Annotated in this window: 64 protein-coding genes and 1 other annotated feature (2 of these 65 only partly in view); of the genes, 2 read left to right on the top strand and 62 right to left on the bottom strand. The window is 52.9% G+C overall.

The window, feature by feature from the left end; genetic code table 11:
* The 22 genes from secY to rpsJ form a co-directional block, all read right to left on the bottom strand.
* Positions 1-356, bottom strand: partial view of a preprotein translocase subunit SecY gene (gene secY / locus JD108_RS01465; protein ID WP_198828270.1) — the beginning only. 940 nt of this gene lie to the left of the window's left edge; the window shows 356 of its 1,296 coding nt (coding positions 1-356); the start codon lies at positions 354-356; its stop codon lies beyond the left edge, outside the window.
* Positions 357-797, bottom strand: a complete 441-nt coding sequence (rplO, locus tag JD108_RS01460; protein ID WP_198828269.1) for a 50S ribosomal protein L15 — start codon at positions 795-797, stop codon at positions 357-359.
* Positions 798-830: 33 nt separating this feature from the next.
* Entirely contained in the window at positions 831-1,016 is a 186-nt protein-coding gene (rpmD, locus tag JD108_RS01455; protein ID WP_198828268.1) for a 50S ribosomal protein L30, read from the bottom strand.
* Between the two features lie 16 nt (positions 1,017-1,032).
* Positions 1,033-1,530, bottom strand: a complete 498-nt coding sequence (rpsE, locus tag JD108_RS01450) for a 30S ribosomal protein S5 (protein ID WP_198828267.1) — start codon at positions 1,528-1,530, stop codon at positions 1,033-1,035.
* 18 nt (positions 1,531-1,548) lie between these two features.
* Positions 1,549-1,911, bottom strand: a complete 363-nt coding sequence (rplR, locus tag JD108_RS01445; protein WP_198828266.1) for a 50S ribosomal protein L18 — start codon at positions 1,909-1,911, stop codon at positions 1,549-1,551.
* Between the two features lie 33 nt (positions 1,912-1,944).
* On the bottom strand, positions 1,945-2,481 hold the full coding sequence (rplF, locus tag JD108_RS01440) for a 50S ribosomal protein L6 (protein WP_198828265.1): 537 nt from the start codon (positions 2,479-2,481) through the stop codon (positions 1,945-1,947).
* Between the two features lie 33 nt (positions 2,482-2,514).
* Positions 2,515-2,913, bottom strand: coding sequence for a 30S ribosomal protein S8 (gene rpsH, locus JD108_RS01435; protein ID WP_198828264.1), 399 nt, complete (start codon positions 2,911-2,913; stop codon positions 2,515-2,517).
* A 27-nt stretch (positions 2,914-2,940) separates the two neighbouring features.
* On the bottom strand, positions 2,941-3,126 hold the full coding sequence (locus JD108_RS01430) for a type Z 30S ribosomal protein S14 (protein ID WP_122906764.1): 186 nt from the start codon (positions 3,124-3,126) through the stop codon (positions 2,941-2,943).
* Between the two features lie 25 nt (positions 3,127-3,151).
* Complete coding sequence (gene rplE / locus JD108_RS01425; RefSeq protein WP_198828263.1) at positions 3,152-3,694, bottom strand: 50S ribosomal protein L5; 543 nt, start codon at positions 3,692-3,694, stop codon at positions 3,152-3,154.
* Positions 3,695-3,720: 26 nt separating this feature from the next.
* Positions 3,721-4,035, bottom strand: a complete 315-nt coding sequence (gene rplX, locus JD108_RS01420) for a 50S ribosomal protein L24 (protein ID WP_198828262.1) — start codon at positions 4,033-4,035, stop codon at positions 3,721-3,723.
* A 49-nt stretch (positions 4,036-4,084) separates the two neighbouring features.
* A complete protein-coding gene (rplN, locus tag JD108_RS01415) occupies positions 4,085-4,453 on the bottom strand; it encodes a 50S ribosomal protein L14 (protein ID WP_198828261.1) in 369 nt (122 codons plus the stop codon).
* 42 nt (positions 4,454-4,495) lie between these two features.
* On the bottom strand, positions 4,496-4,762 hold the full coding sequence (gene rpsQ / locus JD108_RS01410) for a 30S ribosomal protein S17 (protein WP_198828260.1): 267 nt from the start codon (positions 4,760-4,762) through the stop codon (positions 4,496-4,498).
* Between the two features lie 21 nt (positions 4,763-4,783).
* Entirely contained in the window at positions 4,784-4,981 is a 198-nt protein-coding gene (gene rpmC / locus JD108_RS01405) for a 50S ribosomal protein L29 (protein WP_198828259.1), read from the bottom strand.
* Positions 4,971-5,405 (bottom strand): 50S ribosomal protein L16, encoded by a 435-nt coding sequence (rplP, locus tag JD108_RS01400; protein ID WP_198828258.1) that lies wholly within the window; start codon positions 5,403-5,405, stop codon positions 4,971-4,973. The genes rpmC and rplP overlap by 11 nt, the downstream gene beginning before the upstream one ends.
* A gap of 2 nt (positions 5,406-5,407) precedes the next feature.
* Positions 5,408-6,070, bottom strand: coding sequence for a 30S ribosomal protein S3 (gene rpsC, locus JD108_RS01395; RefSeq protein WP_198828257.1), 663 nt, complete (start codon positions 6,068-6,070; stop codon positions 5,408-5,410).
* A gap of 13 nt (positions 6,071-6,083) precedes the next feature.
* Entirely contained in the window at positions 6,084-6,416 is a 333-nt protein-coding gene (gene rplV / locus JD108_RS01390; protein ID WP_003391974.1) for a 50S ribosomal protein L22, read from the bottom strand.
* A gap of 29 nt (positions 6,417-6,445) precedes the next feature.
* Positions 6,446-6,727 (bottom strand): 30S ribosomal protein S19, encoded by a 282-nt coding sequence (rpsS, locus tag JD108_RS01385; protein WP_198828256.1) that lies wholly within the window; start codon positions 6,725-6,727, stop codon positions 6,446-6,448.
* 49 nt (positions 6,728-6,776) lie between these two features.
* On the bottom strand, positions 6,777-7,607 hold the full coding sequence (gene rplB, locus JD108_RS01380; protein WP_198828255.1) for a 50S ribosomal protein L2: 831 nt from the start codon (positions 7,605-7,607) through the stop codon (positions 6,777-6,779).
* A 33-nt stretch (positions 7,608-7,640) separates the two neighbouring features.
* Complete coding sequence (gene rplW, locus JD108_RS01375; RefSeq protein WP_198828254.1) at positions 7,641-7,931, bottom strand: 50S ribosomal protein L23; 291 nt, start codon at positions 7,929-7,931, stop codon at positions 7,641-7,643.
* Positions 7,931-8,554: a 50S ribosomal protein L4 gene (gene rplD / locus JD108_RS01370; protein ID WP_198828253.1), complete on the bottom strand. Its 624-nt coding sequence runs from the start codon at positions 8,552-8,554 to the stop codon at positions 7,931-7,933. The genes rplW and rplD overlap by 1 nt, the downstream gene beginning before the upstream one ends.
* Positions 8,555-8,574: 20 nt before the next feature.
* Positions 8,575-9,204, bottom strand: coding sequence for a 50S ribosomal protein L3 (gene rplC / locus JD108_RS01365; protein ID WP_198828252.1), 630 nt, complete (start codon positions 9,202-9,204; stop codon positions 8,575-8,577).
* Positions 9,205-9,350: 146 nt separating this feature from the next.
* Positions 9,351-9,659 carry a 30S ribosomal protein S10 gene (rpsJ, locus tag JD108_RS01360; RefSeq protein WP_003333796.1) on the bottom strand — a complete coding sequence of 103 codons (309 nt, stop codon included), beginning with the start codon at positions 9,657-9,659 and terminating at the stop codon, positions 9,351-9,353.
* Positions 9,660-10,008: 349 nt separating this feature from the next.
* Between rpsJ and JD108_RS01355 the strand changes: the two genes are divergently transcribed.
* Positions 10,009-10,410: a globin domain-containing protein gene (locus tag JD108_RS01355; protein ID WP_198828251.1), complete on the top strand. Its 402-nt coding sequence runs from the start codon at positions 10,009-10,011 to the stop codon at positions 10,408-10,410.
* Positions 10,411-10,420: 10 nt separating this feature from the next.
* Here the strand turns inward: JD108_RS01355 and JD108_RS01350 are convergent, their stop codons facing one another.
* The 31 genes from JD108_RS01350 to JD108_RS01200 all read right to left on the bottom strand — a co-directional run bounded on the left by JD108_RS01350 (position 10,421) and on the right by JD108_RS01200 (position 46,573).
* Positions 10,421-11,347 (bottom strand): DMT family transporter, encoded by a 927-nt coding sequence (locus JD108_RS01350; RefSeq protein ID WP_198828250.1) that lies wholly within the window; start codon positions 11,345-11,347, stop codon positions 10,421-10,423.
* Between the two features lie 99 nt (positions 11,348-11,446).
* Positions 11,447-12,310: an RNA polymerase sigma-70 factor gene (locus tag JD108_RS01345; RefSeq protein WP_198828249.1), complete on the bottom strand. Its 864-nt coding sequence runs from the start codon at positions 12,308-12,310 to the stop codon at positions 11,447-11,449.
* Positions 12,311-12,495: 185 nt separating this feature from the next.
* Complete coding sequence (gene tuf / locus JD108_RS01340) at positions 12,496-13,686, bottom strand: elongation factor Tu (protein ID WP_198828248.1); 1,191 nt, start codon at positions 13,684-13,686, stop codon at positions 12,496-12,498.
* A 124-nt stretch (positions 13,687-13,810) separates the two neighbouring features.
* On the bottom strand, positions 13,811-15,889 hold the full coding sequence (gene fusA / locus JD108_RS01335; protein ID WP_198828247.1) for an elongation factor G: 2,079 nt from the start codon (positions 15,887-15,889) through the stop codon (positions 13,811-13,813).
* Positions 15,890-15,958: 69 nt separating this feature from the next.
* Positions 15,959-16,429, bottom strand: coding sequence for a 30S ribosomal protein S7 (rpsG, locus tag JD108_RS01330; protein ID WP_198828246.1), 471 nt, complete (start codon positions 16,427-16,429; stop codon positions 15,959-15,961).
* A gap of 53 nt (positions 16,430-16,482) precedes the next feature.
* On the bottom strand, positions 16,483-16,914 hold the full coding sequence (rpsL, locus tag JD108_RS01325; RefSeq protein ID WP_198828245.1) for a 30S ribosomal protein S12: 432 nt from the start codon (positions 16,912-16,914) through the stop codon (positions 16,483-16,485).
* 123 nt (positions 16,915-17,037) lie between these two features.
* Positions 17,038-17,292: a 50S ribosomal protein L7ae-like protein gene (locus JD108_RS01320; RefSeq protein WP_198828244.1), complete on the bottom strand. Its 255-nt coding sequence runs from the start codon at positions 17,290-17,292 to the stop codon at positions 17,038-17,040.
* 143 nt (positions 17,293-17,435) lie between these two features.
* A complete protein-coding gene (locus tag JD108_RS01315) occupies positions 17,436-19,025 on the bottom strand; it encodes an Hsp70 family protein (protein WP_198828243.1) in 1,590 nt (529 codons plus the stop codon).
* A 26-nt stretch (positions 19,026-19,051) separates the two neighbouring features.
* A complete protein-coding gene (locus JD108_RS01310) occupies positions 19,052-21,049 on the bottom strand; it encodes a hypothetical protein (protein WP_198828242.1) in 1,998 nt (665 codons plus the stop codon).
* A 6-nt stretch (positions 21,050-21,055) separates the two neighbouring features.
* Entirely contained in the window at positions 21,056-22,471 is a 1,416-nt protein-coding gene (locus JD108_RS01305) for a phospholipase D-like domain-containing protein (protein ID WP_198828241.1), read from the bottom strand.
* Positions 22,462-25,524 carry an AAA domain-containing protein gene (locus JD108_RS01300; protein ID WP_198828240.1) on the bottom strand — a complete coding sequence of 1,021 codons (3,063 nt, stop codon included), beginning with the start codon at positions 25,522-25,524 and terminating at the stop codon, positions 22,462-22,464. The genes JD108_RS01305 and JD108_RS01300 overlap by 10 nt, the downstream gene beginning before the upstream one ends.
* Positions 25,525-25,648: 124 nt before the next feature.
* The gene (gene rpoC / locus JD108_RS01295; protein WP_198828239.1) at positions 25,649-29,299 is read right to left on the bottom strand and encodes a DNA-directed RNA polymerase subunit beta'; all 3,651 of its coding nucleotides are present in this window, start codon (positions 29,297-29,299) and stop codon (positions 25,649-25,651) included.
* A 29-nt stretch (positions 29,300-29,328) separates the two neighbouring features.
* Positions 29,329-32,868, bottom strand: a complete 3,540-nt coding sequence (gene rpoB, locus JD108_RS01290; RefSeq protein ID WP_198828238.1) for a DNA-directed RNA polymerase subunit beta — start codon at positions 32,866-32,868, stop codon at positions 29,329-29,331.
* Positions 32,869-33,196: 328 nt separating this feature from the next.
* Complete coding sequence (locus JD108_RS01285; RefSeq protein ID WP_198828237.1) at positions 33,197-33,796, bottom strand: class I SAM-dependent methyltransferase; 600 nt, start codon at positions 33,794-33,796, stop codon at positions 33,197-33,199.
* A gap of 97 nt (positions 33,797-33,893) precedes the next feature.
* Positions 33,894-34,256: a 50S ribosomal protein L7/L12 gene (rplL, locus tag JD108_RS01280; protein ID WP_198828236.1), complete on the bottom strand. Its 363-nt coding sequence runs from the start codon at positions 34,254-34,256 to the stop codon at positions 33,894-33,896.
* Positions 34,257-34,340: 84 nt separating this feature from the next.
* The gene (rplJ, locus tag JD108_RS01275) at positions 34,341-34,856 is read right to left on the bottom strand and encodes a 50S ribosomal protein L10 (protein ID WP_198828235.1); all 516 of its coding nucleotides are present in this window, start codon (positions 34,854-34,856) and stop codon (positions 34,341-34,343) included.
* Between the two features lie 24 nt (positions 34,857-34,880).
* Positions 34,881-35,049, bottom strand: a sequence feature (ribosomal protein L10 leader region).
* A 47-nt stretch (positions 35,050-35,096) separates the two neighbouring features.
* On the bottom strand, positions 35,097-35,780 hold the full coding sequence (gene rplA / locus JD108_RS01270) for a 50S ribosomal protein L1 (protein ID WP_198828234.1): 684 nt from the start codon (positions 35,778-35,780) through the stop codon (positions 35,097-35,099).
* A 93-nt stretch (positions 35,781-35,873) separates the two neighbouring features.
* Positions 35,874-36,299, bottom strand: coding sequence for a 50S ribosomal protein L11 (gene rplK / locus JD108_RS01265; RefSeq protein ID WP_198828233.1), 426 nt, complete (start codon positions 36,297-36,299; stop codon positions 35,874-35,876).
* A gap of 183 nt (positions 36,300-36,482) precedes the next feature.
* Positions 36,483-37,019: a transcription termination/antitermination protein NusG gene (nusG, locus tag JD108_RS01260; protein WP_198829944.1), complete on the bottom strand. Its 537-nt coding sequence runs from the start codon at positions 37,017-37,019 to the stop codon at positions 36,483-36,485.
* 44 nt (positions 37,020-37,063) lie between these two features.
* Positions 37,064-37,279, bottom strand: coding sequence for a preprotein translocase subunit SecE (secE, locus tag JD108_RS01255; protein ID WP_198828232.1), 216 nt, complete (start codon positions 37,277-37,279; stop codon positions 37,064-37,066).
* A gap of 33 nt (positions 37,280-37,312) precedes the next feature.
* Entirely contained in the window at positions 37,313-37,462 is a 150-nt protein-coding gene (gene rpmG / locus JD108_RS01250) for a 50S ribosomal protein L33 (RefSeq protein ID WP_003392018.1), read from the bottom strand.
* A gap of 372 nt (positions 37,463-37,834) precedes the next feature.
* Complete coding sequence (gene sigH, locus JD108_RS01245) at positions 37,835-38,485, bottom strand: RNA polymerase sporulation sigma factor SigH (protein ID WP_198828231.1); 651 nt, start codon at positions 38,483-38,485, stop codon at positions 37,835-37,837.
* Between the two features lie 79 nt (positions 38,486-38,564).
* Complete coding sequence (locus tag JD108_RS01240; protein WP_198828230.1) at positions 38,565-39,089, bottom strand: NYN domain-containing protein; 525 nt, start codon at positions 39,087-39,089, stop codon at positions 38,565-38,567.
* A gap of 1 nt (position 39,090) precedes the next feature.
* Positions 39,091-39,846, bottom strand: coding sequence for a 23S rRNA (guanosine(2251)-2'-O)-methyltransferase RlmB (gene rlmB, locus JD108_RS01235; RefSeq protein ID WP_198828229.1), 756 nt, complete (start codon positions 39,844-39,846; stop codon positions 39,091-39,093).
* A complete protein-coding gene (locus tag JD108_RS01230; protein WP_198828228.1) occupies positions 39,839-40,252 on the bottom strand; it encodes a Mini-ribonuclease 3 in 414 nt (137 codons plus the stop codon). The genes rlmB and JD108_RS01230 overlap by 8 nt, the downstream gene beginning before the upstream one ends.
* Positions 40,253-40,268: 16 nt before the next feature.
* A complete protein-coding gene (gene cysS, locus JD108_RS01225) occupies positions 40,269-41,675 on the bottom strand; it encodes a cysteine--tRNA ligase (RefSeq protein WP_198828227.1) in 1,407 nt (468 codons plus the stop codon).
* Entirely contained in the window at positions 41,656-42,321 is a 666-nt protein-coding gene (gene cysE / locus JD108_RS01220; RefSeq protein WP_198828226.1) for a serine O-acetyltransferase, read from the bottom strand. The genes cysS and cysE overlap by 20 nt, the downstream gene beginning before the upstream one ends.
* Positions 42,322-42,712: 391 nt before the next feature.
* The gene (gene gltX / locus JD108_RS01215; protein ID WP_198828225.1) at positions 42,713-44,179 is read right to left on the bottom strand and encodes a glutamate--tRNA ligase; all 1,467 of its coding nucleotides are present in this window, start codon (positions 44,177-44,179) and stop codon (positions 42,713-42,715) included.
* 54 nt (positions 44,180-44,233) lie between these two features.
* Positions 44,234-44,713, bottom strand: coding sequence for a 2-C-methyl-D-erythritol 2,4-cyclodiphosphate synthase (gene ispF / locus JD108_RS01210; protein WP_323958395.1), 480 nt, complete (start codon positions 44,711-44,713; stop codon positions 44,234-44,236).
* Positions 44,710-45,408 (bottom strand): 2-C-methyl-D-erythritol 4-phosphate cytidylyltransferase, encoded by a 699-nt coding sequence (ispD, locus tag JD108_RS01205; protein WP_198828224.1) that lies wholly within the window; start codon positions 45,406-45,408, stop codon positions 44,710-44,712. The genes ispF and ispD overlap by 4 nt, the downstream gene beginning before the upstream one ends.
* Before the next feature lie 73 nt (positions 45,409-45,481).
* Positions 45,482-46,573: a PIN/TRAM domain-containing protein gene (locus JD108_RS01200; RefSeq protein WP_198828223.1), complete on the bottom strand. Its 1,092-nt coding sequence runs from the start codon at positions 46,571-46,573 to the stop codon at positions 45,482-45,484.
* Between the two features lie 288 nt (positions 46,574-46,861).
* Here JD108_RS01200 and JD108_RS01195 point away from each other — a divergent pair, with 288 nt between their 5' ends.
* Positions 46,862-47,257 (top strand): DUF1573 domain-containing protein, encoded by a 396-nt coding sequence (locus tag JD108_RS01195; protein ID WP_198828222.1) that lies wholly within the window; start codon positions 46,862-46,864, stop codon positions 47,255-47,257.
* A gap of 93 nt (positions 47,258-47,350) precedes the next feature.
* Here the strand turns inward: JD108_RS01195 and pssA are convergent, their stop codons facing one another.
* From pssA to JD108_RS01150, 9 genes are all read right to left on the bottom strand, one after another.
* On the bottom strand, positions 47,351-48,079 hold the full coding sequence (gene pssA / locus JD108_RS01190) for a CDP-diacylglycerol--serine O-phosphatidyltransferase (protein WP_198828221.1): 729 nt from the start codon (positions 48,077-48,079) through the stop codon (positions 47,351-47,353).
* A 119-nt stretch (positions 48,080-48,198) separates the two neighbouring features.
* Positions 48,199-49,275: a DNA integrity scanning diadenylate cyclase DisA gene (gene disA / locus JD108_RS01185; RefSeq protein WP_198828220.1), complete on the bottom strand. Its 1,077-nt coding sequence runs from the start codon at positions 49,273-49,275 to the stop codon at positions 48,199-48,201.
* A 9-nt stretch (positions 49,276-49,284) separates the two neighbouring features.
* Positions 49,285-50,652 (bottom strand): DNA repair protein RadA, encoded by a 1,368-nt coding sequence (gene radA, locus JD108_RS01180; protein WP_198828219.1) that lies wholly within the window; start codon positions 50,650-50,652, stop codon positions 49,285-49,287.
* 114 nt (positions 50,653-50,766) lie between these two features.
* Positions 50,767-53,220, bottom strand: coding sequence for an ATP-dependent Clp protease ATP-binding subunit (locus JD108_RS01175; protein ID WP_198828218.1), 2,454 nt, complete (start codon positions 53,218-53,220; stop codon positions 50,767-50,769).
* Between the two features lie 81 nt (positions 53,221-53,301).
* Positions 53,302-54,363: a protein-arginine kinase McsB gene (locus JD108_RS01170; RefSeq protein WP_198828217.1), complete on the bottom strand. Its 1,062-nt coding sequence runs from the start codon at positions 54,361-54,363 to the stop codon at positions 53,302-53,304.
* 18 nt (positions 54,364-54,381) lie between these two features.
* Positions 54,382-54,900, bottom strand: a complete 519-nt coding sequence (locus JD108_RS01165; protein ID WP_198828216.1) for a protein-arginine kinase activator protein McsA — start codon at positions 54,898-54,900, stop codon at positions 54,382-54,384.
* A gap of 28 nt (positions 54,901-54,928) precedes the next feature.
* Entirely contained in the window at positions 54,929-55,393 is a 465-nt protein-coding gene (locus JD108_RS01160) for a CtsR family transcriptional regulator (RefSeq protein ID WP_198828215.1), read from the bottom strand.
* Between the two features lie 196 nt (positions 55,394-55,589).
* Positions 55,590-56,264: an HAD family hydrolase gene (locus JD108_RS01155; protein ID WP_198829942.1), complete on the bottom strand. Its 675-nt coding sequence runs from the start codon at positions 56,262-56,264 to the stop codon at positions 55,590-55,592.
* A 9-nt stretch (positions 56,265-56,273) separates the two neighbouring features.
* Positions 56,274-56,442: the 3' end of an MGDG synthase family glycosyltransferase gene (locus JD108_RS01150; RefSeq protein ID WP_198828214.1), read on the bottom strand. The gene runs 950 nt beyond the window's last position; only the last 169 of its 1,119 coding nucleotides appear in the window; the start codon falls outside the window, past its right edge — the gene reads right to left on this strand; it ends in the stop codon at positions 56,274-56,276.

Genomic DNA, 56,442 nt, shown 5'->3' with positions numbered 1-56,442 from the left:
AGAACGATGGTGAAGTAGCGTGTAACCGTCGCGATCTTGCGCCGGCCCACCTCTCCTTCACGAGCCCATTGCGTAAACTTGGGTACAACATCCATGGACAGAAGCTGCATGATAATCGATGCCGTAATGTACGGCATGATTCCCATTGCAAAAATCGAGTAGTTTTGCAGGGCGCCACCCGAGAAGGTGTTTAACAACCCCAGCAAGTGGTTCGTGTTCTGCTGAAACAACTCGACATTCACGTTAGGGGCAGGGACGAAACTCCCGATTCGGAAGACGACCAACATCATGAGCGTAAAGAAAATCTTACGACGGAGGTCGCCAATTTTAAAAATGTTAGTCAAGGATGCTAACAATTAGATCACCTCGGTTGTTCCACCGACTTGAGCGATCTTTTCAGCAGCTGCATTGGAGAACTTGTGCGCTTTTACGGTCAGCTTCACGTTCAGTTCACCGTTTGCAAGAACTTTTACACCGTCACGCAGTGCGCTGATGACACCTGTTTCTTTCAACAGCTCAGGTGTAACCACGGTGCCTTCTTCAAAGCGGTTCAATGCATCCAAGTTCACTACCGCATATTCCTTGCGGCTGATGTTGGTGAAACCGCGCTTCGGCAGTCGACGGAACAGCGGGTTTTGACCACCCTCAAATCCTGGACGTACACCACCGCCGGAACGAGCGTTTTGACCTTTATGACCTTTACCAGCTGTTTTACCCGTGCCGCTACCAATACCGCGACCAACGCGCTTACGGGTGTGGCGGGATCCTTCTGCAGGTTTCAGTTCATGCAATTTCATTCCTTGCACCTCCTAACCGTATAAAATCAACGTTTACGCTTCTACTTCTTTCACTTCAACCAGGTGCTTCACTTTGAAGACCATGCCGCGGATCGCTGCGTTGTCTTCTTTCACCACAGAGTGGTTGATTTTACGGAGACCCAGTGCTTTGACCGTTTCTTTTTGATCGACAGTGCGGCCGATCAGGCTGCGCTTGAGGGTAATTTGCAATTTTGCCATGTCATTTCCCTCCTTATTAACCCAACAACTCGTCAACAGTCTTACCGCGCAATTTCGCGACGTCTTCCGCTGTTTTCAGACGGCTGAGGCCTTCCAGCGTAGCGTTGACCATGTTGATGGGGTTGTTGGAACCGAGAGACTTGCTGAGTACGTCTCCTACACCGGCAAGCTCCAGTACGGCACGTACAGGTCCACCTGCGATTACTCCAGTACCTTCCGAAGCCGGTTTGATCAGAACTTTACCGGAACCGAAGTGGCACAACACTTCATGAGGAATGGTTGTTCCTTTCATCGGTACACGGATCAGTTTTTTCTTAGCGTCGTCAATCGCCTTGCGAATGGCATCCGGTACTTCTTGGGCTTTCCCCATACCAGCGCCTACGTGACCGTTGCGGTCGCCGACTACCACAAGCGCGCTGAAGCTCATACGACGTCCACCTTTAACCGTTTTCGCAACACGGTTAACGGCGACAACTTTTTCTTCCAGCTCTAATTTGCTAGAGTCGATACGCATTCCTTTCCCTCCTTGTTGCTAGAATTGCAGGCCAGCTTCACGAGCTGCTTCTGCGAGTGCTTTAATGCGTCCATGATAAATGTATCCGCCACGGTCGAACACGACATCGTTCAGACCTTTTTCTTGTGCACGTTTTGCAATCAGTGTACCTACTGCAGCTGCCGCTTCCACGTTCGCACCGTTTTTCAGGCCCAGCTCTTTATCCAGAGAGGATGCTTGTGCCAGTGTAGTACCGGTAGCATCGTCGATTACTTGAGCATAGATGTGCTTGGAAGAACGGAATACGTTCAGACGCGGACGTACAGCAGTACCAGCCAGGCGCTTGCGAATGCGCAGATGGCGTTTTTTCCGAGCTTTGTTTTTATCAGCTTTGGTAAACATTACGCGGCCTCCCTTCTCATAAAACTACGAAGCTTATTTACCTTTTTTACCCTCTTTGCGGCGAACCACTTCGTCGCTGTACTTGATCCCTTTGCCTTTGTACGGCTCAGGTTTGCGGAGGGCGCGAATTTCAGACGCGAGTTGGCCTACGCGCTCTTTATCGATACCTTTTACGATCAGCGTGGTTTGGTTCGGCACTTCGATTTCCAGACCAGCTTCCGGTGTTACTTCAACTGGATGAGAGAAACCGAGGGAAAGTGTAACGCCATTACCTGCTTTGGCAGCACGGTAACCTACACCTACCAGCTCCAGTGTACGAGTAAAGCCTTCGGATACGCCTTTTACCATATTCGCAACCAGGGCACGAGTCGTACCATGGAGAGAGCGGTGCAGCTTGTTGTCGCTCGGGCGTTCTATGTTGACTTCGTTTTCGCTAATGTTGATAGTGATATCCGGATGGAAGTTACGAACGAGTTGACCCTTAGGGCCTTTTACCGTCAGCTCCGTACCGTTCAGAGTGAGGGTAACGCCTGCAGGGACCACGATCGGTTTTCTACCGACACGAGACATGTGGTGCACCTCCTGTGCTATTTCAATCAGTAATTACCAAACGTATGCGAGAACTTCTCCGCCTACGTGAGCTTGGCGAGCTTGCTTGTCGGTCATTACGCCCGCGGACGTAGAGATCAGGGCTACACCCAGACCGCCAAGAACTTTTGGAATCTCATTGCTTTTTGCGTACACGCGCAGACCCGGCTTGGAGATACGCTTCAGACCGGTGATAACGCGCTCATTGTTCGCACCGTATTTCAAGAAAACACGGATGATCCCTTGTTTGTTATCTTCAACGAACTCGGCATCACGGATGAAACCTTCTTCTTTCAGGATGCGAGCAATTTCTTTTTTGATAGTGGACGCCGGGATCTCCACTTTCTCGTGGCGAACCATGTTGGCGTTGCGAATGCGTGTAAGCATATCAGCGATTGGATCAGTCATAACCATGAGAGAGAACCTCCTTCCCGTTTCAAATTACCAGCTTGCTTTTTTCACGCCAGGGATTTGGCCTTTATAAGCAAGTTCACGGAAGCAAATACGGCAGAGTTTGAATTTGCGCAAAACGGAGTGAGGACGTCCGCAGCGCTCACAACGAGTGTAAGCACGCACCGCAAACTTCGGCTTCCGTTGTTGCTTGATGATCATTGATTTCTTTGCCACATTCTTCCCTCCTTACGATGGGGATTTATTTACGGAATGGCATACCCATTTGAGTCAGCAGTTCACGAGCTTCCTCGTCTGTTTTCGCGGAAGTGACGATTACGATGTCCATACCGCGAACTTTGTCGATTTTATCGTACTCGATCTCCGGGAAGATCAGCTGTTCTTTCAGACCGAGCGTGTAGTTGCCGCGACCGTCGAACGCTTTGGAAGATACACCGCGGAAGTCACGAACACGCGGAAGAGATACGTTCATCAGCTTGTCGAGGAAGTGGTACATACGCTCACCGCGCAATGTCACTTTCGCACCGATTGCCATACCTTCACGCAGTTTGAAACCGGCGATGGAGTTCTTCGCACGAGTAACTACTGGTTTTTGACCAGAGATCGTTTGCAAATCTTCCACAGCAGAGTCCAGCGCCTTGGCGTTGCCTACCGCTTCACCAACACCCATGTTGATTACGATCTTCTCTACTTTCGGCACCTGCATGATGGAAGAATAGCCGAACTTGCTCATCAGGCCAGGCACGATTTCTTTTTGATATTTTTCTTTCAATCTTGCTGCCATCTAGGACATCCTCCTTTCCAATCTGACTACTTGTCGATAACCTCGCCAGATTTTTTTGCGTACCGAACTTTTTGGCCGTTATCCAGTACCTTGTAACCGATACGTGTTGCTTTGCCGGACTTCGGATCGATCAAGGAAACGTTGGATACGTGAATCGGTGCTTCTTGCGTTACAATGCCGCCTTGCGGATTGGTTTGGGACGGACGAGAGTGCTTCTTGATCAGGTTGATACCTTCTACCAGGACGCGGTCTTTTTTCGGGTAAGCAGCGAGAACGCGACCTTTTTTACCCTTGTCTTTACCCGTTATTACGATAACAGTGTCGCCTTTCTTAACGTGCATCGCTTGGTGCACCTCCTATCGAGCAAACTACCAGAGTATTTCCGTTCAATTAGATAACCTCAGGAGCCAGGGAGATGATCTTCATGAAGTCTTTTTCACGAAGTTCACGTGCTACCGGTCCAAAAATACGAGTACCACGAGGAGATTGATCATCCTTGATGATTACCGCTGCGTTTTCGTCGAAACGGATGTAAGAGCCATCCGGGCGGCGAACGCCACGCTTGCTGCGAACGACAACCGCTTTAACTACTTGGCCTTTCTTGACAACGCCACCGGGTGTAGCGGATTTGACGGAGCATACGATAACATCACCGATGTTCGCCGTTTTGCGACCGGATCCACCCAGAACCTTGATGCACATCAGTTCTTTTGCACCGGAGTTGTCAGCAACAGCCAATCTCGATTGAGTTTGGATCATTTACTGTTCCTCCTTTCGGATGTGTTTACCCGAAAATCTGAGTTATACAATGACTGCCTCTTCAACGATACGAACCAAGCGGAAGCACTTGTCCTTGGACAGTGGGCGAGTTTCCATGATTTCCACGATATCGCCGATTTTCGCAGAGTTGTTCTCGTCGTGAGCCTTGAACTTTTTGGAGTATTTCACACGTTTGCCGTACAGCGTGTGTTTTTTGTAGGTCTCAACCAGGACAACGATGGTTTTATCCATTTTGTCGGATACAACGCGACCTACCATGGTTCTACGCATTTTGCGTTCTGCGGTCATGTTCGAACCTCCTTCCTGTTATTAGCCGATCCCTAATTCTCTTTGGCGCAGGACGGTTTTCGCACGAGCAATATCCTTACGCACTTGTTTAATGCGAGACGTGGTTTCGAGTTGACCAGTAGCCAGCTGGAAACGAAGGTTGAACAGCTCTTCTTTCAAGGAAGCAACGTTTTGTTCGATCTCGGCAGTGGTCAGATTGCGGAACTCATTAGCCTTCATGTGCGTCACCACCCACTTCTTCCCGCTTCACGAACTTGCACTTGATAGGCAGTTTGTGCATTGCCAGGCGCATAGCCTCGCGAGCGACTTCTTCGGATACGCCAGCAAGTTCAAACATGATCTTGCCAGGCTTTACTACCGCAACCCAGTACTCAGGAGAACCTTTACCGGAACCCATCCGTACTTCAAGCGGCTTTTGCGTTACTGGTTTGTCAGGGAAAATTTTGATCCATACTTTACCGCCACGGCGGATGTAACGAGTCATCGCAATACGGGCAGCCTCGATTTGGCGGTTGGTTACCCATGCTGGCTCGAGAGCTTGCAGACCGTATTCACCGAAAGCAACAGTGGTACCGCCTTTTGCGTTACCAGCCATTTTTCCGCGGTGCTGTTTGCGGTGTTTCACGCGTTTTGGCGTTAACATGTTTATTTGCCTCCTTCCTCAGTCGCTACGTTCTTTCTCGTAGGAAGGACTTCTCCACGGTAGATCCACACTTTTACGCCGATGCGGCCATAAGTGGTGTGTGCTTCGGCTGTACCGTAGTCGATGTCAGCACGGAGCGTATGAAGCGGAACAGTACCTTCGCTGTAACCTTCAGAACGCGCAATGTCAGCTCCGCCAAGACGACCGCTGACCAGAGTTTTGATTCCTTTTGCACCTGCGCGCAGCGTACGAGTGATCGATTGCTTTTGCGCACGGCGGAAAGAAATACGGTTTTCCAGTTGACGAGCGATATTTTCAGCTACCAGCGTAGCATCCAGATCAGGTTTTTTCACTTCGTTGATGTTGATGTGTACACGCTTGCCAGTCAATTCGGTGAGAGATTTGCGCAGAACTTCAACTTCTGAGCCACCTTTACCGATTACCATGCCAGGCTTAGCGGTGTGAATCGTAACGTTTACGCGGTTAGCTGCACGTTCGATTTCGATGGTAGAAACAGCAGCATCTTTCAGACGCCCTTTTACAAATTTGCGGATTCTCAGGTCTTCGTGCAACAGAGCTGCGAAGTCCTTGTCAGCGAACCATTTGGACTCCCAGTCGCGGATAATGCCGATGCGAAGACCTACCGGGCTTACCTTTTGACCCACACGTAATCCCTCCTTATTTCTCGTTTAGTACCACGGTGATGTGGCTGGTGCGCTTGTGGATGCGGCTTGCGCGACCCATCGCACGCGGGCGGAAACGTTTCAATGTCGGACCTTGGTCCACAAAGATTTTTCCTACAACAAGTCCGTTCGGATCCATTTCATAGTTATGCTCAGCGTTAGCGATCGCCGATTTCAGGAGTTTCTCCACTACCGGAGAAGCAGCTTTCGGCGTATGTTTCAGGATCGCCAGTGCCTCACCTACTTGCTTTCCTCGGATCAAGTCCACAACCAGGCGAACTTTGCGAGGGGCAATGCGAATATAGCGAGCAACAGCTTTAGCTTCCATCTTTGTACCTCCTCTCTGTCAAGAGAAAATTAGCGCTTCTTGGATTTCTTGTCGTTGTCGACGTGACCCTTGAAGGTACGAGTTGGTGCAAATTCACCCAGTTTATGACCCACCATATCTTCTGTTACGTAGACCGGTACATGTTTGCGGCCGTCATAGACAGCAAACGTGTGTCCTACGAACTCAGGGAAAATGGTGGAGCGACGAGACCAGGTTTTCACCACGCGTTTTTCGTTCTTTTCGTTCAGAACTTCAACTTTTTTCATCAAGTGATCATCTACGAAAGGACCCTTTTTCAAACTGCGACCCATGTGTGAACCTCCCTTCGCCAAAGGCGTTCGGTTATTGTCTCACCCTGCCTTACTTCTTGCGGCGACGGATGATATATTGATCGGATTTGTTTTTCTTCTTGCGGGTTTTGAGGCCCAGAGTCGGTTTGCCCCAAGGAGTAACAGGCGCTTTACGTCCGATCGGAGCGCGACCTTCACCACCACCGTGCGGGTGATCGTTCGGGTTCATTACGCTACCACGCACAGTTGGACGGATACCCAACCAACGGGAACGGCCAGCTTTACCAATGTTCAGGAGCTCGTGGTCGATGTTGCCCACTTGACCGATGGTTGCGCGGCATACGTTGTGGATGCGGCGAGTTTCACCGGAGGACAGACGAACGATAACGAAGTCTCCGTCACGACCCAGCAATTGAGCGGAGGAACCAGCTGCGCGAACCAATTGTCCGCCTTTGCCAGGCTTCAGCTCGATGTTGTGAATCGTCGTACCTACTGGAATGTTTGCCAGCGGCAGTGCGTTACCAGTTTTGATGTCAGCATCAGGACCGGAAACGATCTCATCGCCAACTTTCAGGCCATGCGGAGCGATGATGTAGCGCTTTTCGCCGTCCAGATAGTTGATCAGAGCGATGTTTGCGGAACGGTTTGGATCGTATTCGATCGTAGCTACGCGACCTACGATGCCATCCTTGTTCCGTTTGAAGTCGATAATGCGATATTTGCGTTTATGACCGCCACCGTGATGACGAACGGTAATTTTCCCGTGATTGTTGCGTCCAGCTTTCTTGCTAAGAGGCGCCAACAGGGATTTTTCGGGAGTCGATGTGGTGATCTCCTCGAATGTAGAAACCGTCATTTGGCGACGACCAGGAGAAGTCGGTTTAAACTTTTTGATACCCATTTAAAATTCCCTCCTTTTCGGTAGTCGTCGTGGTTATACGCCTTCGTAGAAAGCCAGCTCTTTGCTGTCTTCTGTCAGCTTCACAATCGCTTTTTTCCACTCAGAGGTGTAACCGGAATATTTGCCGTAGCGCTTTGGTTTCGCAGGCACACGCACGGTGTTGACTGCTTCCACTTTTACGCCGAAAACTTTCTCAACGGCTTGCTTGATTTCTGTTTTGTTGGCTTTGAGCGGCACTTCGAATACGTACTTCTTCTCAGCCATCATGTCTGTGGTGCGCTCCGTAATGATAGGGCGCTTGATAATGTCGTGAAGGCTCTTCATTAGGCGAGCACCTCCTCTACTTTCGCAATCGCATCTTTCGTTACGATTACTTTGTCGGCCGAAACCAGATCCAGAACGTTAATGCCAGCTGCATCAACCATCTTCGTGCCTGGGATGTTGCGGGAAGAGAGCGCTACGTTTTGATCGAACTCGGAGGTTACGATCAGCACTTTGCGATCAGCTTTCAGGTTGCTGAGAACAGCAGCCATGTCTTTGGTTTTTGGAGCGGCGATGTTCAGCGCATCCAGCACCAAGAGTTCGTTGTTTTGAACCTTCGTGGACAGCGCGGATTTCAGCGCCAGACGACGAACTTTACGGTTCAGTTTGTATCCGTATTTGCGTGGGGTTGGTCCGAATACGACACCGCCACCTTTCCATTGCGGAGAGCGAATGGAACCTTGACGAGCGCGACCGGTGCCTTTTTGACGCCACGGTTTGCGACCGCCACCACGAACTTCAGAACGGTTCTTTACGTCATGCGTACCTTGGCGTTGGGACGCTTGTTGCATAACGATTGCATCGAAAAGAACAGCGTTGTTAGGCTCGATGCCGAATACACTGTCAGCCAGTTCAATTTCGCCTACTTGCGAACCAGCTTGATTGTAAAGAGCTACTTTTGGCATGTCAGTTCCTCCTTTCCTTACTATTTCTGCTTGACAGCCGTAGAAACAAGAACGACGCTATTTTTCGGGCCAGGCACGGAGCCTTTCACCAGAATCAGGTTGCGATCCGCATCTACCTTGATCACTTCCAGGTTTTGAATGGTTACGTTGTCGCCACCCATTTGACCTGGCAGGGATTGACCCTTAAATACGCGAGCCGGGTCAACCGCACCGAGAGAACCTGGGCCACGATGGTAACGGGAACCGTGAGACATCGGACCGCGGCTTTGGTTGTGACGTTTGATTGCGCCTTGGAACCCTTTTCCTTTGGTTACGCCGGCTACGTCAACAGACTCTCCTGCGGCAAAAATATCAACTTTCAACTCTTGACCTACCTCGTACTCGCCGAGGTTAACTCCGCGAATTTCGCGAATGAAGCGCTTAGGTGCAGTGTTCGCTTTCGCTGCGTGTCCTTTTTCAGGCTTGTTGGCGCGATGTTCTTTTTTGTCTTCGAAACCGATTTGGATAGCTTCGTATCCATCGTTGTCTTGATCCTTCTTTTGCAGTACTACGCAAGGACCTGCTTCGATGACGGTAACAGCGATCGCCGTGCCGTTCGGACCAAAAACTTGGGTCATACCAAGCTTTCTGCCTAAGATTCCTTTGGTCATTTGTGCCACCTCCTGTGCTTATCTCCACATGCTTTACTGTTGTATCAAGGTCCCTGCCGATGCGCAGGGGCGCCGTTTACGGGGTATGAAGACTTGATAGATCGCGCTTGTTAAGACAACGCGTACGTGTGTATCGTATTTGAACCTTACAGTTTGATCTCGATGTCAACGCCGGACGGCAGATCCAAACGCATCAGAGCGTCTACCGTTTGTGGTGTCGGATTCAAAATGTCGATCAAACGCTTGTGAGTGCGCATCTCAAACTGTTCACGAGAATCTTTGTACTTGTGAACCGCACGCAGAATTGTGTAAACTGCTTTCTCCGTCGGAAGCGGAATTGGACCGGATACATTGGCACCGGAACGCTTGGCAGTTTCTACAATTTTCTCAGCGGACTGATCGAGGATTTTGTGATCGTACGCCTTTAAACGAATGCGAATCTTTTGTTTTGCCATTTTAGTCCCTCCTTTTTCGCCCATTTTCTGAAACGGACATTTCTCCGTGGAAATATCCTGCACCCCGGTCATGGCAAAGGGGCCGGGTGTGTCAGCAACCTCCCACATCATCGCAAGTCCATGACCAACATTCAATATTGTACTAAAATGTAATGGGCAACGCAAGCTTTTTCTCGGTTATCCATACATTTTTTGTACATGGGAGCCTTTTGAGCTCACTTTGTCCATATTACTGATTTCTCTTGCCAAAGGCAAGCGGGATTCGCTTCCAAACCGTATTTGTTCTATTTATAGTAGAGGAAAGACGGTATACTGAAAAAATAGCTTACCCAAAAGGAGGATACCTACCGTGTCCGATACCGATAGACTCGTCACCCCCTATGAGCAGATCGGAGGGGCAGAGACCCTCTCCCGTCTGGTCGATACCTTTTACGATCTGGTCAAAGAGCACCCCGACCTGGCTCCTCTTTTCCCCGAGGATTTTACCGAGGTGAAAGAGCGGCAGTACCAATTCCTCACCCAGTTTCTCGGCGGCCCCACGCTGTACAGCGACAAGCACGGCCACCCGATGCTTCGCGCGCGCCATATGCGGTTTCCGATCGGTCCCACTCAGGCAGAGGCTTGGCTGGCTTGCATGAAAGAAGCAATGGATCGCATCCAGCTCGAGGGACCGCTTCGCGAGCAGATTTTCGAACGCTTGCGCCTCACTGCCTATCACATGGTCAATCGCTGGGATACAGAAAAAGCGTAGGGAACTCTCCCTACGCTTTTGTCATCACATCTGATTTGGATGAAACGGGTCTCACCGCGATCTGCCTGGAGCCCAGATACACACCCGCGATGATCATGACCAGCGCCAGCAAATGCAGAAGCTGCAGCCTCTCCCCGAGAAAGAGTGCGGCAAACAACAGGCTGGCCATCGGCATTCCATTGAGGAAGACGGCGGTTCGGCTCGCTCCCAGCTGACGGATGCCGTAGTTCCAGCCGATGGAGCCGAGTGCGGAGGAGAGCCCGCCTGATGCAAAAATCACCAGCCATTGAAAAGGAGTCACTTCCATCGATAGGTAGTAGGACAAGGGCTGATCGATCAGTGCCGTCGTCCACAGGCAGGCGACACCGACCATTTGCGAGGCTGCAGTGATCAGCAGGACCGGCACGCCCCGCGTCGTCAGCTTGCGAATCAAAATTCCCCCGGTTACATACATCAGCATGGAGAAGAACATGATCAGATCTCCTGCGCCGTTCACCTGGACCGCTCCGTGCTGCGATATGACCACCAGCAGCACACCGCTAAATCCGATGCCAATCCCGATCGCTTTTCGCCAGTTCATCCCCTCGCCAAGCAGAAACATAGCCAGCAGCGCGGTCGCCAGTGGGTTCAACCCCAGGATGAGGGATGCGTTTCCGGCAGTGGTAAAGCCCACACCATAGGCCAGTGTGATCTGGTGAAGCGCAATGGAGCTGATCCCCACGCCGGCGATCAACAGCCAGTCCGTTCCTTTCAACTTCATCTGATGCCGATACTTCCACAAGATGGGACTTAAAAAGAGCCCTGCTACGGTCATGCGGATCGCTGCTACGTACAGCGGCGGAAACGTCGTCAGGAATTTGACCATGACCACGTTAAGGCCCCAAAACGTAACGACGCCGGCCAGCATGAGGTATAAAAGACGTTCATCATTTTTCATGACAGGCACTTCTCCCGTTCTGCATTTCGCCAGATCGTTACTCGTAATTGTAGCATAGGTCTGCCTGCCGCTTTATTTCGATTTTTTGATTGCTCTGATTTAGAAATGAAATGAAAGCTTATCCGGATTGAGAATAAGGTAGAGCGCTGCGATTTTTCCCTCTTTCAGGTGCATGGTGTTTACGCTGTACACCTGCTCTCCCCTGTAGACGATGACTCCCCATTCTCCATTGATGTTGGCCAGCTCCATGCGGACCGTAGGGGGAGCTTTTTTGGCGACCCCCAGCAAAAACGCAATCACGTTCTTGCTCGTCACAATCGGCCGCAGCGCCGCTCTCACTTTGCCTCCGCCATCCGAGTACAGGATGACATCGGGGGAAAGCAGCTTTAGCAAAGTGGCCGAGTCCTCCGTCTCAACCGCCTTGAGAAACGTCTCAAACAGAACTTTTTGCTGCTCGTAGTCCATTTGCATATCGGGCATCTCCGGCGTCAGCTTCTGCTTGAGCCGACTGAATATCTTGCGGCAGTTGGCCGGCTCTTTGCCGGTGATTTCCGCGATCTCGTCATAGGAAAAGTCCAGCACTTCTCTCAAGATAAAGATCGCTCTCTCCACGGGAGACAGCTTTTCCAGCAAGGTGAGCAGAGCGATAGACATTTGATCCTGCTGGATGATTCTCTCCTCGGGATCCAGAGCGGCTCCCTGAAAGAGAATCGGTTCGGGAAGCCACGGCCCTACATAGACCTCACGCTTCTTCTTTGCGGACCGAAGGAAGTCGATGCAGCGATTGGTCAGAATCTTGCATAGCAGCGCTTTCTCATTATGAATCCGCTGCGGATTCCACTGCCCGATCGAGAGAAAGGTGTCCTGGACGAGATCCTCTGCATCCGCCACGGTGCCCAGCATCCGGTAGGCAATGGAAAAAAGAAGCGGTTTGTACGTCACATACAGCTGCTGCGTATCCACTGTACTGTTCTCCTCTCGCTTTGCATTGAGGAAGATGGCTCCTGCTGCCCCTTTTCTTTCTCAGTCGACTATTGTCGACTGTTTCTACTTCTCGAGACGAATGAGGGACCCTTCTTGTGACATATACGACCCGGCATAAGCAAAAAACCCGACAGCCTGAGCATGTCGGGTTTTTCTTGAATCAATTACTCGATGATGGAAGCAACTACGCCAGCGCCTACTGTACGGCCACCTTCGCGGATCGCGAAGCGAGTACCTTGTTCCATCGCTACAGGAGCGATCAGTTCAACGGTGAACTCAGTGTTGTCGCCAGGCATTACCATCTCAACGCCTTCTGGCAGTTGGATGATACCGGTTACGTCAGTGGTACGGAAGTAGAATTGTGGACGGTAGTTAGCGAAGAAAGGAGTGTGACGTCCACCCTCTTCTTTGGACAGAACGTAAACTTCTGCTTTGAACTTGGTGTAAGGCTTAACGGAACCTGGTTTCGCCAAGCATTGTCCGCGCTCGATGTCTTTACGCTCAACACCGCGCAGCAGCGCACCGATGTTGTCGCCAGCTTCTGCTTGATCCAGCAGTTTGCGGAACATCTCAACACCCGTTACAGTTGTTGTTTTGGTTTCTTCAGCCAGACCAACGATTTCTACTTGGTCACCAACTTTAACGATACCGCGCTCTACACGACCGGTAGCAACAGTACCACGACCAGTAATCGTAAATACGTCCTCAACTGGCATCAGGAAAGGTTTGTCAGTTGCACGCTCTGGGTTCGGGATGTAGCTGTCAACAGCTTCCATCAGTTCCAGTACGCGTTGAGCCCATTCGCCTGTTGGGTTGTCGAGAGCTTCTTTAGCGGAACCTTTGATTACTGGGATATCGTCGCCTGGGAACTCATATTGAGAGAGCAGGTCGCGGATTTCCATTTCAACCAGTTCCAGGAGCTCTTCATCGTCAACCATGTCGCATTTGTTCATGAATACAACGATGTAAGGAACGCCTACTTGGCGGGACAGCAGGATGTGCTCGCGAGTTTGTGGCATAGGACCATCAGCAGCAGATACTACGAGGATCGCGCCGTCCATTTGAGCAGCACCGGTAATCATGTTTTTCACGTAGTCAGCGTGACCAGGGCAGTCAACGTGAGCATAGTGACGGTTAGCTGTTTCGTACTCAACGTGGGAAGTGTTGATAGTGATACCGCGCTCTTTTTCTTCTGGAGCGTTGTCGATGGTGTCATAAGCCATAGCTTTTGCGCCACCAGCTTGAGCCAGAACAGTTGTGATCGCAGCAGTCAGAGTAGTTTTACCGTGGTCAACGTGACCGATGGTACCGATGTTTACGTGCGGTTTATTCCGCTCAAATTTTTCTTTAGCCATGAGAGTGAGCCTCCTTAAAAATAAGGGTTTTTATAGAGTGAAGAAAGGTTTACCCTATCAACGGTTTTACCCTATCATATTGTAAACCTTTCTCGTTTCAAGATAAAGCCTGAGCGAGAGAGAATTACTCGCCTTTGGATTTCTTGATGATGTCGTCCGCGATGAACTTCGGCACTTCTTCGTAATGGTCGAGAACCATGGAGTAAGTACCGCGTCCTTGGGTACGGGAACGAAGTACAGTGGAGTAGCCGAACATCTCGGACAGCGGTACCATCGCACGGATGACTTGTGCGTTTGCACGAGCTTCCATACCTTCGATACGGCCGCGGCGGGAGTTCAGGTCACCCATCACGTCGCCCATGTACTCTTCTGGAACCGTTACTTCAACCTTCATGATTGGCTCGAGCAGAGTCGCGCCACATTTCTTCGCAGCTTCTTTCAGCGCAAGAGAACCTGCTACTTTAAACGCCATCTCGGAGGAGTCGACATCATGGTAGCTACCATCAACGATGGTCGCTTTGATGTCAACCAGCGGGAATCCGGCAAGAACACCATTTTTCATGGCTTCTTCGATACCTGCTTGTACCGCTGGAATGTATTCCTTCGGCACCACACCACCGACGATTTTGTTTTCGAATTCAAAGCCTTTGCCTGGCTCAAGCGGAGCGAACTCCACCCAAACGTGACCGTATTGACCACGACCACCGGACTGGCGAACGAATTTCCCTTCGACTTTGGCCGCATTGCGGAAAGTCTCGCGGTAAGCAACCTGCGGAGCGCCTACGTTCGCTTCTACTTTAAATTCGCGTCTCATACGGTCAACGATGATCTCCAGGTGAAGCTCACCCATACCGGAGATGATGGTTTGACCAGTTTCTTCGTCTGTATGCGTTCTGAACGTTGGATCCTCTTCAGACAGCTTGGCGAGGGCAACACCCATCTTGTCTTGGTCTGCTTTGGACTTCGGCTCGATCGCGATGTGGATAACCGGATCAGGGAACGTCATGGACTCCAAGATTACCGGAGCTTTCTCATCACAGAGCGTGTCGCCTGTAGTGGTGTCTTTCAGACCTACAGCCGCAGCGATGTCACCGGAGTAAACCGTTTGGATCTCTTCACGGTGGTTCGCGTGCATTTGCAGGATACGTCCGATACGCTCGCGCTTGCCTTTTGTGGAGTTAAGCACGTAGGAACCGGAGTTCAGGACACCGGAGTACACGCGGAAGAAGGTCAGGCGGCCCACATACGGGTCAGCCATGATTTTGAACGCCAGTGCGGAGAACGGACCATTGTCGTCTGCCGGACGCTCTACTTCTTCTTCTGTGTCAGGAAGCGTACCTTTGATCGCCGGAATGTCGATCGGAGATGGCAGGTAAGCAACCACGTTGTCCAGCATAGGCTGAACGCCTTTGTTGCGGTAGGAAGAACCGCACATTACCGGGGTGATGCGGCATTCGATGGTACCTTTGCGGATCGCTGCACGAATTTCATCGTTGGTCAGCTCTTCGCCTTCCAGGTATTTCATCATCAGCTCTTCATCCTGCTCGGCTGCAGCTTCAACCAATGCCATACGGAGCTCTTCGCACTTCTCTATCAGTTCAGCCGGGATTTCCGCTTCGTCAGAAGTTTTGCCCAGGTCGTCTGTATAGATGATGGCTTTCATTTCGATCAGGTCAACCATACCTTTGAACTGATCTTCTGCTCCGATTGGATACTGAACGGCTACCGGGTTTGCACCCAGGCGCTCACGGATTTGTGCCAAGCACATATCGTAGTTCGCACCGATAATATCCATTTTGTTGATGTAGCACATACGAGGAACACCATACCGGTCAGCTTGGCGCCAAACGGTTTCGGTCTGAGGCTCAACGCCGCCTTTTGCGTCAAAAACGGTTACCGCACCGTCGAGAACGCGCAGGGAGCGCTCAACTTCTACAGTGAAGTCTACGTGGCCAGGCGTATCGATGATGTTGATTCGATGGCCTTTCCATTGAGCGGTCGTCGCAGCCGAAGTAATGGTGATACCGCGCTCTTGCTCTTGTTCCATCCAGTCCATCGTGGCAGCACCTTCATGGGTTTCACCAATCTTGTGCACGCGACCGGTGTAGAACAGAATACGCTCAGTGGTGGTCGTCTTACCGGCATCAATGTGTGCCATGATACCGATGTTCCGCGTATTCGCTAAAGAGAACTCGCGAGCCATTGGGTATGCTCCTTCCATACTCGAATGTAAGAATATGCGGGTATCCGATTCGAACACCCGCCTAAAATACTACCAGCGATAGTGTGCAAACGCTTTGTTTGCTTCAGCCATCTTGTGCGTGTCTTCACGTTTCTTCACTGCTGCACCTGTGTTGTTCGCAGCATCCATGATCTCGTTCGCCAGACGTTGTTCCATGGTTTTCTCACCGCGAGTGCGGGAGTAGTTCACCAGCCAACGCAGGCCGAGAGTCGTACGGCGCTCAGGTTTTACTTCGATCGGTACTTGGTAGTTGGCACCACCAACACGACGAGCTTTAACCTCCAATACAGGCATTACGTTTTTCAGTGCTTCTTCAAACACTTCCATCGGGTTGCGGCCAGTGCGCTCCTGAATAATGCCAAATGCATTGTACAGGATATTCTGGGCAACACCGCGTTTGCCATCCAGCATCAAGCGGTTGATCAGACGAGTAACCAGCTTGCTGTTGTAAATCGGATCAGGCAGTACGTCACGACGGGTAACAGGACCTTTCCGTGGCATCGTATTCCCTCCTTCTGCATCAAATTTACTTTTACGCCCCCATCATGAGGCGATTATTTTTTTGCTGCTTGGCCGGCCTTTGGACGCTTCGTACCATATTTGGAACGGCCTTGTTTGCGGTTGTTCACACCAGCAGTGTCAAGCGCACCGCGAACGATGTGATAACGAACCCCTGGCAAGTCTTTTACACGACCGCCGCGAACCAGCACGACGCTGTGCTCTTGCAGGTTGTGGCCAATACCACCGATGTAAGCAGTAACCTCGATACCGTTGGTCAAACGCACACGAGCGTATTTACGCAACGCGGAGTTTGGTTTCTTCGGAGTCATGGTACCCACACGAGTGCAGACACCGCGTTTTTGAGGAGAGCTCTGGTTGGTTTGAGCCTTTTTGAAGCTGTTGTACCCCTTTTGCAGAGCTGGGGACTTCGACTTCACAACCTTGTCCTTGCGACCTTTGCGCACCAATTGGTTCATTGTAGGCATGGATGTTACCTCCCTTCTTATTACCCAATCTCAAGACCACAGATCCAGGTGAGTCATCTTTGGTCAAATAGAAAGTCTTTGTTTACGCAGCCAACCCAAAGGTGACTGCAAACAAAAACATCGTTAACCACTTTTCTTTATCGCGGCAGTTGCCGCTCCCACTTCGATCCCGCACGCTTTTCCCAAGCGGCGCATGGATTCGACGCGGATGACTGGCACACCCTTCTCTTTGCAAAGAAGCTCAACTTTCTGGGTCAGCCGCTTGTCAGCATCTGCAGCGATGTAGACGGCTTCGACCTGTTGTTGTTCGACGGCCTTCATCGTCTGCTTGACTCCGATCGTCAGCTCCTTGGCCCTCTCTACTTTTTCATAAGACATGATGATCATATCCTCCAAAGTACAGATGTCAGGCACACTTGAATATAATATCAGGTAGGCCCGTCAAAGTCAACTTTTTTTCTCGCAAAAAGAACGGCGCGCCAGCCTGTTCCGGCGAGCCGTTCTTTTCCGTCTCTATTCTATCAAGGAAGCGAAACTTCCTCAACGCCGATTTCTTCTTGAAAGTGATTGTCATAGGCCGTAATCCGCAGCTTTTGCGAGCGATCCAATTCAAAAGTCAGTTTGATGCGGTTCAAATCCTGCATCTTCTGCAGCTGCTTGATTTGCATCCGGTATTTGATTTCTTTGCCCGCTTTGATGATGGGCACAAATTGGCCGCTGCCGTCACTGACCATCGGCCTGATTTCGATGCTTTGCTGATACGGCTTCGTCGTGGCAATGCCCACCGTCCTCTTCACCGGAAACTGATCATCGCTCTTGATCATCACAAACGTGCTCTGATCGTAGTGGCTGTAGATTCCGAAGCTTTGGTTGACGACGTCCGTGACGCGGATTTCTCCATCCTCTTCGTCGTAACCGTAGCCGGCATTCCCCCGGCAAATGCTCGTCTGCATGTATTTATCGGAACGAATGGTGGCGTTTGGCATGAGCGTCTCGATCAGATCCAGCACATAGGGAACCTTGCTGCTTCCGCCGGACAGAAACACGGTTTCGATCTTCTCCAGGCCGACATCGTGCTTTGCAGCCAACTCCTCGCCGAGCTCGACAATCGCCTGCCGGATTTTTCGCCAGACGACCTCCGCCCGCTTCTCAAACTCCTGTTTGGTAAGCAGCACATCCCTGATCCCCACGGTATCCATCTGCGGGAGCAAACTCGGAATCGACATGACATACTCATCCCGCCTGCTCAATTCGATCTTCATCATCTCCGCGAAACGCTTCAGCAGCTTGTACGGAGACATGTCGCGAAACTTCTCCAGCCGTTTTTCATCCTGGAAAATCGCCAGATCGAGCTGCTCGCAGACCGGGTTTTTCTGTTCCTTTCCTTGCTCGATAAAGTATTGGATGATGACCTCATCCAGATCGTCACCCGCTACCTCGATCTTCTTTTTGACGAGCACATTGCCCTGTCCCCATCCCGCGGCGTCATGGCTGTCTTCCCGTTTCATGACCGCCAAATCCAGCGTTCCGCCGCCGAAATCATAGACGAGAATCAGGTCGGACTGAATCGGTTGCACCTTTTCGTAAAACCAAAGAATGGCGATCGGTTCATCCACAAACCAAATCCTGTCGGGGGTAATCCCCAAACGGCTGCATGCGTGCTCCATCAGATGCTTTTTATCCTCGCCGTACTCGACCGGAATGCTCAAAACCAGTCTCTCGATTTTGTCGACCGGGATTCCGGCGCTGATCAGCAGCTTCTCGATAAAAATCGAGACCAGCTCTCCCCCGCTGTATACCTGATTGTCGATGGTCACTTCATAGTCGGGGTTTTTCAAGATACGCCGCTTCAGGGAGGAAATCAACCGGTTCGGATCGACGCGCCCGTCCGGTTGGCCTCCGATGGTCACTTCGCCGTTGGGGTGGACCAACAGAGTGGTTCTCATCAATTCTCTCTCTTTGCGTTCATTGTTAAAGCCGCCTTCCAGCTCAAGGCAGCGAGGAACCACGATCTGTTTGCCTCCCAGCTTGCGGGGATTCTTGATCTCTTCCGGACCGATCACGGCTACCGAACTGTTGGTCGTCCCGAAGTCAATTCCGACGTAGTACATGCTGTCATCCTCCCTCTCTCTTCCCGTTATATCATTTTGAGTTCCTGGAACATCTGCTGGAGCACATCCTCGTTCTGTATCTCGGCCCGAATCACGGCCCGAGACAGGAGGCGGGTCGAGTATTTTTCCTTGATGCCGGGACTCACAAGCTGATAGGACAGGGTTAATCCGTTCATCAGAGGCAGCTCGGTTTCATATTCCACCCACTCCGGATGCTCCACGACGATTCGCTCCAACTCGTCGCTGGAAAGAGGCTCTGCCCGCTCGTTCCAGCCAATCCATTCATAATCCCAGCTCTCTGCAAGCTGAGCCAACCGATGTGGCGCAAGTCCGGCAAGCAATGCTTCGCGAATGATCGTGTCCAAATTCTCTCCTGTCAGAAAGGGCCCCAGTTCAGTCAGGCGTTCGAAATCCAGGTCCTTGCCTTCTTGCAGCTGAAAGGTCAGGTAGCCGACAAGCAGACGCTGCACCTGCTCTCGCCCGACCCAGCCCATGATGTGTCTATCCTTGCCGCCATGATGCACATATCTTTGCAGCAGGGAAAAATCTTTGACCATACACTCCTGCAAAAGCTCTTTCCCGGTCCGATGCTGGTACAGGTATTCAAAATACTGTGTGTATGCTTCGCACAGGCGCCCGTCCTGCTCCCTGTCTTTGGCCCAATCCTCCCGCAAAAATCCGAGAAGCGCAGCATGCCACTCCGAGAGCGGTACCGCGTCCCTCCGCAGTCGTCTTTCCAACCTCTGGGGCGTCCATAACAGCAGCCATTCCTTTTGCTTCCCTGCCAATAACGCTTGTTGCTCGGATACACCTGCTGCATTCTCATTCCATTCCTTTGCAAAGGAAGAAATGACATCTTCCCACTGGTCGGACTGTTCCCACCAATGGCGCAGCAGGCCATACAGCTGCTCTGTGCGAGCGGGAGTATCGGCTGTCTCCAGCAGCCATTCCCTGACCGAGTAGCCGGACAACTGCGCGAGAGCCATGCTGCGGACAGACGAGGGGCTGGCATCCTGCATCAGATAGGAAAAGACCGGCTGCGCCCCTGCCACTTGCTGACAGGTCCGGATAAACAGGAGCGGGTCGGCGTGGTTCTCCAGGGGAATGCGCTCGCGGAACGCCGCCAGGGTCGTCCGGTACTGGTCAAACTTGATCAGATCTTCCCGCATTTTCTCCATCAGACCGGGGCTCCATTGCTCCAGGCAGGGCAGAATCGGTTCCACAGGATCAAGCACATGCTTGATTCGCAGGAGATTTCGCATGTGCGTCGTCAGCTCTCCGCTGTTTTTTTGGACTATCGCCAACAGCCATTGCAAGGCGTGGTCATCCCGAAGATCCTCCGGCAGCGCCAGACCGGACACCTGGTGATGGACATACTCCATGATCTTGCCCGGTTTGGCAGCCGTCCGCCGCAATTGGCGAAGCTCGTCCAGTATCGTCATGGTATGCTGCTGCCCATGGTCTGCTCCCTCCTCACGAGGCCGGAACGGCTCGGTTTTCATGCGCTTGTACCAGTCGTCTATCTTTTTGGGAGCGAGCGCCTTGGCCGCTTCCCCGTCCTCATCGTCATTCATCTCCAGCGCTGATCTGATTTGCCGTATCCGCATCCATTCCCCGGCATACTGAAGAATCCATGATTCCCACCTCCGCAGACGGTCGACAAACATCTGCAAGCGTCCCTCATGATACATGGACACTCTGCACAGGCCCTCTGCCAGCAGCTGCGAAGAATAAGACTGCGACAGCACGACGGAGGGAATGATGCGATCATACAGAAGCACGTCCCACGTTACCTGATGCTTGCTCAGCGTTTCTTCCCGGCAAGAAAGGGTTTCCCTCTCTTCGCCGGTCGGCGGGATCAGCAGCCACTCCACGAGATCCAGGGGCGACACTTTGTTTTCCTCGCATACCCGAATCAACCCTTTGCTTTCTTCCTTCAATTCAACAGTAATGCGCGAAAGCTGGTTGAGCTGCAGCGTTTTGAAGTGGTCGACCACTTTCTGTGTCATTCTTTTTGGAGTCATTTGAGATCATCCCCTCCCTTGATTCAATTGGCGCTGCACCATTTTTGCGTATTGCTGGACCACTTCCCGATTGCGGATCATCACGCTGGTCTCCGCGACAAACCCGCGTTTGCGGTCCCCCCGGAAAGAGAGCCAGTTATAGCTGCCGACCACGACGTAATCACTGTCGCAGATGAGGATCTTCTGGTGCGTATTGCCCAGCAGCACCGGAAAAAAGGTGGCATAGGGCAACTGTTTCTTCAGATAGGCGATCGCGTCTTCGGTCTGCTTCCGACGCCGCTCATCTTCATTCGTGTAGCCGTAACCGATCCACAGCTCTCCCTTTCGCTGCAAAAATGCTTCCATATCAGGCAAAAGCTCTCTCACGACCGCTTTCGCCACCCAGGGCGAGATAATGATGACCCGCTCACGCCCTAACGCAAAGGATTGCTGCATGACCGCAAAGTGGTCGGTCGTTGTCAGGGGAGTCACCTCCACTTCCCGGGGAGCAGCTGCTCCAACGGGAGAACGTCCGTCTTCCTGACGTACCTGCTGATGGTGGCCGGTGGGCAGAATGGCTTCATGGCTGTCGGTTCCACTCAATGGTTCCGGCATCTGCGGGAAAGTGAGGGACGCTGCAGATTCGTCCTCTTTAAAAAGTCCATGCGGTTGTTCCTCCATCTGCCAGATGTCCATTCCCGCCTCTGCCATCCGCAGGAGCGGCTCCTCGTATTCCGGCAGCAGTTGATCCCGATCAAATACCTGAAAGCGGTAGGTCTGGTCATCTGTCAGAAAAACCAGCAGGCGAAGTTTCCGGTAATGCGTGCTGACCGCATCCACCTCGACGATCTCGTCCAATGTCACTTGTCCGGACTCGCCTACTTTTGTCAGCCTGAATTCTTTATAGACCCGGCGAATGTCAGGCAACCGATGCGCCACATCCGCCAGTGAAGAAGGAAACGGAAGATAGGGGCGAATCACTTCATCGTCTCCAAACAGCCGTTTGCCCGGAGAAACCGTATCCACGGAAAAGTAGTGGTGCACAGCCCCGGTCGTCGCATCCAGCTTTACGGTAAAATGCTCCTCCCGCTGTTTGACAATACGATTTTCCTCCAAAACGCCGCGTCCCCGATCGGTCAGCTTATAAAGTCGGCTGGTCAAGGTGGGAACGACGACGATATACCCCAGCATCTCCAGCTCCCGAAGACCGGATTGCGCTGTCTGCTGGGGAATTCCCAGAAACATGGCCATCTGGTCGAGTTGATAAATGCCTTCATCGATCAGTCTGAGCAAAAACCAGGATATAATCTGTACTTCCCCGGGATCTTGCACACGTAAACGCAACTCGATCTGGTAGACGGGAAACCACTTTTCAAAGAAACAGATCAGACGGGCACCGGGGATGGAATCCTCTTGTCTTTTGGCCAGCTGTATCAAATCCATCCTTCCGCCTCCGTTCCGTCCAGGACATACCCCATCGGGTGAGCCGCCATTTGCTCGTATACGATTCGGATAATGCTGTCCGGGCGCAACCGCTTGGCCATCGAGGCACTGCCAACGATAAAGAGCTTTTCCCGGGCTCGGGACAAAGTGACATTCATCCTTCGCTCCTCTTGCAAAAAGCCGACTTTTTGCTCCCTGTTGTTCCGGACGAGGCTGTAAATGACGAGATCCGCTTCTCTTCCCTGAAACGCATCGACCGAGTCCACCTCTACCTCCAGATGACGCAGACTCAGACCGCTGAGAGCGTTGCGAATCCAGTTCTTCTGCACCGCGTACCCGGTGATGACCGCCACCGACTTTTTGGCCGTTGTGCCCGCCTCCTGCCGGTCCAGCTGCTGCAGGAGCGCAGAGACCATCCTCACTTCCGCCTTGTTTCCATAAGAGGTTCCCTGCCGCTCTTCGTCGGCTTCCGGTTGACCATCCGTATTGAGCCAGGTCAAGACCGGATTGCTTTGCTCTGATATCGCCATCTGGTCCTCGCCCTTTTCCCCAAGAAGCGGCGTGTCTTCGTAGAAGAGGCGGGATACCAGATCCGAAATCGCGGGGTGCATCCTGTACTGGATGGAGAGCGTCGCCCGATTTGTATCCGATACCCGTGCGAACAGCTCCTCAAACAAGCTAGTCTCCATCATTTTTCGGTCATCCTGTGCACTGGCTATTTTCTCGGCCGCTTTGTCGATGACGGGCGGAAGCTGCTTATGATCCCCTACCAAAACCACCCGTTTCCCCAGGCTGGCCGGGATCAAGGTTTCGGGCGGTGTCGCTCTCCCCGCCTCGTCAATGATCACCCAGTCAAACCGCTGTCCCCATTTGCCAAAGGGAAAAGAGCCCATGCAGGTAGCCCCTACAAGCAAAGGGGACTGGGACAAGAATAAAGGCTTGACGGACTCATTTTGCTGCAAGACGTTTTTCCAGTCATAAAAAATGCTCATGAGCCGGTTATACCGATCCGCATCGTACTCATTTTGAATAAACGTCCAAATATTTTCATTCACCTGCTGCTCGACCTGTTCGATCCACGCCATCACGCCGCTGTCCAAGCTCCAGGGGCGCACGTCTTCACTCATCTTGTCATTTCCGACCCGCACCGTGCGCGGACGTGCTGAAAAAAGCCCTGCGTGCCGGTCCATTAACTGGATCACGCGTGTAAACGCATGATCAATCGCCACATTGGACTGGGAAGCGAGCAGGATTCGCGAGGCAGGATTTTGGCGAAAAATTTGCAGAATCAATTCCGTAATCCAGGTGGTCTTCCCCGTCCCTGGAGGGCCTTGAAGTAAAAAGAGGGCGTCTGCCCCGAGCGCCGCCTGCAGAGCGCTTTCCTGATCGCGATTCAGCCGCTGGAAAAAATGCTGCTGAGCAGCCGGTTTGGTTGCCGCTTTTTGCGGGTCCAGGATCTGCTCCCTCACCTTTTGCCGAACGTTGGTGCCTGTCCGAAACTGCTGCAGCACTTGACGCTGGCGGGCGAGTTGAATCTGAGCGCTCTTGACATACGGATAGCAATCCCCGTAGGAAGGGAGCGCCTCCCTGTTTACGTCTCTCGCCAAATGGACGTACAGCTCTCGCCCGGATTGGCGGATAAACGTACCCGCCAGGTATTCGTGGCTTCCATCGGAGAGCATGATTTCTGTTCCTTCCTCCCAGCCCAACTCCGGCGGCACCTCGGTCATCAGCGTAATCACCAGCTGCGTGGCATCCTCTGTCGCCTCCCATGAAGAGTAGGCAAAGCGTTGTTCTTCCTGCAGGAGAGCAAGCTGCAATTTCAAAATCTCTTCCCAACGCTGAAACTTGTCCCATGCCTGGGATTTTTGCCGGGATTGATCGCGCCGGAACGCCGTCTCTTTCTTGACGGTTTGGAAGAGGGCCTCGCCTTCTCCCTTGGCTTCGTGAAAACGCCACTGAAGGACGCTTGGCTTTGCCATCCGTTTCCATGACTCCATCCGGATCATGCTCACTTCTTCGCAGCGATGCATCACATAATCAGCCGGGTTGGTTGTCCCGGCCAGCAGCAGTTCCCATCGATACCTCGTCCCGAGCACCTGCAGCACAGGCACTCCGAGCCGCTTGTCGTACCTCGATAGCAGGTAGACCCGGCTTGCGGTATCCTCCCGAAACGTCTCCTGCCAGGCGGCGCGGCCGGCGGCCTCGAAAAAGCTGGACCTCTCCTGATCCCATCCGACCGTCACCAGCATTCCGTCGATGCGTTCGGAAAAATATTGCGCTGCCAGCTGTTGAATTCCGCGCAGCGAATGGTCTTTGGAAAACGAAACGAGCGCATACAGCACCTGAAACAAAATCGGATCGCACTCGCTCTGGAGCTGGATGATATCCATGTCATCGGCAGGTCTCTCCCGGCCAGGAAAGAGCAGTGAAAAGAGCAAATCTGCCAAAAACAAGGCATCGTCGGCAGGCTGGCGATACGAACGTGTCGTGCCGGGGCCGTAAATTGACTCGCCCGGTTCGGAGGCAAGCAAAAACGTCTGCTCAAACCTCCACAATAAAAATGCCGGCAAAAAGAACGGCGAATGCCCTTCTCTGCCCGTGTATATGTAGACATTTTCCCTGTTTAATCCCCCGGAGTAGAGGTGCAGGTGATGAAGCTCGCTTACCGCCTGCAAAAGGTCCATCCACTTCTTGTAGGCCGTGTCAAACGCTTGGGCACGGCCACCAGAAAATGCTTCCGCCCATGACACGTACTCCCGGTTCCATTCCATCGCGACATAAAAAAAGTGAGTCCCCGCCGCGTCGTCTCTTTCTTCGCCGTACGCGTACAACGGGGCATAGCCGCAACTGTCCAGTTGCTGCATCCAGTCTATATTCATATAGAAATCATTCCAGGCTGTTTGATAATCCTGGCTTGGGTCCAAAGCAAACTGGTACACCAGCAGTCGTTTGCCGCTCTCATGGTGGAGTACCTCCGCTTCCATAAATCGCGGAATTTGTCGATGAATTCTGATGACTTTGCATGTTTGCAGCCAACCTGTCTTCTGCATGCCAGTTCTCCTATGACGATAGTCTCCCTACTATGTTTCGCTTTACATTATCACAGAAAGAAATGGAAAAGAAAATACCCTCCCGAGACGATGCTCAAGGAGGGTACGTTCCTTTCAAAACGGGTTAGGAGGGGGTTCCTACACGGACTGCGCCTTCGTCTTCACCGACGCGCACAGCACCTTCGGCTTCCCTGTTCTCTTCGTATTCAGCACGCGACTGAACTTTGATGTTGCGGTAGCGGGACATACCGGTACCGGCTGGAACCAGCTTCCCGATAATGACGTTCTCTTTCAGGCCGAGCAGGCGGTCTACCTTGCCTTTGATCGCGGCATCGGTCAGGACACGCGTCGTCTCCTGGAAGGATGCGGCCGAGAGGAAGGAGTCTGTTTCCAGGGATGCTTTTGTGATCCCCAGAAGAACAGGACGGCCCACCGCCGGGCTTTTGCCTTCCATAAAGGCTTTGGCATTGGCTTGCTCAAACTCATGCACTTCGACATAAGAGCCTGGCAGGAGATCGGTTTCGCCGCTGTCGATGACTCTCAGCTTGCGCAGCATCTGACGGATCATGACCTCGACGTGCTTGTCGTTAATTTCTACCCCTTGCATCCGGTACACTTTTTGTACTTCCTGCAGGATGTAGTTGGATACGCCGCGCTGGCCGCGGACCTTGAGCATTTCTTTCGGGTCAACAGAACCCTCGGTCAGCTCGTCACCGGCACTCAGCTTGGTTCCGACAGAGACCTTGATGCGGGAGCCGTACGGTACGGCGTACACCTTGTTCTCTGCTTCGCCGCGCACTTCGATCTCGCGGCGGTCCTTGCCTTCGCGGATGTCCACGACTTCCCCGTCGATTTCGGAGATAACGGCTTGCCCTTTCGGATTGCGCGCTTCAAACAGCTCTTGAATACGCGGCAAACCTTGGGTAATATCGTCTCCCGCAACCCCACCGGTATGGAAGGTACGCATCGTCAGCTGTGTACCCGGCTCCCCGATGGACTGAGCGGCGATGATACCGACTGCTTCGCCGATTTCCACCTCGTCGCCTGTCGCCAGGTTGCGGCCGTAGCAGCGTTTGCACACGCCATGGCTGGTGCGGCAAGCGAGTACGTTGCGGATATACACTTCGGTAATGCCGGCCTTCTCAATGACTTCGGCAATTTCTTCGGTAATTTCTTCATTGCGGCCGACGATGACTTCGCCGGTCTCCGGATGACGGAGCGTCTCGAAGCAGGTGCGGCCAATCAGGCGGTCAACCAGCTTTTCGATCTCTTCCTTACCATCCTTGATCGCCGTTACGCGGATGCCTTTATCCGTACCGCAGTCGATTTCGCGAACGATGACATCTTGGGCTACGTCTACCAGACGGCGAGTCAGATAACCCGAGTCGGCTGTACGCAGCGCCGTATCCGCCAAACCTTTCCGCGCACCGTGCGTCGAGATAAAGTACTCGAGTACGGTCAGACCTTCACGGAAGTTGGATTTAATCGGCAGCTCGATGATTCGTCCGGACGGGTTCGCCATCAGACCGCGCATACCGGCGAGCTGCGTGATCTGCGAAACGTTACCACGCGCACCGGAGTTGGCCATCATGTAGATCGCGTTGAACTTATCCATGGACTTCATCAGAACTTCCGTTACTTCATCCTTCGCTTTGGACCAGATCGAAATCACTCGGTCATAGCGCTCGTCTTCCGTAATCAGACCACGGCGATACTGCGCCATAACGGTTTGGACCTTTTGATCCGCTTCGTCGAGAATGGCTTTCTTCTCCTCCGGCACGACGATGTCGGCCACCGCGATAGTAATACCGGCTTTGGTCGAGTACATGAAGCCGAGTTCTTTGATTTTGTCCAGAATCTTCGAGGTTTCCATCGTGCCAAAACGGCGGAAGCACTCGGAGATGATCGTTCCCAGGAAGCCCTTTTTCACTGCGCCCTGGTCTGGCAGCTTGGCGATAAACTCTTTTACGTTTACGCCTTTATCGAAAATGAAGTATTCGTCTGGTACGCCTTTTTGCAGATTGCTCTTGGTCGGAACGTTGATATACGGTAGCTCCGGCGGGAAGATTTCGTTAAAAATGAGCTTCCCGGGCGTCGTTACCAGAAGCGCATTGCGCTGCTCTTCGGTAAAGCTGGTTTTATTCAGTTCCTTCGTCGGCAATGCAATCCGGGTATGCAGGCTGATATAACCGTTTTGGTACGCGGCGATCGCATCATGCGAATCGCGGTAGACGGTACCCTCGCCAATGTCGCCTTCGCGCTCCAGGGTCAGGTAGTACGAACCGAGCACCATGTCCTGGGAAGGCGTGACGACCGGCTTGCCGTCTTTCGGGTTCAAGATGTTTTGCGCCGCCAGCATCAGGATACGGGCTTCCGCCTGCGCCTCTGCGGACAGCGGCACGTGCACGGCCATCTGGTCACCGTCGAAGTCGGCGTTGTACGCCGTACATACCAGCGGATGCAGACGGATGGCGCGGCCTTCGACCAGTACCGGTTCGAACGCCTGGATCCCCAGACGGTGCAGGGTGGGGGCGCGGTTCAACAGCACCGGGTGTTCGCGGATGACGTCTTCAAGTACATCCCACACCTCAGGCTGGACGCGCTCTACCTTGCGCTTCGCGCTCTTGATGTTGTGCGCGAGACCTTTGGCCACCAGTTCTTTCATCACGAATGGCTTGAACAGCTCCAGCGCCATTTCTTTCGGCAGACCGCACTGGTACATCTTCAGGTTCGGTCCGACGACGATAACGGAACGGCCGGAGTAGTCGACGCGCTTCCCGAGCAGGTTCTGACGGAAGCGTCCCTGTTTCCCTTTGAGCATATGGCTGAGGGATTTCAGCGGACGGTTGCCCGGACCTGTAACCGGACGGCCGCGGCGACCGTTATCAATCAAGGCGTCTACTGCTTCCTGCAGCATGCGCTTCTCGTTCTGCACGATAATGTCTGGTGCGCCCAGCTCCAGAAGGCGCTTCAGACGGTTGTTCCGGTTGATCACCCGGCGGTACAGGTCGTTCAGGTCGGAGGTGGCAAAGCGGCCCCCGTCCAGCTGTACCATCGGACGCAGTTCCGGCGGAATCACCGGCAACACGTCCAGCACCATCCAGTCCGGACGGTTGCCGGAGTTGCGGAATGCCTCCAGCACTTCCAGGCGCTTGATCGCACGGTTGCGGCGTTGGCCTTGTGCTGTTTTCAGGTCTTCCTTCAGCGTTTCCACTTCTTTTTCCAGATCGATTTCCTGCAGCAGGCGCTTGATCGCCTCTGCCCCCATCATCGCTTGGAAAGAGTGGCCGTATTTTTCACGGTAGTTGCGGTACTCTTTTTCCGACAGCAACTGCTTTTTATCCAGCGGCGTATCGCCCGGATCGGTTACCACGTAGGATGCAAAGTAGATGACTTCCTCCAAGGAGCGCGGAGACATGTCCAGCACCAGACCCATGCGGCTCGGGATGCCTTTGAAGTACCAGATGTGAGAGACCGGGGCAGCCAGCTCGATATGCCCCATCCGCTCACGGCGTACTTTGGCGCGGGTGACTTCCACGCCGCATCGGTCACACACAACGCCTTTGTAGCGAACGCGCTTGTATTTTCCGCAATGGCACTCCCAGTCCTTGGTCGGACCGAAGATGCGTTCGCAGAACAAACCGTCCTTTTCCGGCTTCAATGTGCGGTAGTTGATCGTTTCCGGCTTTTTCACTTCCCCGAAAGACCAAGAGCGAATCTTGTCCGGGGAAGCCAGGCCGATCTTCATATATTCGAAGTTGTTCACGTCTATCACAGGGCGTTACCTCCCTTTGTACCGGAATCTTACTCTTCGTCCAAGCTTCCGCCTTCAAGTACGAGGTTCAGCTTTTCGCTGTTGCCTTCGTCCTCTTCTTCCATTTCGCGCATTTCAATTTCCTGCTCGTCTTCGGACAGGATTTTCACGTCCATACCCAAGCTTTGCAGTTCCTTGATGAGAACCTTGAAGGACTCAGGAACACCTGGCTCCGGCACGTTTTCCCCTTTGACGATCGCTTCGTAGGTCTTCACGCGACCGACGACGTCGTCCGACTTGACAGTAAGAATCTCTTGCAGGGTGTAGGCGGCACCGTATGCTTCCAGCGCCCATACCTCCATCTCCCCGAAACGCTGTCCGCCGAACTGCGCTTTACCGCCCAGCGGCTGCTGCGTAACGAGCGAGTATGGACCCGTGGAACGGGCGTGAATCTTGTCGTCTACCAAGTGAGCCAGCTTCAGCATGTACACGCAGCCCACCGTTACACGGCGGTCAAACGGTTCACCTGTGCGGCCATCGTACAGAATCGTTTTTCCATCGCGGTCGAGACCGGCTTCTTCCAGCGTCTCGAATACATCCTCCTGGCGTGCACCGTCGAATACAGGCGTCGCTACGTGGATGCCCAGCATTTTGGCCGCCATGCCGAGGTGCGTCTCCAGTACCTGACCGATATTCATCCGGGACGGAACGCCCAGCGGGTTGAGCACGATCTCTACAGGAGAGCCATCCGGCAGGAACGGCATGTCTTCCTCTGGCATGATCCGCGCGATAACCCCTTTGTTACCGTGGCGGCCGGCCATCTTGTCACCCACGGAGATTTTCCGTTTTTGGGCGATGTAGACACGTACCAGCTGGTTGACGCCCGGAGGCAGCTCATCGCCGTTCTCGCGGGTAAATACTTTGACGTCCACGACAATACCGGAACCGCCGTGCGGCACGCGGAGAGAGGTGTCGCGAACCTCGCGCGCTTTTTCACCAAAGATGGCATGGAGCAGGCGCTCTTCCGCCGTCAGCTCGGTAACCCCTTTTGGCGTTACTTTGCCCACGAGGATATCGCCGTCTTGAATCTCGGCACCGACGCGCACGATTCCGCGCTCGTCCAGATTCTTCAGTGCATCCTCGCCGACGTTCGGAATGTCGCGCGTGATCTCTTCCGGTCCCAGCTTGGTGTCGCGGGCTTCGGATTCGTATTCTTCGATATGAATCGAGGTATACACGTCGTCCTTCACCAGTTTTTCACTGAGCAGGATGGCGTCCTCGTAGTTGTAGCCTTCCCAGGTCATAAACGCAACGATGACGTTGCGGCCCAGCGCCAGTTCGCCCTTTTCCGTGGACGGACCGTCACCGATGATGTCACCCTTCTCTACCCAGTCGCCTTTTTGAACGATCGGACGCTGGTTGACGCAGGTGCCCTGGTTGGAACGGATAAATTTGTGCAGCTTATACTTGTCGATATCGCCGGCCACTTTCTTGCCGTCGATCTCTTTGTAGCGGCGCACCCAGATTTCGCGTGCAGTCACACGCTCTACCTGGCCCGGATGCTTGGCTACAATCGCCACGCCGGAATCCTGTGCAGCCTTATGCTCCATGCCCGTACCCACAAACGGAGCTTGCGGAATCAGGAGCGGAACGGCCTGCCGCTGCATGTTGGAACCCATCAGTGCGCGGTTGGCGTCGTCGTTCTCAAGGAACGGAATAAGTGCGGTTGCCACGGAGACAACTTGTTTCGGAGATACGTCCATATAATCGACCTTGTCGCGAGGAACGCTCAGGATGTCGCCCTTGCGTCGGCAAATAACCATGTCATTCAAGAAACGGCCATTCTCATCCAAAGGCTGATTTGCCTGAGCGACGTTAAATACGTCTTCCTCATCCGCAGTCAGATAGACGATCTCATTCAGCACATAGCCTGTCTCCGGATCTACTTTCCGTCTGGGTGTTTCGATAAAGCCATAATCGTTGATTCTCGCAAAAGAAGAGAGCGAGTTGATCAGACCGATGTTCGGACCCTCCGGCGTCTCAATCGGACACATCCGGCCATAGTGGGAGTGGTGAACGTCGCGCACTTCAAAGCCCGCGCGCTCACGAGTCAGACCGCCGGGACCCAGCGCGGAGAGACGGCGCTTATGCGTCAGCTCAGCCAGCGGGTTGGTCTGGTCCATGAACTGGGAGAGCTGGGAGCTTCCAAAGAACTCCTTGATCGCTGCGATGACCGGACGGATGTTGATCAGCGCTTGCGGCGTGATCTGGTTCTGGTCCTGAATGGACATGCGCTCGCGAACCACGCGCTCCATACGGGAGAGACCGATGCGGAACTGGTTCTGCAAGAGCTCCCCTACCGAACGCAGACGGCGGTTGCCCAGATGATCGATATCATCCGTAGAACCTACGCCGTGCAGGAGGTTCATAAAGTAGTTGATCGCTGCCACGATATCGGCAGGCGTGATATGTTTCACGGATTTATCCACATTTCCGTTTCCGATGATCTTGATCACTTTGCCGTCATCAAGCGGAGAGAAAATGTTGATGGATTGCAAGCGAATCGAATCTTCTTCGAGAACGCCGCCATGCGTGCGGACGTCTACGAAGCCCACGCGGTCTTCCAGCAGGGGAAGAATGCGGTCCAGCATGCGGCGATCGATCATTTGGCCTGCTTCTGCAATGATTTCACCTGTGCTCGGATCTACCAGCGTCTCAGCCAGACGCTGATTGTAGAGGCGGTTTTTCAGGTGAAGCTTCTTGTTCATTTTATAACGCCCTACGGAAGCCAGATCGTACCGCTTCGGATCGAAGAAACGGGAAATCAAGAGGCTTTTCGCGTTCTCTACCGTCGGCGGCTCACCCGGACGCAGGCGCTCATAGATCTCGATCAGCGCCTTTTCCGTAGAGTCGGTATTGTCTTTTTCCAGCGTATTCTTGATATACTCATCCTCGCCCAGGAGGTTGAGAATCTCGATGTCAGAACCAAAGCCGAGCGCACGAAGCAGCACCGTTACCGGGATTTTCCGGGTACGGTCGATGCGGACGTAGATGACATCCTTCGCATCTGTCTCCAGCTCCAGCCACGCGCCGCGGTTTGGAATCACGGTAGCAGTAAACGCCTGCTTCCCGTTTTTGTCCACCTTGGTGTTGTAATAGACACTGGGGGAACGAACAAGCTGGCTGACAATGACACGCTCAGCCCCATTAATAATGAAGGTTCCCGTTTCAGTCATGAGCGGGAAATCCCCCATGAAGACTTCTTGTTCCTTCACTTCGCCCGTCTCTTTGTTCAGCAAACGGACTTTCACGCGCAGTGGCGCTGCATAGGTGACGTCACGTTCTTTCGACTCGTCCACGTCATACTTGGGCTCGCCCAAGCTGTAATCGATAAACTCCAGCACAAGATTGCCCGTGAAGTCCTGAATCGGCGAAATGTCTTGGAACATTTCACGCAATCCTTCATCCAGGAACCACTGGTACGACTTTTGCTGAATCTCGATCAGATTTGGAAGGCCCAGCACTTCGTTAATACGCGAATACGTACGACGCTGGCGGTGTCGGCCACTTTGAACTACTTTACCTGCCAACTTATTCACCCCTCAGGTTGTGTTTTCACACATAAAAAACTGGGCATTCGGCCTGCCTTGACGGCAACGAATACCTTGGTGCGCAAAAATAAAAATGGGTTAAAGCAGTATCACCATTTTTAACCCAGAGGAAATCTATTTTATAAGAATTCCCATGTTTTTACACCATCATTCCTCCTTTGTATAAAAAAGAAGAAAATGAGTTCTGGCACTGGGAACTGCGTAAAAATAGACATTAATCCCATATTGACATTTTATAATACTATCACACGGAAATATGCAAGTCAAGTGATTCTTTTTGCGGAGGTCGACAATGGTCAGGGGCCGTTTAGGACTTTCGGGCCCTGTAGATATGATAGCCCTTCTTTTTCTCCATCTCTTCCACTTCCCCGTAGACCTCTTGCAGCTTCCGCAAGGCCGATGGCGCTCCCTGCTTTTTCTGGATCACTACCCACATCTCGCCGCCTGACCGCAGCAGGTCATAGCCTTCGGTGAAAATGCGATGGACGATTTCCTTCCCGGCCCGTATCGGCGGATTGGTCAAGATCACATCAAACGTCCGGCCCTGTACCGCGCTGTACACATCGCTCACGAGTATCTCCACATTGGAAATGCCGTTGAGCCGTGCATTGCGCCGCGCCAGCTCCACCGCGCGCTCGTTGACATCGATCATCGTCACATGCCCTGCCTGGGCCAGCCTGGCGGCGCTCAGTCCCATCGGACCGTACCCGCATCCCACATCCAAGACATGAGCGGACGGGTCAATCGCCATCGTTTCGATTAACAATTGACTGCCAAAATCCACCCGATCCCGCGAAAACACGCCGGCATCGGTGATAAAGCGAAGCTGATGCCCCCGCAATGTAAAGGTAAACTCCTGCTCGTCATGTTCCGCGCCGGGGCGGCTCGTGTAGTAGTGATCTGCCACGTATGGCCCACCTTTCCTCATCCTAGACTTGCCTTTCTCGTACAGAAAATCCCCCTGCCGCAGGCAAGGGGATCTATTCCGCTTTTCGATCGCTAGCTTACTTTACTTCTACAGTAGCGCCAGCTTCTTCGAGTTTTGCTTTGAGAGCTTCTGCCTCGTCTTTGGAAACGCCCTCTTTCAGAGCTTTTGGAGCGTTGTCTACCAGGTCTTTTGCTTCTTTCAGACCCAGACCAGTCAGTTCGCGAACTACTTTGATTACGTTGATTTTGGAAGCGCCGCCGCTTACCAGAGTTACGGTGAATTCAGTTTGCTCAGCAGCTGCTTCAGCAGCGCCGCCAGCAACTACAGCTACAGGAGCAGCAGCAGTTACACCGAATTCTTCTTCAATTGCTTTTACCAGGTCGTTCAGTTCGAGAACGGACATACCTTTGATCGCTTCCAAGATTTGCTCTTTGCTCATCTTATTGTCCTCCCATTCATGGAAAAGTGTTTGTGATCCGTAGATCAGATAACGCATAGGGCAATCAAGCCCATTTCAGGCAACTTACGCGCCTTGTTCTTCTTTTTGCTCGGCAACTGCTTTGACTGCCAGCGCGAAGTTGCGCATAGGAGCTTGCAGTACGCTGAGAAGCATGGACAGGAGACCTTCGCGGGAAGGCAGTGCTGCCAGCGCTTTGATGTCATCAGCGCTCACTACTTTTCCTTCGATAACGCCGCCCTTGATTTCCAGCTTGTCGTTTTTCTTCGCGAATTCAGCGATGATTTTCGCCGGAGCGATTACATCATTTTCGGAGAACGCGATTGCATTCGGGCCAGTGAGGTACTGATCCAGCTCAGTCAGGTTCTCTTTCGCTGTTGCGAGTCGAGTCAAAGTGTTTTTCAGAACGACGAACTCGACGCCAGCTTCGCGGAGTTGTTTACGCAGCTCAGTTACTTGCGCTACGTTCAGACCGCGATAGTCAGCAATCACAGTCGTTTGACTGGAACGCAATTTCGAAGCGATCTCATTCACCGCTTGTACTTTCTCTTCACGAATAACGGTTGGACGAATTTCTGCCAATGGTTACACCTCCCGTGCTCTTTCCTGAAAAAAGAGAAATGCCCTCGTAGATTGCATACGAGGGCATAATGTGTATCGTCAAAGGAGTTTGAAAGCCAAATCCTCTATCCGCTTCATTACACGCCTCGGAGGGATATTAAGCAGGGCTTGTGACCGCTGCACCTTCTGTCTACGGCATGGCATATTCTTTTCATCAACAGCCACTATCTTATCAACTTCCGCCCGGGAAGTCAACTATCATTATTTTACAGCTACGCGCACACCAGGACCCATCGTGGAGCTGATGGATACGTTTCTCATGTAAACGCCTTTCGCTGCAGCTGGTTTCGCACGGTTGAGCGCTTCTGTCAACGCAGCCAGGTTTTCAGCCAGCTTCTCGGCATCGAAAGACACCTTGCCGATTGGCGCGTGGATGTTGCCCGCTTTGTCAACGCGGTACTCAATTTTACCAGCTTTGATTTCGTTAACCGCTTTGGTTACATCAAATGTAACGGTACCGGTTTTCGGGTTTGGCATGAGGCCTTTCGGACCGAGTACGCGACCCAGTTTCCCTACTTCACCCATCATGTCAGGGGTAGCTACGACTACGTCAAAGTCGAACCAGCCGCCTTGAATTTTTGCGATCATGTCTGCATCGCCTACATAATCAGCACCAGCTGCTTCCGCTTCTTTCGCTTTCTCGCCTTTTGCGAAAACGAGAACGCGCTGTACTTTACCAGTACCGTGCGGCAGAACAACTGCACCGCGGATTTGTTGGTCAGCACGCTTCGGGTCTACGCCCAGACGGAATGCTGCTTCCACGGATTCATCAAACTTTGCAGAAGCCGTTTTCTTTACCAGCTCGATTCCTTCTGCAACTTCGTATACTTTGTTTTTATCAATCAGCTTGAGCGCTTCTTGATACTTTTTTCCACGTTTTGCCATGATTGTAAATCTCCCTTCAATGTGGTCGTAGCGGTTTGATCCTCCCACAAACAAGGGGCACAACTGGTGTACCCCTCCCTGCAACAAAGACGATTAGTCTTCAATCACGATACCCATGGAGCGAGCGGTCCCTTCGATCATGAGCATAGCCGCTTCCACGGATGCTGCATTCAGGTCAGGACGCTTCAGTTCAGCGATTTCGCGAACTTTGTCACGCTTCAGGGTAGCCACTTTGTTCTTGTTCGGCACGCCGGAACCAGACTCAATGCCAGCCGCTTTCTTCAAGAGAACAGCAGCCGGTGGCGTTTTCGTGATGAACGTAAAGGAACGGTCTTCAAAAACAGTAATTTCTACTGGAATGATCATTCCTGCTTCGCTCTCTGTGCGAGCGTTGAATTCTTTACAGAATCCCATGATGTTAACACCAGCTTGACCGAGTGCCGGACCTACTGGAGGTGCAGGATTCGCTTTACCTGCCGGGATTTGCAATTTGATTACGCGGATAACCTTCTTAGCCACGTAAGACACCTCCTTACTTCACATGTGGTTATTACGGGGGAATGCCCCCTCCCACCCAATTGCCGAAAGCCTATGTAAGTAGACTTTCCATCTATAGTGAGAGTGCAAAAAACCCCTTATCATTGGGGATATCAGAAACAACAAGAAATTTACCACATCGCATGGTAGTTTTCAAGATGAATCCTAATCCAATTTTTGAATCTGCGTAAAATCGAGCTCAACCGGTGTTTCGCGGCCGAAGATATCTACCAGCACGCGCACCTTTTGCCGGTCGGGATGAATCTCGATTATTTCTCCGGTACGGCTGGAGAATGGACCATCGGTCACACGCACCATGTCGCGGAGATCAAAGTCAACTTTGATTTTGGGAATCTCAATCCCCATTTGACGGAGGATTGTATCGGCCTCTTCAGGACGCAGCGCTGTCGGTTTGGAACCGGCGCCTGTGGAACCAACAAAGCCGGTAACCCCAGGGGTGTTGCGCACGACGTACCAAGAGTCGTCCGTCATCACCATTTCAACAAGGACATATCCAGGAAACACCTTTTTCGTCACGGTGCGCTTTTTACCGTCCTTCGTCTCCACCTCTTCTTCCGTGGGTACGAGAACGCGGAAGATCTTGTCTTCCATGCCCATCGACTCAACGCGCTTCTCCAGATTGGTCTTTACCTTGTTTTCATAACCCGAGTACGTATGAACCACATACCATGCTTTTTCCATATCCACAAGGACGTTATCCGTCCGTCCCTCCTAGGCTTGCAAAATTACGTTCCTAAAATCAAATCAATGACGCGAGAAATCCCCAGATCGATAACAAAGAAGAACAGCGCCAACAGCGTAACCGTAATGAGAACGACGACCGTGTAGGTGGTCAACTCTTTTCGGTTCGGCCAGCGAACCTTCTTCAGTTCTGATCTCACATCACCGAAAAATTCACCGGTACGGCGAAAGCTAGCTCCCATTTTGGCTAGGAAACCCATAGTGCCACCCCCAGACTTCGTCGCTTTCCATCATTACTTCGTTTCGCGATGAAGGGTTTGCTTCTTGTCACGGGAGCAATACTTTTTCAGCTCGACACGCTCAGTAGTCGTGCGCTTGTTTTTTGTGGAGATATAGTTACGCTCGCCACACTCGGTGCACGCCAACGTGATGTTTACTCGCATTTATTGCCACCTCCATCTCATTTCAAACCTGCATATTCACAAAGAACAGGAAATAGAAAACTTGGCTGCGCCAAGCTCTTTGGCGGAGCCTTTAGTTGCACGTATGCCGACAGGGAAACCTATCGGCGAAAAATAGTACGGGAAAACCGCTACTTTTTCCTGACCATTTTAGCAAGCAACCATAGACGTAAGAGAGATGAGGCCATGGTTACCTAAACAAATTTATCACACCCGTCAATCCATGTCAACAAAACGTCTTGACAAAGCCGAAGCATTTGGTTCCTGAAAAATTTGGCTTTGCCGGGCTATTTGGCGGCGCCTTCGTTGCAAGAACAGGACGAGCGGCCAAAACAAAAGAGAGATCCTCTCTTTTTATAGATGAATCTCTCTGCCTTCGAGATATTTTTCTAGTTTTCGCTTCACCCGCTGCAGGGCATTGTCAATCGATTTGACATGCCGCTTCAACTCTACCGCGATCTGCTGATAGGAACGGCCGTCGAGATAGAGCATCAGCACTTGGCGTTCCAAATCGCTCAAGATCTCGCTCATCTTCCCTTCGATGTCGTCAAACTCTTCGCGATTGATGAACAACTCCTCCGGGTCGGTCACCTTGGTGCCGCAAATCACGTCCAGCAGGGTGCGGTCCGAGTCCTCATCGTAGATGGGCTTGTCCAAGGAGACATAGGAGTTCAGCGGAATATGCTTTTGCCGGGTCGCTGTCTTAATGGCTGTAATAATCTGACGAGTAATGCAAAGCTCGGCGAAGGCCTTGAACGAGGTGAGCTTGTCCCCCCTGAAGTCGCGAATCGACTTGTACAGTCCGATCATCCCTTCTTGGACGATGTCTTCGCGGTCAGCCCCTATGAGGAAATACGACCGAGCTTTGGCCCGCACAAAATTCTTGTACTTGTTGATCAAGTATTCCAAGGCTTCGGCATCATTGTCGCGAACGAGATCTACTACCTCTTCATCGGACATTAGCTCATATTGGGCATGATTTAACTCCTTGAGGTCAACACTCACAATGATCCCTCCGCCAACCGGTTTTCCACAGATAGGGCTATTATACATGTGCCGTAAAAAAGCGTCAACCGAATCCAACTTATTCCCTTCGCCATTTTTCGAATATTTTCGCGATTTCCTCATCCAAGGAGATACGCGTGGAGAAGCGCTCTTCCCGGGTCTTCTCCACCTGCTGCTTGATCTCCTTGCCGATACTTTCCACATCGTGCAAAAGCTCTCTCGCCGACTTCCGGAGAGCCCCCTGTCCGAAGATGACTCGCTGGGACGTATAATCGGAAGTAGCTACGTAGATTTGTCGATTTTTCGCATAATTTTCTGCGACGAGCAGCTCAATTTTTTCATCGGCTGTCTCTTTCTTCTTCGTAAAATAAATGTCCACCTGGTAGTCGCTGAGCTGTCTGCCTACGCCCGGCACATTGTAGGCGTCGAAGACAATAATCACTTTGATGCCGGTAAAACTCTGATAGTCCGCCAGTTTGGAAATCAGCAGATCGCGGGCCTCATCCATCCGCTCTTGCTCTTTCAGGATCCGCAAATCGGGCCATGCGCCGATGATATTGTAGCCGTCCACGATCAAAAGTTGCTTGGCTTTCCGCTTCGCCATGTCACTTCACCTGGGCCGTCAACGGACTCCTTGCACGGAAAACTTCGTACATCAAGAGCGCTGCCGCCACAGAAGCATTCAGCGAGGTAACATGGCCCGCCATCGGCAAGCTGTAGAGGAAATCACAGTTTTCCCGGACCAGCCGGCTCATCCCTTTTCCTTCGCTTCCGATCACGATCGCCAGCGGCATCGAGTAGTCGCCTTGGCGGAAGTCCTGCTTGGCACTGGCGTCCGTCCCCGCGATCCAGATGCCCTTCTCCTTCAGCTCCTCCATGGTGCGGACCAGATTGGTCACACGGGCGACCGGCACGTAGTTGATCGCGCCAGCCGATGCTTTGGCTACCGTCGCCGTCAGACTGACCGAGCGCCGCTTGGGAATGACGATGCCATGCGCACCGACCGCATCGGCCGTCCGCATGATCGAGCCGAGGTTGTGAGGGTCTTCCAGCTCATCCAGCAAAATGAGGAATGGTGTTTCCTTCCGCTCTTCCGCTATCCTCAAAATGTCTTCTACCTCGACGTAGTCATAGGCGGCGACAGACGCGATGACTCCCTGATGATTATCCGTTCCGCACAGTTGATCCAGTTTTTTGCGATTGGCCGAAGTGACAATCACGCCCTGCTCTTTGGCGAGCGAGTAGATCGGGCCCATCAAATTTTTATTGGTGCCTTCCGCTATCCAGATCTTGTTGATGGTACGGCCTGAACGCAGTGCCTCAATGATCGGATTTTTTCCGACAATCCACTCTTCACTCATGTCCGTAGACTCCTTCCACAATGGCAAATGCCTGCTGCATGATCTCCGCCAGCCGCTCCTCCCGCCCGCATAGATACAGGTAGCCGATCAGCGCTTCAAATGCAGTGGCATGCCGGTAATCGATAATGTCGGCATTTTTGGCGCTGGAGCCGGATTTGGCATTGCGGCCGCGCCTCACTACCGCTGCCTCTTCCTCTGTGAAAAGAGGCATCAGCGCATGCAGGATATTGGCCTGGGCCTTGGCGGAGACGTACTGATTCGCCGTCTTATGAAGCACGTGCGGCTTGACCAGCCCTTTGGCGATCAGATGATAGCGGACACAGTGCGAGTACGTCGCGTCACCCAAAAACGCCAGCACCAGCGGATTGACCAGATGAGGTTCTCTTGCTAACTCTTCTTTTTGCATGTACATTGTGACCCCTTTATTTTCTGCGCCAGCGGACGCCCTGCGGGGTATCTTCGAGAAGAATCCCCTTTTCGCTCAGCAAATCGCGAATCTCATCGGCCCGGGCAAAATTGCGCGACTTCCGCGCCTCCGTCCGCTCCGCGATAAGCGCCTCCACTTCGCTGTCCAACAGTCCCTCCGCTTGCGCAAGCTCCAAGCCCAGGACCCCCGTCAACTCCACCAGCAGGTCGCGGTATGCCTGGACCTCAACCTGACCGACGTTTTGATTGCGCAGGTACAGATTGGCTTCCTTCACCACATCATACACCACGGTGATGGCATTTGCCGTGTTCAAGTCATCGTCCATCTCGGTGACAAAGCGCTCGCGCAAGGCTGCGATCACCTCTTTTTGCTCTTGGGCCAAACCATTCGGCTCCTCGGCGCGGGCCGTTTGCAGGCGATGCCCCAGATTGGCGTAGGCGGTCTTGATCCTCTCCAGGCCATTAGCAGCCTGCTCCAGCAAATCATTGCTGAAATTGATCGGATTACGATAATGGCCCTGCAGCATGAAAAAGCGGATCAGCTCCCCGCCATAGTGCTGGATCAGATCGCGGGCCAGCAAAAAGTTTCCGAGTGATTTCGACATCTTTTCATTATTTATGTTCAACATCCCGTTGTGCAGCCAGTACCGGGCAAATACCTTGCCGGTGTAGCACTCCGATTGCGCGATTTCGTTTTCGTGATGAGGGAAGACGAGGTCAGCGCCGCCCGCATGGATGTCGATCTGGTCTCCGAGGAATGTCAGCGCCATCGCCGAGCACTCGATATGCCAGCCGGGCCGCCCTTCGCCCCAGGGACTGCTCCAGGTCACTTCGCCCGGCTTGGCTGATTTCCACAGGGCAAAATCAAGCGGATTTTCCTTCTTTTCATTGATCTCGACGCGAGCCCCCACCTGCAGCTCATCCAGCGGCTGATGGGAGAGCTTGCCGTACTCGGCAAAGCGTCCGGTGCGAAAGTAGACGTCGCCCTCGCTTTCATAGGCGTAGCCTTTTTCGATCAGGCCTTCGATAAACTGGATGATCTCCGGAATCGTCTGCATGACGCGCGGCTGAATATCCGGCGGCATCACATTCAGGTTGCGCAGGTCTTCATTGAACGCATCCGTGTAGCGATCCGCCACTTCCTTGACGGTAATGCCCTCCTCGTTTGCCACGCGGATCAGTTTGTCGTCCACATCCGTGATGTTCTGTACAAACGTGACCTCAAAGCCGCGGTATTTCAGGTAGCGGCGGAGCGTATCAAAGACGATCGCCGGGCGGGCATTTCCGATATGGATATAATTATAGACAGTCGGTCCGCATACATACATTTTTACCTTTCCCGGTTCCAGGGGAACGAATGCTTCCTTTTTTCTCGTCAGCGTATTAGTGAACTGAATGCTCATTTTTTGCTTTTTCCTCCCTCAGCAAGGCCACTTCTTTGCGCAACTGCTCGATCTCCTGCTGCATGCCGCGAATCATATCGGCGACAGGGTCCGGCAGGTTGACGTGATCCAGATCATGGGTTACCCTTTTGCCGTCCTGAATGCGGATACGGCCGGGTATGCCGACTACGGTAGAATTGGGCGGCACTTCCTGCAGCACGACCGATCCCGCTCCGATCTTGGAATTATCGCCAATTTTGAACGATCCCAATACCTTCGCACCCGATGCGATGATGACATTGTTGCCGACGGTGGGGTGGCGCTTTCCTTTTTCCTTGCCGGTCCCTCCCAGCGTCACTCCCTGGTAGATGGTGACATTGTCACCGATCTCACAGGTCTCCCCGATGACGACCCCCATCCCGTGGTCGATAAACAGCCCTTTGCCGATCGTAGCTCCGGGGTGAATTTCTATTCCGGTAAAAAAGCGAGTAACTTGCGAAACGACGCGCGCCAGGGTAAACCAGCCCGCTTTCCATAGCTTGTGAGAAATCCGGTGTCCCCATATGGCGTGCAATCCGGAATAGGTCAGCACGACCTCAAAGGTGCTGCGCGCAGCCGGATCCCTCTCGAATACCACTTGAATGTCCTCCCTCATCTGTGAAAGCATAGGGTATCACCTCCTGCATAGTTTTGCCTATGGATAAAACAAAAACGTCTCCGCCCCCTTCAAAACTGAAGGAGACAGAGACGGCATGAACCGCGGTTCCACTCTGCTTAGACCGCTGCGGTCCTGTCTTGGACAGACAGACGCCGCGAGCGACCTCACTCTCATACCCGATAACGGCGGGTGACCGATTTCCCTACTGCCGCCTCTCTACAGATTCTCCGCAAAGAGAAGGGTTCAGCTCATCGCTCACAGGTGCATTTCCACGCAGTTCTCGCCGGATGGCTCTCACCTGCCCACCCTCTCTGGGGACGAAATCCTGCTGTACTCTCCTGGTCATCGCTCTGTGGCCGGGCCAAGCGGACGGGTCAGTCCGCTTCGCGCCGTATTTATTTTACTCCCCGTGTGCAAGCACGCGCTTGACGCGCTCGAGCACGGTCTGTTGTCCCAGCAAATAAAGGGTTTCCGCCAGATCGCGGCCATGCGCCTGGCCGGTAGCAGCGACACGGACCGGCATGAAGAGCGCCTTGCCTTTCTGGCCCGTTTCTTTCTGCACTTCTTTCAACACGGCTTTAATCGTATCCGCAGTATATTCAGCTGCCGCTTCGAGGTGTTTCGCAAACGAAGCCAGCACTTCCGGCAATTGCGGTTCCTTCAGTACGGCTCTCGCCTCTTCATCGTACACCACTTCTTCCAGGAAGAAAAGAGCGGCGAGCGGCACGATCTGCGCACAGTATGACATCTGCTCCTGATAAAGGGCGACGATGCTGCGCACCCAATTGTATTTTTCCTCGGACAGCGCCTCTTCGATAAAACCTGCCTTTTGCAGATGCGGAATGCACATCTCGGTAATCAGGTCCAACGACTGACGCTTGATGTAGAAGTTGTTCATCCAGTTCATCTTTGTCGAATCGAAAACGGCTGGCGATTTGCTGATGCGCTCGACGGAGAACAGCTTGACCAATTCATCCAGGTCAAAAATCTCCTCTTCTCCGCCTGGAGACCAGCCCAGCAGCACCAGGAAGTTGACGATCGCATCCGGCAGGAAACCGAGCTCGCGGTACTGCTCGATAAACTGGATGATGCTCTCATCGCGCTTGGACATCTTTTTGCCGTCCTGATTGAGGATCAGCGCCAAGTGGCCGAACTCCGGCGGCTCCCAGCCAAACGCATCATAGATCAGCAGTTGGCGCGGCGTATTGGAGAGATGCTCCTCCCCGCGGAACACATGGCTGATTTTCATCAGGTAATCGTCGATGACGACAGCGAAGTTGTAGGTTGGCACGCCGTCCGGGCGGCAAATGACGAAGTCGCCCATCTCGCTGGAATCAAACGTCACCTGACCGCGAATCAAGTCGTTCACGACGAGTTGCTTGTTGTCCGGCACTAGGAAATGAACGGACGGCATACGCCCCTCCCGCTCATACTGTTCCCGCTGCTCGGGCGTCACGTGGCGGTGCTTCTCCAGGATGCGCGGCGTCTCTCCGCGGGCGATCTGCTCTTCCCGCTCCGCGTCCAGCTCTTCCTTGGTAGCGTAGCAGTAATAAGCTTTTCCTTCGGCCAGCAGCTGATCGATGTATTTCCGGTAGATATCCAGTCGCTCCGTTTGGCGATAAGGCCCGTACGCTCCTCCGATATCTGTGCCTTCCTCCCAGGTGATCCCGAGCCATTTGAGGTTGGTCATTTGCTCTTCGTCGGCATTTTCTACATTGCGGGTCTGGTCGGTATCCTCGATCCGAACGATAAACGAACCGCCGTGATGCTTGGCATACAGATAATTAAAAAGTGCAGTGCGCGCACCGCCAATATGTAAATGTCCCGTCGGACTGGGAGCATATCTTGTGCGGATTTCCTTGGCCATGATAGCGACATCCTTTCATGAACGTAAAATTGCTTGCGTTAATCTTACACCCACCTAGCCTTGCTTGACAAGCAAGCAGGCGGCCTGCGCGGCAATTCCCTCTCCGCGTCCGGTGAAGCCCAGTTTTTCCGAAGTCGTCGCTTTGACGTTGATCTGCGACAGCTCGTCTGCCTCCAGGACCCGCGCAATCAATTCACGCATCTGCGGGATGTACGGCGCCATTTTCGGCGCCTGCGCGATGATCGTCGCATCCAGATTGCCCAAACGATACCCTTTCTGTTTCACCAGCTCCCAGACATGTTCCATCAGCTTGACACTGTCCGCGTCTTTAAAGGCAGGATCGGTGTCGGGAAAATGACGGCCGATATCGCCTTCGCCGATCGCGCCCAGCAATGCGTCTGTGATCGCGTGCAACAAGACATCCGCGTCCGAATGGCCGAGCAGCCCTTTCTCGTACGGAATCGTGATTCCCCCGATAATGCAAGGACGTCCTTCCACCAGCTGATGCACGTCAAAGCCTTGTCCAATTCTCATGATCCCTCTCCCTTTCGTCTCCGCAATATTTCTTCTCCCGTCCAGAGATCATCTGGCGTGGTGATTTTGATGTTTTCATAGCTCCCCCGCATTACTCGCACGGGATGGCCCAGCCATTCCACCAGCATGGCGTCATCCGTCCCCGCATATCCCGCCTGCACGGCCGCTTCATGGGCTTCTTTCAACAAGGAAACGAGAAAAGCTTGTGGGGTTTGCACTGCCCACAAGCTCTCTCGTGCCGGGGTGGACTGGACGATGCCGTCAGCCCCTACCACTTTGATGGTATCCTTGACGGGAACAGCCATAATTGAAGTGCCATCTGTCCGCACCTGCCGGATCAGCTCGCTGATCTGTTCTCCGGTCACAAACGGGCGGGCAGCGTCATGCACCAGCACATACGTGCATTGGGGGGATAGGGCGGCCAGACCGTTTCTCACGCTGTCTTGCCTCTCGGCTCCGCCCAGCACAACGGTCACCTTTTGCTTTTCCTGGTTCTGGTCCAGCCAATCCTGGATCTCCTGCCGATCCCGGCTGTTTACCACCAGCACGACTTCGCCGATTTCCGGATGGCCGGCAAAAAGGCGGACGGTATGAACCCATATGGGCTCTCCGCCCAGCGGCAGCCACAGCTTGTTTCGCTCCGCCCCCATGCGCTTTCCGGAACCGGCTGCGACGATGACGACTCCCGTATCCACGACGATCCCTCTCCCGTCTATCTGCTGCAGGCTGTTCGAAAAGGAAAGTCTCCCTTCCCTTTCCCAACATCCGCTACAATGCTTTTTCCAGTAATTTCGGCTTTGCGAAGATCATCCGCCCTGCCGATGTCTGCAGAACGCTGGTCACCAGCACATCCAGGTCGTGTCCGATATAGTCGCGGCCGCCCTCGACGACGATCATCGTGCCATCGTCCAGGTAAGCGACGCCCTGGCCGTGCTCCTTGCCGTCTTTGATCACTTGGACGGTCAGCTCTTCTCCTGGCAGCACCACCGGTTTGACCGCGTTGGCCAAATCGTTGATGTTCAGTACGGAGACGCCTTGCAGCTCGCATACCTTGTTCAGGTTGAAGTCGTTGGTGACCACTTTACCGTTCATGACTTTCGCCAGCTTGATCAGCTTGCTGTCCACTTCGGAAACCTCTTCGAAGTCGCCTTCGTAGATCTGGACTTTTACCTTCATTTCCTTTTGGATTTTGTTCAGGATGTCCAGTCCGCGGCGGCCTCTGTTTCTCTTCAATACATCGGAAGAATCGGCGATGTGCTGCAGCTCTTCCAGGACGAATCCGGGAATAACCAGGACACCCTCCAAAAATTCCGTGCGGCAGATATCGGCGATCCGGCCGTCAATAATCACGCTGGTATCCAGAATCTTGTACTCCACGTTAGACGGAGCTCCGCTGTTGTCCTTTTTCGACTTGTCTTTTCGCCCAATCGAAAACACAGCCATAATCTCGTCCCGCTTGCGAAACCCGACCACGAAGCCGAGATAGCCAAGCAAAGCGGAAACCATCAGCGGCAGCAAATCTCTGACCACCGGTATCGGGATGTTGCTGAGCTGGAGAAATAATAAAAAGGCAACGATAAGACCAATAATCAACCCCAATGCTCCAAACATGACATCCACGATCGGCAGTTTCAACAGCGTCTCTTCTCCCCAACGGACGACCCGCAAGCTGTAATCGACAAACCAGTTGGCGAAGAAGAAGAACAGCACGGCACCCAATACGGCTCCAATATAGTTGGTATACTGGAAGTCACCAAAATTTAAAAGCGTGTTCAACAGGTCAAACAGATCTGGACCAAACTTGTAGCCCAAGCCCCCTCCGACCAGTGTAAAAAAGATTTTTCCTAATCGGCGAACCATGCTTTCACCTCCTTGTTATTAATATAGACAGATGTTTTCAGGAAAAACCCTGCTTCCCAAAACAACGCATTTTTCCCCATATTGTACTTTCCCTCACTATAACAAAAGTTAAATTCCAGTGTCAAATAGCCAAAGATTTTAACATAGACGGTAATTTACAGTCAATGCCGAACTTCCGTTTCCCTTCGTTTGAAAATTGACAGTAGCCGGATTCCCTTCTTATAATGGCTATAGTGCATTGCAAAAAAATTCTGAGAATATCAACAGCCTAAAGCAGAGGTGAATCATATGGGTAAGCAAAATGTGGACGATTTCCAATCCCAGGTTTCGGAGCTGCTGATCCGGCATCGCAGCGTTCTGGACGTTATGTCCAAGATTCAAGAAAGTGCAGCCCGCATCAACCGTTCACTAACCAAAGCCATCACCGAATGCGGCTGTGCCCAGGTCGTCGCCAAAAAACAGACCTATGATCCTCAAAAAAATTTGCAGGAAAACAAAATTCTGATGGAGACGCATTTTTCCGGACCGCTGTGCGAGCATTGTCGCGACGTGATGACCGCCGAGATGGGCAAGAATCTGTTTTACCTCTCCGCCTTGTGCAACATCACGGATATCAAGCTGGACGACGTCCTGCGGAAAGAAGCGGAACGGCTCCATACCCTCGGCGTATTTAACTTGTCATAAGCTCCCATTTTGTATTACGAAAAACTCCTCAAAAAGGTTGCGTTTCGATCAAAAAAACCCGCTTGGAATCGAGCGGGTTTTTTTCTGCCGTCATTACTCGAAGGGAAGAGATTCCTTTTCGTTTTTCTCTTCTTTTCGGATTTTTTTGAGCAGTAGGTCAACGTTTTTTTTTATCCCGTACAAGGCGTAAAAAGCCAGCGGCAAAAACACAATTTTCGGGAACTGCTGCGGATACTTGATCGCCACCAGCACCACGAGCGCCACGATGATCGGCGTAATCCAGTACGCCGCCTTGGGAATCCCCACCTTTTTGAAGTTGGGGTACTTGATGTTGGAGACCATCAAGAAAGCCAACAGCAGCATGCTGATCGCCAGCAGGGCCACGTTAAACACCTGGTGATACAACGCCAGTGTCGCAAGCACCCCGCCTGCAGCCGTAATCGGCAGCCCGATAAAATAGCCAGGCACTCCCGCCTGTACGTTAAAGCGAGCAAGCCTGAGGGCGCCGCAAATCGGGAAGACAGCCGTCACAAAGATCCCGATCAAATGGAGATCCTGCAAAGCCACGACGTACATGATAAATGCCGGGGCCACCCCAAACGTGATGACGTCGGAGAGAGAATCCAGTTCTTTTCCAAATTCGCTCTGTGCATTCAGCATCCGAGCCACTCGTCCGTCCAACCCATCCATCAACATACCAATAATGACCGTAATTGCTGCATACTCCACATATTGGTTGCCTTGAAAGGCGAGAATAATGGCGACAATCCCCAAGAACAAGTTGCTCACGGTTAGCATGTTCGGTAACGATTTCACGAACATAGACTACCTCCTGGTTTCCTGCGTAAAGGAGACGATTCTCTGGCGAACGCGAACTCGCCAGTTCTCATAAGAAAATCCTTTCGCATTGATCACTACCGATTGTATTATCCTATTCTACATTAAATGTGTCTGTCAATGAACACCTGTTCTTGAATCCGTTTTAATCCATCTTTGATCGCCCGCGCACGAACCTCTCCGATGCCGTCTACCTCGTCCAGCTCTTCGATCGTCGCCATCATGATCCGCGGCAAATAGTGAAAGTGATCGACGAGATTGGAGATGATCGACAAGGGTAGCCGCGGGATTCTGCGCAAGATCCGGAAGCCTCGCGGAGAGACGGATTCCTCCAGCATGTTGGGGTTGGGCGCGTAGCCGAGGATGCGCAAAAAGGAACCCATGTCCCGCACCTCGTCCGCTGACAGCTTTTTCATCTCTTTGAGCACCTGCTCCGGCTGGACCAACGGATTTTTGCTGTAGTCGCGGATCAGCATGTGCGTCTCCTCTTCGATGTTCCCTACCAATTCCTCCAGCTGCATGGTGACAAGCCTGCCCTCTGTCCCCAGTTCATATATATACTTGCTGATTTCTGTTTTTATGCGCAAGACCATCTCCATCCGCTGCAGAACAGAAGTGACTTCGTGGAGGGTGACCAGCTCTTCGAATTCCAGCGCCCCCAGATTGGTCAAAAATTGATCCAAGACCGTCTTGTATTTTTCCAGGGTGGAAATGGCTTGGTTGGCTTTCGCCAAGATGACGCTGATCTCATTTAAGACATAGCGGAACTGACCTTGATAGAGCGTGATCACATTTCGTCTCTGCGAGATGGCGATGACCAGATATCCCGTGTGCAGGGCTGTACGCTGCGCTGTCCGATGGCGCGTGCCTGTTTCGCTCGACGGAATGGAAGCGGGCGGAAACAGCTGCGTATTGGCGTACAAGATTTTTTTTGCATCTTCACTAACTATGATCGCCCCATCCATCTTGGCTAATTCATATAGATGGGCCGGAGTGAAGTCGCAGTTTATGGAAAACCCTCCGTCGACGATGTTTTTCACGTCGGGGCCATAGCCCACGACGATCAATCCGCCGGTTTTGGCTCGGAGGACGTTCTCGAGTCCCTCTCGAAGGGGAGTGCCTGGTGCCACGAGGCGCAGCACGTCGCTGTATAGCGGTTCTCGTTTGTTTGTCTCAAGCATGCAGCTGGACTACCCCCTTAGCACTTCGCGGAGCGCTTCCGAAATGTTGCTGACGCCAATAACCTCGATGTCGGGCGGCACATCCAGACCGCGTATATTTTTTGACGGGATAATAACCCGTTTGAATCCCAGCTTGTGGGCTTCGCGGATTCTCTGCTCGATGCGGGACACTCCTCTGACCTCTCCCGTCAAGCCTACCTCGCCGATGACGACATCATGGGGATTGGTGGCATGGTCGCGAAAGCTGCTGGCGATGCTGACAGCCACTGCCAGGTCTACCGCAGGCTCATCCAGACGAACGCCGCCTGCTACGTTCACATAGGCATCCTGATTTTGCAGCATGAGACCGACGCGCTTTTCCAGGACAGCCATAATCATCGCGACCCGCTGGTGATCCACTCCGGTGGCCATGCGGCGCGGCGTAGCAAAGCTGGTTGGCGCCACCAATGCCTGCAGTTCGACCAAAACGGGCCTGGTTCCCTCCATGCTGGCGACGACCGTGGAGCCGGCTACCCCGACAGGGCGTTCCGCCAGGAAGATCTCCGAGGGATTGCCTACTTCCTCCAGCCCTTTTTCTTTCATTTCAAAGATACCGATTTCGTTTGTCGATCCAAAGCGGTTCTTGACGGCACGCAGGATGCGAAAGGTATTGTGCCGCTCCCCCTCAAAATAGAGGACCGCATCCACCATGTGCTCCAGCATGCGCGGACCTGCAATCGCCCCTTCTTTGGTCACGTGGCCCACGATAAAGGTGGCGATGCCCTTTCCTTTTGCGATCCTCATCAGGTGGGAAGTCGTCTCCCGCACCTGGGCCACACTCCCCGCAGCAGATTGGACGGCGGGGTGAAAGACCGTTTGAATGGAGTCTATGATCAGCACATGGGGGTCAATCTGGGCTATATGCTGTTCGATCGCATCGAGATCATTTTCGGATAAGACGTACATCGGCGGTGTGCTCATGCCAAGCCGGTCGGCTCGCAGTTTGATCTGCTTGGCAGACTCCTCCCCGGATACATACAGGACTTTGGCGCCCTGATGCGCGAGCGCAAAGGATGTCTGCAAGAGCAGGGTAGACTTGCCAATCCCCGGGTCTCCGCCGACGAGTACCATGGAGCCGGGCACCAGCCCTCCGCCGAGGACGCGATTTAATTCGTGAATCGTCGTATCCATGCGCGGCTCTTCTTCACTTGCCACCTCTGTCAGAGGAATGGCGGTTTGCCGCTGTCCTCCGTGCAACCCTTCATGGCGTGCGGCAGCCTTGACGGCGACCTCCTCCACCATCGTGTTCCAGCTGTTGCAGCCGGGGCATTTGCCCATCCATTTGGGTGATTCATAGCCACATTCTTGACACGCGTATTTCGTTTTATACTTTGACATGACTCGTACCTCTTTTTGGAATTCGCCTCTACATGTTTATCATACATGAAGAAAAGCAAAAAAGAATACCTCCTGTTTTTAGGAGGCATTCTTTCTGTTCCCCTTTTCATCTGGTCAGGAAGTGGTGGTCTCCAGCCGCTTCACCACGAGTTTGCCTTCCTCGGCGTCGATGGAGACGGTATCCCCTTTGCTGATGTTTCCTTTCAGCAGCTCTTCGGACAGTCTGTCCTCGATGTTGCGCTGGATCGCCCGGCGGAGCGGCCGTGCCCCGTATGCAGGGTCGAAGCCTTCCTTCGCCAGTACCTTTTTCGCATCTTCGGAGAGCTGGAAGTCGATGTCCTGTTCTTTGAGGCGCTTGCGCAGATCCTCTGTCATCAGGGACACGATACGCTCGATATGCTCCTGCTCCAGGGAGTGGAAGACGATGATTTCGTCGATCCGGTTCAGGAACTCCGGACGGAAGCTCTTTTTCAGCTCTTCCATGACCTTGTCTTTCATGTCTTGGTATTTCTTCTCGGTATCATTGCCGGCCGTGAAGCCGAGCGTCGTGTTTTTCTTGATCAGGTTAGCCCCGACGTTGGAGGTCATGATGACCACTGTATTGCGGAAATCAACGGTGCGCCCCTTGGAGTCCGTCAGACGTCCGTCGTCGAGCACTTGCAGAAGAATATTGAATACGTCCGGATGGGCCTTCTCGATCTCATCCAGCAGGATGACCGAATACGGTTTGCGGCGGACTTTCTCGGTCAGCTGGCCGCCTTCGTCAAAACCGACATATCCCGGAGGAGCCCCGACCAGTCTCGCAGTGGAGTGTTTCTCCATGTACTCGGACATGTCTACGCGAATCATGGCGTCCTCGTCGCCAAACAGCGTTTCTGCGACAGCGCGGGCCAATTCGGTTTTCCCGACCCCGGTCGGTCCGAGGAAGATGAACGAACCGATTGGACGCTTCGGATCCTTCAGGCCGGCACGCGCGCGGCGCACTGCCCGGGAGACGGACTTGACGGCCTCATCCTGTCCAATGACGCGGTCGTGCAAGATTTCCTCCATTTTCAGGAGTCGGTCGGTTTCTTCTTCCTTCAGCTTGACGACCGGAATTCCCGTCCAGTTGGCGACGACATGAGCGATGTCCTCTGGGGTCACCTCCATGTTCAATTGGCCTTGGCGCTCTTTCCAGTCTTTCTTGGTCTTCTCCAGCTCTTCCCGCAGTTTTTGTTCCTTGTCGCGGAGAGAGGCTGCTTCCTCAAATTCCTGGGATTGTACGGCTGCGTCCTTCTCTTTGCGGACTTCCTCCAGGCGGCCTTCCAATTCCTTCAGATTCGGCGGAACGGTAAAGGATTGGAGACGCACTTTGGAAGCAGCCTCGTCGATCAGGTCGATGGCTTTGTCCGGCAGGAAACGGTCCGTGATGTAGCGGTCAGACAGCTTTACGGCCTGTTCGATTGCTTCATCGGTGATCTTTACGCGGTGATGCGCTTCGTACCGGTCGCGCAAGCCATGCAAGATCTTGATCGCATCCTCCACATTGGGCTGATCCACCTGGATCGGCTGGAAACGGCGCTCCAGCGCGGCATCCTTTTCGATGTACTTGCGGTATTCGTCCAGGGTGGTAGCCCCCACGCACTGCAGCTCACCGCGTGCCAGTGCCGGCTTGAGGATGTTGGAGGCATCGATGGCTCCCTCCGCGCCGCCAGCGCCGATCAACGTGTGCAGCTCGTCGATAAACAGAATGATATTTCCGGCCTGACGAATCTCATCCATGATTTTTTTCAGGCGGTCTTCGAATTCCCCGCGATACTTGGTGCCTGCCACGACCGTTCCCATGTCGAGGGTCATGACGCGTTTGTCGCGGAGGGTTTCGGGAATTTCGTTGTTGACGATTTTTTGTGCCAAGCCCTCGGCGATCGCGGTCTTACCCACGCCCGGCTCCCCGATCAGCACAGGGTTGTTCTTCGTGCGGCGGCTCAGCACCTGAATGACGCGCTCAATCTCTTTCTGCCGTCCGATCACCGGATCCAGCCCACCTTCGCGGGCAATCGCAGTCAGATCGCGCGCCAGGCTGTCCAGCGTCGGCGTATTGGCCGCCGGATTGCTGCCAGAGGTCTGATGGGCATTCATCATTTCCGAGCTTCCCAGAAGCTGCAGAACCTGCTGACGTGCTTTGTTCAGGCTGACGCCGAGATTGTTCATGATGCGTGCGGCAATGCCTTCTCCCTCGCGAATCAAACCGAGCAGGATATGCTCTGTTCCCACATAGGTATGGCCCAGCTTGCGCGCTTCATCCATGGACAGTTCAATTACTTTTTTGGCACGGGGGGTGTAGTTTGGGGTGTAGTTTCCTCCGGCTTGCTCTGTCCCGCGTCCAATCAGCGATTCCACTTCACTTTGAATTTTGTCGAGACCCAGACCCAGTGACTGCAGCGCTTTGGCTGCGATCCCTTCGCCTTCGCGAATCAGGCCAAGCAGCACATGCTCTGTTCCAATATCCTTGTGTCCCAGTCGGACCGCCTCTTCCAATGCCAGTGCCAATACTTTTTGTGCGCGTTCGGTAAAACGTCCAAACATCATCTCTCATGCACCTCCAGTAACCATCTTTATATTTCTATTCGTTGTTTCCTTCGAGATTGTTTTGTTTCTCAGCGCTGTTTGCTACTGCGTAGCAGACAGCTTTTCGCGAATCAATCGGGCCCGCCGTTCGTCGCGCTGATCGGGCGACAGCTTCTGGCCCGCGTGATGCTGCAAGAAGCCGGGCTGCGTCGTCACCAGCAATTCGTTCAACACGAGGTAGGAAATATTTTTTACAATTCCCAGATCGACTCCCAGCCTTACGTCGGAGAGCCGTTGTGCCGCCTCCTTGGATTCCAGCGTCCGGGCGTATTGCAGGATCCCGTACGATCGCATAATCCGGTCCTCCAGGTTAATCCGGGAGTGCTCCAGCAAATACCGGCGGGCTACCCGTTCCTGCTCGATGATCTGTTTGGCTACGCCGTACAGATTGGACAGGATATCGGATTCTGACATCCCCAGTGTAACCTGATTGGACAGCTGAAACAAATTGCCGAGTGCTTCGCTGCCCTCTCCGTAGATTCCCCGGACCACAAGGCCGACCTGATTGATCGCTTGAAGGATTCGGTTGATCTGCTGGGTCATCACCAGTGCGGGCAAGTGAAGCATGACGGATGCCCGTATTCCCGTCCCCACATTGGTAGGACAGCTTGTCAGGTAGCCTCTTTTTTCATCGAAAGCGTAGTTCACATGCTTCTCGAAGCTGTCATCGATTTTTGTACCTATTTCCCAGGTTTGCTGCAGTTGAAACCCGGGCAAGAGCACCTGGATCCGAATATGGTCTTCTTCATTGACCATGATGCTGATCGATTCATCCGGACTGAGCAGCACAGCCCCTTTGCGGGATTCCTCCGCCAGATGCGGACTGATTAAATGCTTTTCGACGAGGACGCGCTTTTCCAGGGGATTGAGCTGCTCCATGCAAATGAGCTCGAGCGGCCGCCCGTCACACGCAGTTGTCTTGCTGGCCTCGGACACCTTGCGGACCACCTCTTCCGCTTGCGAGTCCGTGGCCAGCAGCGGGAAAGGGTGCTGCCGCAGGTTGCGGGCGATTCGCAGCCTGGTGCTGATGACGATGTCCGAGTCAGGCCCTTCCCCTTTCATCCAATTGCTCCAAGGGTTTTGCATAAACTGTTGTTGGGACATGTACACCACCTCCCCCGATTACATTTGACCCATTTTTTGTTCTAGAGCTTTGATCCGGTCGCGTATTTCGGCCGCCTTTTCAAACTCTTCGCTGGCAATATGGCGCTGCAGGGCTTGCTTCAGCTGCTCCAGCTCTTTTTTCAGCTTCAGCTGTCCGCCGGTTCGCTCCGGCACCTTTCCGCTGTGCTGTGTATTTCCATGGATCCGGCGGAAGAGCGGGTCCAGTCGGTCGCCCATGAATTTGTAGCAGTCGCTGCAGCCGAAGCGGCCACTTTTGCTGAACTGCGCGTATGTCAGCCCGCATGTTTCGCAGCGAAGAGCTTTTTTGGTCTCTCCGTCCTGCGTTTTCTTTTGGGCCGGGTCGAAGTGCAAGAGACCAGACAGGAGATTATTGATGCTGAAGTTGTGAAATCCGGGGAAAACATCACCTTTTTCCTGTGCACAATGCTCACAAATATGATATTCCGTCTTTTCACCATTGACGATCTTGGTCAGATGAAGCGTAGCCTGTCGTTTACCGCATTCTTCACAGTTCATCCCATCGTCCTCCTCGCATCGCGTCTGATCAACGCGACAAAATCGTAGCAATCATCTGCTTCAACATCGCAGCCCTCACGCGATCCCGCACAACGGACTCCATGGACAATACGCTGCGCGAGGTGGCAATCTTCATGAGCGCGGCTTCCCGGTGGCTGACCAGCCCTTCCTCGAGAAGGCGATCGATGATGGCATAGCCGACGCCTTGGGTAATGCTTTCGCCGATCAGCTCCTCCGTCAACAGCTCTTGCAGCTTGGCCTTGCTTACAATCTGTACCTTCCGGATCCGGATGTAGCCCCCTCCGCCGCGTTTGCTTTCCACGATGTAGCCTTTTTCTACCGTAAATCGAGTATTGATGACGTAGTTAATTTGAGAAGGCACACACTGAAAAATGTCGGCAAGCTCACTACGTTGAATCTCGACGGAGCCATTGGGACTTTCCGACAGAATTCTTTTTAAATGCTGCTCGATATAGTCCGAGATGTTACGCATGGGTCGCCTCCTGTTCTACAGTGTTATGCACTTTGATTATTGACTTTGACTATCTTTGACTTTAATTATAATTACTTTTTTTCCTGTATGCAAGAGGGGAGCAGACACTTTGTAGTGTGGGCAAAAGCGGGGCAAGTTAAAACCAAACAAAAAACCATCCCTGTGCGGAATGGTTTGTACGGTGTTCGTGGCTGTGCTACTTGGTTTCCTGCCGTTGCAAAACGTGGGGCAGCACGTCGGAGAAGCGGGTGATGATCACATCGGCACCGTCCAGTTCGCCTGGCCTTGCGAAGCCGAAATCGCAGGCAATTGTCTTTAGCCCATTGGCCAGCCCGGCCTCTACATCCGAATGCCGGTCTCCGACCATGATCGCTTGTTTTACGTCATAATCGCGCAGCAGCTTGGCGACCAGCTCTTTTTTCGTCTCCGTACCAAAGCGGCCTGCGGAGTACAGATCGGTAAAATACCGCTTGATCTGGAAGTATTCGCAGACTTCATCGATATACCGCTCCTGGCCATTGCTGGCGACAAAGAGCGAGGCCCCGCCGGCATGCAATTCCTGCAGCACCTCTCTGACGCCGGGATACAAATCGGTGATGCCTTGTTTCAACAGCAACAGCTCGTTCTCCAGCATCCACTCGTCAGCCAGCCGCCTTGTTTCTTCACTGGCCCCGGGGAGCAGCTTTTCCCACAACTCTTCCAGCGTCATTCCCAGCACGTTGGTCAGTTCCTTTTCGCTGGGTGTCTCTTGATGCCAGTGTCCTTTTTCGCGCAGTTGTTCAAATGTTTTTTGAAAGGCCGGGGTGGACATTCGCTCTGTCTGTAGCAATGTGCCATCCATATCGAATAAAACTGCCAAGGAAATGCTCATCATACCTTCCTACCCTTCTTCGCCGATGCGTGTCATGTCATTGTGGATGAACCTTGCGATATTTTCTGCCGCATGGGGCTTGGCAATCTTTTTCGCCATGGTTTTCATGTACTCTACTTTTGTCGGATTATGCAAGATATCGCTGATAAAATATGTCAATTGCTCCGGAACATTTGCG

It is taken from the genome of Brevibacillus composti, from assembly GCF_016406105.1.
Lineage (GTDB): Bacteria > Bacillota > Bacilli > Brevibacillales > Brevibacillaceae > Brevibacillus > Brevibacillus composti.
This window is presented reverse-complemented; position numbering and strand designations above follow the sequence as displayed.

What these genes read in the sequence shown, in the direction of transcription:
- rplO (WP_198828269.1), bottom strand. Translation starts at nt 797, where the DNA reads ATGAAATTGCATGAACTGAAACCTGCAGAAGGATCCCGCCACACCCGT.
- rpmD (WP_198828268.1), bottom strand. Translation starts at nt 1,016, where the DNA reads ATGGCAAAATTGCAAATTACCCTCAAGCGCAGCCTGATCGGCCGCACT.
- rpsE (WP_198828267.1), bottom strand. Translation starts at nt 1,530, where the DNA reads ATGCGTATCGACTCTAGCAAATTAGAGCTGGAAGAAAAAGTTGTCGCC.
- rplR (WP_198828266.1), bottom strand. Translation starts at nt 1,911, where the DNA reads ATGTTTACCAAAGCTGATAAAAACAAAGCTCGGAAAAAACGCCATCTG.
- rplF (WP_198828265.1), bottom strand. Translation starts at nt 2,481, where the DNA reads ATGTCTCGTGTCGGTAGAAAACCGATCGTGGTCCCTGCAGGCGTTACC.
- rpsH (WP_198828264.1), bottom strand. Translation starts at nt 2,913, where the DNA reads ATGGTTATGACTGATCCAATCGCTGATATGCTTACACGCATTCGCAAC.
- rplE (WP_198828263.1), bottom strand. Translation starts at nt 3,694, where the DNA reads ATGGCAGCAAGATTGAAAGAAAAATATCAAAAAGAAATCGTGCCTGGC.
- rplX (WP_198828262.1), bottom strand. Translation starts at nt 4,035, where the DNA reads ATGCACGTTAAGAAAGGCGACACTGTTATCGTAATAACGGGTAAAGAC.
- rplN (WP_198828261.1), bottom strand. Translation starts at nt 4,453, where the DNA reads ATGATCCAAACTCAATCGAGATTGGCTGTTGCTGACAACTCCGGTGCA.
- rpsQ (WP_198828260.1), bottom strand. Translation starts at nt 4,762, where the DNA reads ATGACCGCAGAACGCAAAATGCGTAGAACCATGGTAGGTCGCGTTGTA.
- rpmC (WP_198828259.1), bottom strand. Translation starts at nt 4,981, where the DNA reads ATGAAGGCTAATGAGTTCCGCAATCTGACCACTGCCGAGATCGAACAA.
- rplP (WP_198828258.1), bottom strand. Translation starts at nt 5,405, where the DNA reads ATGTTAACGCCAAAACGCGTGAAACACCGCAAACAGCACCGCGGAAAA.
- rplV (WP_003391974.1), bottom strand. Translation starts at nt 6,416, where the DNA reads ATGGAAGCTAAAGCTGTTGCTCGCTATATTCGCATTGCCCCTCGCAAA.
- rpsS (WP_198828256.1), bottom strand. Translation starts at nt 6,727, where the DNA reads ATGGGTCGCAGTTTGAAAAAGGGTCCTTTCGTAGATGATCACTTGATG.
- rplB (WP_198828255.1), bottom strand. Translation starts at nt 7,607, where the DNA reads ATGGGTATCAAAAAGTTTAAACCGACTTCTCCTGGTCGTCGCCAAATG.
- rplW (WP_198828254.1), bottom strand. Translation starts at nt 7,931, where the DNA reads ATGAAGAGCCTTCACGACATTATCAAGCGCCCTATCATTACGGAGCGC.
- rplD (WP_198828253.1), bottom strand. Translation starts at nt 8,554, where the DNA reads ATGCCAAAAGTAGCTCTTTACAATCAAGCTGGTTCGCAAGTAGGCGAA.
- rplC (WP_198828252.1), bottom strand. Translation starts at nt 9,204, where the DNA reads ATGACCAAAGGAATCTTAGGCAGAAAGCTTGGTATGACCCAAGTTTTT.
- rpsJ (WP_003333796.1), bottom strand. Translation starts at nt 9,659, where the DNA reads ATGGCAAAACAAAAGATTCGCATTCGTTTAAAGGCGTACGATCACAAA.
- JD108_RS01350 (WP_198828250.1), bottom strand. Translation starts at nt 11,347, where the DNA reads ATGAAAAATGATGAACGTCTTTTATACCTCATGCTGGCCGGCGTCGTT.
- tuf (WP_198828248.1), bottom strand. Translation starts at nt 13,686, where the DNA reads ATGGCTAAAGAAAAATTTGAGCGGAATAAACCGCACGTAAACATCGGT.
- fusA (WP_198828247.1), bottom strand. Translation starts at nt 15,889, where the DNA reads ATGGCTCGCGAGTTCTCTTTAGCGAATACGCGGAACATCGGTATCATG.
- rpsG (WP_198828246.1), bottom strand. Translation starts at nt 16,429, where the DNA reads ATGCCACGGAAAGGTCCTGTTACCCGTCGTGACGTACTGCCTGATCCG.
- rpsL (WP_198828245.1), bottom strand. Translation starts at nt 16,914, where the DNA reads ATGCCTACAATGAACCAATTGGTGCGCAAAGGTCGCAAGGACAAGGTT.
- JD108_RS01320 (WP_198828244.1), bottom strand. Translation starts at nt 17,292, where the DNA reads ATGTCTTATGAAAAAGTAGAGAGGGCCAAGGAGCTGACGATCGGAGTC.
- JD108_RS01315 (WP_198828243.1), bottom strand. Translation starts at nt 19,025, where the DNA reads ATGTACTACGTCGGAATTGACTTCGGGACGACCAACAGTTCGGTAGCC.
- JD108_RS01310 (WP_198828242.1), bottom strand. Translation starts at nt 21,049, where the DNA reads ATGACTCCAAAAAGAATGACACAGAAAGTGGTCGACCACTTCAAAACG.
- JD108_RS01305 (WP_198828241.1), bottom strand. Translation starts at nt 22,471, where the DNA reads ATGGATTTGATACAGCTGGCCAAAAGACAAGAGGATTCCATCCCCGGT.
- JD108_RS01300 (WP_198828240.1), bottom strand. Translation starts at nt 25,524, where the DNA reads ATGCAGAAGACAGGTTGGCTGCAAACATGCAAAGTCATCAGAATTCAT.
- rplL (WP_198828236.1), bottom strand. Translation starts at nt 34,256, where the DNA reads ATGAGCAAAGAGCAAATCTTGGAAGCGATCAAAGGTATGTCCGTTCTC.
- rplA (WP_198828234.1), bottom strand. Translation starts at nt 35,780, where the DNA reads ATGGCAAAACGTGGAAAAAAGTATCAAGAAGCGCTCAAGCTGATTGAT.
- nusG (WP_198829944.1), bottom strand. Translation starts at nt 37,019, where the DNA reads ATGGAAAAAGCATGGTATGTGGTTCATACGTACTCGGGTTATGAAAAC.
- secE (WP_198828232.1), bottom strand. Translation starts at nt 37,279, where the DNA reads ATGGGTTTCCTAGCCAAAATGGGAGCTAGCTTTCGCCGTACCGGTGAA.
- rpmG (WP_003392018.1), bottom strand. Translation starts at nt 37,462, where the DNA reads ATGCGAGTAAACATCACGTTGGCGTGCACCGAGTGTGGCGAGCGTAAC.
- JD108_RS01240 (WP_198828230.1), bottom strand. Translation starts at nt 39,089, where the DNA reads ATGGCGAAGCGGAAAGCCAAGCAACTTTTGATCGTGGACGGCTACAAT.
- rlmB (WP_198828229.1), bottom strand. Translation starts at nt 39,846, where the DNA reads ATGAGTGAAGAGTGGATTGTCGGAAAAAATCCGATCATTGAGGCACTG.
- JD108_RS01230 (WP_198828228.1), bottom strand. Translation starts at nt 40,252, where the DNA reads ATGCAAAAAGAAGAGTTAGCAAGAGAACCTCATCTGGTCAATCCGCTG.
- cysS (WP_198828227.1), bottom strand. Translation starts at nt 41,675, where the DNA reads ATGAGCATTCAGTTCACTAATACGCTGACGAGAAAAAAGGAAGCATTC.
- cysE (WP_198828226.1), bottom strand. Translation starts at nt 42,321, where the DNA reads ATGCTTTCACAGATGAGGGAGGACATTCAAGTGGTATTCGAGAGGGAT.
- gltX (WP_198828225.1), bottom strand. Translation starts at nt 44,179, where the DNA reads ATGGCCAAGGAAATCCGCACAAGATATGCTCCCAGTCCGACGGGACAT.
- ispF (WP_323958395.1), bottom strand. Translation starts at nt 44,713, where the DNA reads ATGAGAATTGGACAAGGCTTTGACGTGCATCAGCTGGTGGAAGGACGT.
- JD108_RS01200 (WP_198828223.1), bottom strand. Translation starts at nt 46,573, where the DNA reads ATGGTTCGCCGATTAGGAAAAATCTTTTTTACACTGGTCGGAGGGGGC.
- JD108_RS01195 (WP_198828222.1), top strand. Translation starts at nt 46,862, where the DNA reads ATGGGTAAGCAAAATGTGGACGATTTCCAATCCCAGGTTTCGGAGCTG.
- pssA (WP_198828221.1), bottom strand. Translation starts at nt 48,079, where the DNA reads ATGTTCGTGAAATCGTTACCGAACATGCTAACCGTGAGCAACTTGTTC.
- disA (WP_198828220.1), bottom strand. Translation starts at nt 49,275, where the DNA reads ATGCTTGAGACAAACAAACGAGAACCGCTATACAGCGACGTGCTGCGC.
- radA (WP_198828219.1), bottom strand. Translation starts at nt 50,652, where the DNA reads ATGTCAAAGTATAAAACGAAATACGCGTGTCAAGAATGTGGCTATGAA.
- JD108_RS01175 (WP_198828218.1), bottom strand. Translation starts at nt 53,220, where the DNA reads ATGATGTTTGGACGTTTTACCGAACGCGCACAAAAAGTATTGGCACTG.
- JD108_RS01170 (WP_198828217.1), bottom strand. Translation starts at nt 54,363, where the DNA reads ATGTCCCAACAACAGTTTATGCAAAACCCTTGGAGCAATTGGATGAAA.
- JD108_RS01165 (WP_198828216.1), bottom strand. Translation starts at nt 54,900, where the DNA reads ATGAACTGTGAAGAATGCGGTAAACGACAGGCTACGCTTCATCTGACC.
- JD108_RS01160 (WP_198828215.1), bottom strand. Translation starts at nt 55,393, where the DNA reads ATGCGTAACATCTCGGACTATATCGAGCAGCATTTAAAAAGAATTCTG.
- JD108_RS01155 (WP_198829942.1), bottom strand. Translation starts at nt 56,264, where the DNA reads ATGAGCATTTCCTTGGCAGTTTTATTCGATATGGATGGCACATTGCTA.